The 57671-nt window shown below is 69.6% G+C and carries 42 protein-coding genes and 1 pseudogene (1 of these 43 cut by a window edge); 23 read left to right on the forward strand and 20 right to left on the reverse strand.

What is annotated here, in order from left to right; all coding sequences use genetic code 11:
* The first annotated feature begins 1652 nt into the window (after window positions 1-1652).
* Together I6A60_RS16745 and I6A60_RS43575 are read left to right on the forward strand one after the other, a co-directional pair.
* Entirely contained in the window at window positions 1653-3389 is a 1737-nt protein-coding gene (locus I6A60_RS16745) for a glycoside hydrolase family 3 protein (protein ID WP_203013945.1), read from the forward strand.
* Window positions 3390-3591: 202 nt separating this feature from the next.
* Window positions 3592-4290, forward strand: a complete 699-nt coding sequence (locus I6A60_RS43575) for a TetR/AcrR family transcriptional regulator C-terminal domain-containing protein (protein ID WP_203013948.1) — start codon at window positions 3592-3594, stop codon at window positions 4288-4290.
* A 58-nt stretch (window positions 4291-4348) separates the two neighbouring features.
* On the opposite strand, the gene I6A60_RS16755 is transcribed toward I6A60_RS43575, so the two are convergent.
* From I6A60_RS16755 to I6A60_RS16770, 4 genes are all read right to left on the reverse strand, one after another.
* Window positions 4349-5077: an ABC transporter ATP-binding protein gene (locus I6A60_RS16755; protein WP_307873722.1), complete on the reverse strand. Its 729-nt coding sequence runs from the start codon at window positions 5075-5077 to the stop codon at window positions 4349-4351.
* Window positions 5074-7791 (reverse strand): branched-chain amino acid ABC transporter permease/ATP-binding protein, encoded by a 2718-nt coding sequence (locus I6A60_RS16760; RefSeq protein ID WP_307873723.1) that lies wholly within the window; start codon window positions 7789-7791, stop codon window positions 5074-5076. The genes I6A60_RS16755 and I6A60_RS16760 overlap by 4 nt, the downstream gene beginning before the upstream one ends.
* 86 nt (window positions 7792-7877) lie before the next feature.
* Window positions 7878-9104, reverse strand: a complete 1227-nt coding sequence (locus tag I6A60_RS16765; RefSeq protein WP_203013954.1) for an ABC transporter substrate-binding protein — start codon at window positions 9102-9104, stop codon at window positions 7878-7880.
* A gap of 124 nt (window positions 9105-9228) precedes the next feature.
* On the reverse strand, window positions 9229-11718 hold the full coding sequence (locus I6A60_RS16770) for a glycoside hydrolase family 2 TIM barrel-domain containing protein (RefSeq protein WP_203013957.1): 2490 nt from the start codon (window positions 11716-11718) through the stop codon (window positions 9229-9231).
* A 738-nt stretch (window positions 11719-12456) separates the two neighbouring features.
* Between I6A60_RS16770 and galT the strand changes: the two genes are divergently transcribed.
* Both galT and galK read left to right on the forward strand, forming a co-directional pair.
* Window positions 12457-13431, forward strand: a complete 975-nt coding sequence (gene galT, locus I6A60_RS16775) for a galactose-1-phosphate uridylyltransferase (protein ID WP_203013960.1) — start codon at window positions 12457-12459, stop codon at window positions 13429-13431.
* Window positions 13428-14579 carry a galactokinase gene (gene galK, locus I6A60_RS16780; RefSeq protein ID WP_203013963.1) on the forward strand — a complete coding sequence of 384 codons (1152 nt, stop codon included), beginning with the start codon at window positions 13428-13430 and terminating at the stop codon, window positions 14577-14579. The genes galT and galK overlap by 4 nt, the downstream gene beginning before the upstream one ends.
* Before the next feature lie 15 nt (window positions 14580-14594).
* Here the strand turns inward: galK and I6A60_RS16785 are convergent, their stop codons facing one another.
* The 5 genes from I6A60_RS16785 to I6A60_RS16805 all read right to left on the reverse strand — a co-directional run bounded on the left by I6A60_RS16785 (window position 14595) and on the right by I6A60_RS16805 (window position 20334).
* Window positions 14595-15482: an alpha/beta hydrolase fold domain-containing protein gene (locus I6A60_RS16785; protein ID WP_203013967.1), complete on the reverse strand. Its 888-nt coding sequence runs from the start codon at window positions 15480-15482 to the stop codon at window positions 14595-14597.
* 90 nt (window positions 15483-15572) lie between these two features.
* On the reverse strand, window positions 15573-17987 hold the full coding sequence (locus tag I6A60_RS16790) for a glycoside hydrolase family 3 N-terminal domain-containing protein (protein WP_307873724.1): 2415 nt from the start codon (window positions 17985-17987) through the stop codon (window positions 15573-15575).
* A gap of 34 nt (window positions 17988-18021) precedes the next feature.
* Window positions 18022-18921 (reverse strand): SDR family NAD(P)-dependent oxidoreductase, encoded by a 900-nt coding sequence (locus I6A60_RS16795; protein WP_203013969.1) that lies wholly within the window; start codon window positions 18919-18921, stop codon window positions 18022-18024.
* A 118-nt stretch (window positions 18922-19039) separates the two neighbouring features.
* Entirely contained in the window at window positions 19040-19825 is a 786-nt protein-coding gene (locus I6A60_RS16800; protein ID WP_203013971.1) for an SDR family NAD(P)-dependent oxidoreductase, read from the reverse strand.
* Window positions 19822-20334 carry a nuclear transport factor 2 family protein gene (locus tag I6A60_RS16805; RefSeq protein ID WP_203013973.1) on the reverse strand — a complete coding sequence of 171 codons (513 nt, stop codon included), beginning with the start codon at window positions 20332-20334 and terminating at the stop codon, window positions 19822-19824. Before I6A60_RS16805 ends, I6A60_RS16800 begins: the two co-directional genes overlap by 4 nt.
* A 292-nt stretch (window positions 20335-20626) precedes the next feature.
* On the opposite strand from I6A60_RS16805, the gene I6A60_RS16810 reads away from it, so the two are divergent.
* Window positions 20627-21358 (forward strand): hypothetical protein, encoded by a 732-nt coding sequence (locus I6A60_RS16810; RefSeq protein WP_203013976.1) that lies wholly within the window; start codon window positions 20627-20629, stop codon window positions 21356-21358.
* Window positions 21359-21380: 22 nt separating this feature from the next.
* Here the strand turns inward: I6A60_RS16810 and I6A60_RS16815 are convergent, their stop codons facing one another.
* Window positions 21381-21980, reverse strand: a complete 600-nt coding sequence (locus tag I6A60_RS16815; protein WP_307873725.1) for a helix-turn-helix domain-containing protein — start codon at window positions 21978-21980, stop codon at window positions 21381-21383.
* Between the two features lie 240 nt (window positions 21981-22220).
* Between I6A60_RS16815 and I6A60_RS16820 the strand changes: the two genes are divergently transcribed.
* Window positions 22221-23195: an alpha/beta hydrolase fold domain-containing protein gene (locus I6A60_RS16820; RefSeq protein ID WP_203013982.1), complete on the forward strand. Its 975-nt coding sequence runs from the start codon at window positions 22221-22223 to the stop codon at window positions 23193-23195.
* A gap of 244 nt (window positions 23196-23439) precedes the next feature.
* Window positions 23440-23814 (forward strand): annotated as a pseudogene (locus I6A60_RS44045) (PAS domain-containing protein); the annotation flags it as partial.
* Window positions 23815-23987: 173 nt separating this feature from the next.
* Here I6A60_RS44045 and I6A60_RS41745 read toward each other — a convergent pair.
* Window positions 23988-24140, reverse strand: a complete 153-nt coding sequence (locus I6A60_RS41745) for a hypothetical protein (protein ID WP_238435590.1) — start codon at window positions 24138-24140, stop codon at window positions 23988-23990.
* A 566-nt stretch (window positions 24141-24706) separates the two neighbouring features.
* Here I6A60_RS41745 and I6A60_RS16830 point away from each other — a divergent pair.
* Window positions 24707-26125 carry a bifunctional diguanylate cyclase/phosphodiesterase gene (locus tag I6A60_RS16830; protein WP_255544995.1) on the forward strand — a complete coding sequence of 473 codons (1419 nt, stop codon included), beginning with the start codon at window positions 24707-24709 and terminating at the stop codon, window positions 26123-26125.
* 295 nt (window positions 26126-26420) lie between these two features.
* The gene (locus I6A60_RS16835) at window positions 26421-27647 is read left to right on the forward strand and encodes an ABC transporter substrate-binding protein (protein ID WP_203013990.1); all 1227 of its coding nucleotides are present in this window, start codon (window positions 26421-26423) and stop codon (window positions 27645-27647) included.
* 132 nt (window positions 27648-27779) lie between these two features.
* Here the strand turns inward: I6A60_RS16835 and I6A60_RS16840 are convergent, their stop codons facing one another.
* The 3 genes from I6A60_RS16840 to I6A60_RS16850 form a co-directional block, all read right to left on the reverse strand.
* The gene (locus tag I6A60_RS16840) at window positions 27780-29003 is read right to left on the reverse strand and encodes an ABC transporter substrate-binding protein (protein WP_307873726.1); all 1224 of its coding nucleotides are present in this window, start codon (window positions 29001-29003) and stop codon (window positions 27780-27782) included.
* Between the two features lie 441 nt (window positions 29004-29444).
* Window positions 29445-30086 (reverse strand): TetR/AcrR family transcriptional regulator, encoded by a 642-nt coding sequence (locus I6A60_RS16845; protein WP_307873727.1) that lies wholly within the window; start codon window positions 30084-30086, stop codon window positions 29445-29447.
* A gap of 68 nt (window positions 30087-30154) precedes the next feature.
* Window positions 30155-30985: a TIGR03619 family F420-dependent LLM class oxidoreductase gene (locus I6A60_RS16850; protein WP_203014159.1), complete on the reverse strand. Its 831-nt coding sequence runs from the start codon at window positions 30983-30985 to the stop codon at window positions 30155-30157.
* A gap of 347 nt (window positions 30986-31332) precedes the next feature.
* Between I6A60_RS16850 and I6A60_RS16855 the strand changes: the two genes are divergently transcribed.
* Window positions 31333-32838, forward strand: a complete 1506-nt coding sequence (locus I6A60_RS16855) for an AMP-binding protein (RefSeq protein WP_238435592.1) — start codon at window positions 31333-31335, stop codon at window positions 32836-32838.
* A 67-nt stretch (window positions 32839-32905) separates the two neighbouring features.
* On the opposite strand, the gene I6A60_RS16860 is transcribed toward I6A60_RS16855, so the two are convergent.
* Window positions 32906-33586, reverse strand: a complete 681-nt coding sequence (locus I6A60_RS16860; protein ID WP_203013996.1) for a TetR/AcrR family transcriptional regulator — start codon at window positions 33584-33586, stop codon at window positions 32906-32908.
* Window positions 33587-33880: 294 nt separating this feature from the next.
* Here I6A60_RS16860 and I6A60_RS43580 point away from each other — a divergent pair, with 294 nt between their 5' ends.
* From I6A60_RS43580 to I6A60_RS16910, 10 genes are all read left to right on the forward strand, one after another.
* Window positions 33881-35092 (forward strand): cytochrome P450, encoded by a 1212-nt coding sequence (locus I6A60_RS43580; RefSeq protein ID WP_203013998.1) that lies wholly within the window; start codon window positions 33881-33883, stop codon window positions 35090-35092.
* 43 nt (window positions 35093-35135) lie between these two features.
* A complete protein-coding gene (locus I6A60_RS16870; RefSeq protein WP_203014000.1) occupies window positions 35136-35933 on the forward strand; it encodes a crotonase/enoyl-CoA hydratase family protein in 798 nt (265 codons plus the stop codon).
* 22 nt (window positions 35934-35955) lie between these two features.
* Entirely contained in the window at window positions 35956-37515 is a 1560-nt protein-coding gene (locus tag I6A60_RS16875) for an AMP-binding protein (RefSeq protein WP_203014002.1), read from the forward strand.
* Window positions 37516-37563: 48 nt separating this feature from the next.
* Window positions 37564-39009: an aldehyde dehydrogenase gene (locus tag I6A60_RS16880; protein WP_203014004.1), complete on the forward strand. Its 1446-nt coding sequence runs from the start codon at window positions 37564-37566 to the stop codon at window positions 39007-39009.
* Between the two features lie 106 nt (window positions 39010-39115).
* Entirely contained in the window at window positions 39116-40228 is a 1113-nt protein-coding gene (locus I6A60_RS16885) for an NDMA-dependent alcohol dehydrogenase (protein ID WP_203014007.1), read from the forward strand.
* A gap of 57 nt (window positions 40229-40285) precedes the next feature.
* Complete coding sequence (locus I6A60_RS16890; protein ID WP_203014010.1) at window positions 40286-41275, forward strand: Zn-ribbon domain-containing OB-fold protein; 990 nt, start codon at window positions 40286-40288, stop codon at window positions 41273-41275.
* Window positions 41275-42318 (forward strand): lipid-transfer protein, encoded by a 1044-nt coding sequence (locus I6A60_RS16895; RefSeq protein WP_203014014.1) that lies wholly within the window; start codon window positions 41275-41277, stop codon window positions 42316-42318. The genes I6A60_RS16890 and I6A60_RS16895 overlap by 1 nt, the downstream gene beginning before the upstream one ends.
* Window positions 42315-43475, forward strand: coding sequence for a thiolase domain-containing protein (locus I6A60_RS16900; RefSeq protein WP_203014017.1), 1161 nt, complete (start codon window positions 42315-42317; stop codon window positions 43473-43475). The genes I6A60_RS16895 and I6A60_RS16900 overlap by 4 nt, the downstream gene beginning before the upstream one ends.
* 32 nt (window positions 43476-43507) lie before the next feature.
* Window positions 43508-44704 carry an SRPBCC family protein gene (locus I6A60_RS16905; RefSeq protein ID WP_203014020.1) on the forward strand — a complete coding sequence of 399 codons (1197 nt, stop codon included), beginning with the start codon at window positions 43508-43510 and terminating at the stop codon, window positions 44702-44704.
* A 59-nt stretch (window positions 44705-44763) separates the two neighbouring features.
* Window positions 44764-46407 carry an AMP-binding protein gene (locus I6A60_RS16910; RefSeq protein ID WP_203014023.1) on the forward strand — a complete coding sequence of 548 codons (1644 nt, stop codon included), beginning with the start codon at window positions 44764-44766 and terminating at the stop codon, window positions 46405-46407.
* Window positions 46408-46447: 40 nt separating this feature from the next.
* Here I6A60_RS16910 and I6A60_RS16915 read toward each other — a convergent pair whose 3' ends face one another.
* Window positions 46448-48073 carry an MOSC domain-containing protein gene (locus I6A60_RS16915; RefSeq protein ID WP_307873729.1) on the reverse strand — a complete coding sequence of 542 codons (1626 nt, stop codon included), beginning with the start codon at window positions 48071-48073 and terminating at the stop codon, window positions 46448-46450.
* A gap of 71 nt (window positions 48074-48144) precedes the next feature.
* The gene (locus I6A60_RS16920; RefSeq protein WP_307873730.1) at window positions 48145-48984 is read right to left on the reverse strand and encodes a TetR/AcrR family transcriptional regulator; all 840 of its coding nucleotides are present in this window, start codon (window positions 48982-48984) and stop codon (window positions 48145-48147) included.
* Between the two features lie 202 nt (window positions 48985-49186).
* Between I6A60_RS16920 and I6A60_RS16925 the strand changes: the two genes are divergently transcribed.
* Both I6A60_RS16925 and I6A60_RS16930 read left to right on the forward strand, forming a co-directional pair.
* Complete coding sequence (locus I6A60_RS16925; RefSeq protein ID WP_203020481.1) at window positions 49187-50377, forward strand: cytochrome P450; 1191 nt, start codon at window positions 49187-49189, stop codon at window positions 50375-50377.
* A 139-nt stretch (window positions 50378-50516) separates the two neighbouring features.
* A complete protein-coding gene (locus I6A60_RS16930; RefSeq protein ID WP_203020479.1) occupies window positions 50517-52484 on the forward strand; it encodes a potassium transporter Kup in 1968 nt (655 codons plus the stop codon).
* Between the two features lie 31 nt (window positions 52485-52515).
* Here the strand turns inward: I6A60_RS16930 and I6A60_RS16935 are convergent, their stop codons facing one another.
* Window positions 52516-54705, reverse strand: coding sequence for an MFS transporter (locus I6A60_RS16935; protein WP_203020477.1), 2190 nt, complete (start codon window positions 54703-54705; stop codon window positions 52516-52518).
* Between the two features lie 428 nt (window positions 54706-55133).
* On the opposite strand from I6A60_RS16935, the gene I6A60_RS16940 reads away from it, so the two are divergent.
* Window positions 55134-55727 (forward strand): hypothetical protein, encoded by a 594-nt coding sequence (locus I6A60_RS16940; protein ID WP_203020475.1) that lies wholly within the window; start codon window positions 55134-55136, stop codon window positions 55725-55727.
* A gap of 145 nt (window positions 55728-55872) precedes the next feature.
* On the opposite strand, the gene I6A60_RS16945 is transcribed toward I6A60_RS16940, so the two are convergent.
* Window positions 55873-56496 carry a TetR/AcrR family transcriptional regulator gene (locus tag I6A60_RS16945; protein ID WP_203020474.1) on the reverse strand — a complete coding sequence of 208 codons (624 nt, stop codon included), beginning with the start codon at window positions 56494-56496 and terminating at the stop codon, window positions 55873-55875.
* Window positions 56493-57671: the 3' portion of an alkane 1-monooxygenase gene (locus I6A60_RS16950; RefSeq protein WP_203020472.1), read on the reverse strand. 3 nt of this gene lie beyond the right edge of the window; only the last 1179 of its 1182 coding nucleotides appear in the window; its start codon lies beyond the right edge, outside the window — the gene reads right to left on this strand; the stop codon is at window positions 56493-56495. Before I6A60_RS16950 ends, I6A60_RS16945 begins: the two co-directional genes overlap by 4 nt.

Here is a 57671-nt window from a genome sequence, read left to right on the forward strand (position 1 = left end):
AGGTCCGACTCACCCCGAGGGCTCACCGCAGGTCCGACTCACCCCGAGGGCTCACCGCAGGTCCGACTCACCCCGAGGGCTCACCGCAGGTCCGACTCACCCCGAGCTTGCGCCTGCGGCGCAACGCTCGGGAACCTTCCCCTCTTACGGGCACGACATTCCCGGCCACTGCATCACACCCCGGCCTGTACCGCGGGCCATTCGCGGCGGGCGGTGACGATCGCGCTGGTTTCGCACGTGCCGGCGTGTCATCAGGCTGTCAGGTTGAAGGCATTCGCGAGCGTGATCAGGACGTCGATGTGACCGTCGGCCGAGCCGTTACCGCGGCCCACCGTTGCCACCGAGACCTGGGGCTTCCAGCGGCCTGCCAGGCATCGATCTCCACGGCGGCGCCTTCGACGCACGCTTCGAGTTCCGCAGCTTCTCTAGCCTGCTTGAAGCCCGCTGGCGGGAGCGTCCACCGGACCAGGTCCTGCCTGCCCGCACTTCAAGCAGCTCAATGGCACCCTCGCCGGATCCGCGCTCGACTCGACGCGTGCGACGCGCGCTGGCCGCGGTCGAGACCGCCTGGGGTCGCCACAACCGCCGCAGCGCTGACGGCGCGACCATCTCAACGGTTTACTCGTCCGCGTTCACAATCGGCCACTGAATGGGACCTGAGCAGTGATCGCGGCCCGCGTCCGCGCCTGCGTGGACGGTCCCCCGAGGCCGGCTCAATGGTCGCCACATCCGACCCGGCATCAGATGGTTCGCCCGCCCGGACAAGCCCGACACGCACGGTTCCTCGTCTCGACGAACCGTGCGGCACTCCTCGGCAGCGTGTAGCACCAGCAGCCTTTTTTGATCTTCGTGGGGTTCACGTGTGCGCGACGTGTGCGCGAGTGCTTCCGATGACGCCGCAGTCCTCCTCTTTCCGATCATCAACGGCGACCCTCTGGCGAGTCGGTGCCGTTGCAGGGCCAGGTCGCCGTCATGCAGGAGTTCACCACCGCGATCTGGCACCGTTGCATTGGCCAGGCGTGCCAGTAAGGACGTCCGGTCGGCCCGCCGGGCGCATCGGTCCGCAGCGCTGGCGCCGAGGCCGCTGTGAAATCAGGCCCTGGCCGGGACACGGTCGTCGCGTGATGGTGAGCCAGATGCCAACCGATCATGTCCGCGCCCGCATCCAGCCCGGCCTCGGCCAGCTCCTTACGTAACCGTAGGACTAGCTCGACTGTCGCTGGCGGAGTCGCGGTCGGCGACGAGTGCGGCTGCCGCGACCGCGGCTCGAACGCCGCCTCACCCTGGCAGCCGCTCTCACCTGCTGGGAGGCGACGCCCCATGTGAGACACGCTCTGAACGCCAAGCGCCGTCCCAGACGATCGCGCGCAGGTCCGCTGAGGAACTGCACCGCGTCCCGCGGAACAGCGCTGCCAAGGCGGTTGCGTGCGTATCATTGTTCCCTGGCGGGAAATATAAGCCGCAGCTCGGCCCCACCGCCCACGCCCAGGTCCCTCGGCCGGTGTGCCGCTGTCCCGCGAGCTACGTCGTTGATCGTCCTCGGGTGTGCTTCCCAGCCACGTCCGCGCCGGCGCACCGGACCGTGGTCAGCGCTCGCCGCGACCGTCGGCCCCAGCCGCGCGCCCGCCAGCAGCTTCTCGGAAGGACGGACGATGACCCACGTTGACGTGAGGTTCCCCTACCAGGACGCGACCCTGCCGGTCGACCAGCGCGTCGAGGATCTACTCGCGCGGATGGACGTCAAGGACAAGGCTGGGTTGCTGTTCCAGCCGATGGCGCAGATCGGCGATTTCGACGAGCCGGGCCTGTTCGGCAAACTTCCGCTGCGCAGCTTGCTCGAACGTCGCATCAACCACTTCAACATCCTGTTCGTACCGTCCGCCCGAGAAATCGCACAGTGGCACAACGCCGTGCAGGAACAGGCCCTTCAGTACCCCCTGGGCATCCCGGTCACCATCTCCAGCGATCCCCGACACTCCTTTACCAACAACCCGGCTATGGCTTTGCTGGCTGGGCCCTTCTCGCAGTGGCCCGAGCCGCTCGGCTTGGCGGCCGTCGGTTCGGAGGAGCTTGTCGAGCAGTTCGCCGACGTCACGCGCCGGGAGTATCTGGCGGTCGGCATCCGTACCGCGCTGCATCCCCAGCTCGATCTCGCCACTGAGCCGCGCTGGGCCCGCACCTTCGGCACCTTCGGGGCGGACGCCGGGCTGGTCACCCGGCTCGGTGTCGCCTACGTACGCGGTCTGCAGGGCGAGCAGGTCGGACCGCATTCGGTCTCGGCGATGGCCAAGCACTTCCCCGGCGGCGGCCCGCAGAAGGACGGCGAGGACCCGCACTTCCCCTACGGGCGGGAGCAGGTCTATCCCGGCGGCCACTTCGATCTGCATCTCGAGCCGTTCAAGGCGGCCATCGCCGCTGGGGTCTCGCAGATCATGCCGTACTACGGGTTTCCGGTCGGCACGGACTACGAGGAAGTCGGTTTCAGCTTCAACAAGGGGATCGTGACCGGCCTGCTGCGCGAGCAGCTCGGCTTTGACGGCATCGTCTGCACCGACTGGGGCATCCTCTCCCACACCTACTGGGGCGTGGAGCAGCTGAGCCACGAGGAACGCATGATCAAAGCCCTGAACGCGGGAATTGACCAGTTCGGCGGCGAGGACGACGCCTACACCCTCTTTACGCTGATCGCCGATGGAACGGTCAGCGAGAAGCGCATCGACACCTCGGTGCGACGCCTGCTGCGTGAGAAGTTCAGGCTCGGTCTCTTCGAGGAGCCGTTCGTGGACGCGGGCCAGGCCGACACGCTCGTGGGCGGCCCCGAGGCGCGGGCAGCGGGCCTGGCCGCGCAGGCGGCCGCGCACACGCTGCTCAGGAACGCCGAGGACGGGCCCGCCCGACTGCCCCTGCGCGGCTCGCCACGTCTTTACGTCGAGGGCCTCTCGACCGCGGCGATCGGCGACCGCGCCCAGGTCGTCGACACTCCCGACCAGGCCGATGTCGCCGTCCTGCGGCTCGTCGCCCCATGGGAACAGCGCGGCGAGCCCGGCACCTACGAGACGTTCTTCCACGCTGGTTCGCTGGCGTTCCCCGCCGCCGAGATGGCCCGGATCCGGGCCATCTGCCGGACGACGCCCACGGTGCTCGACGTCTACCTCGAACGACCCGCCATCCTTGCTGACGTCGCGGACGACGCCGCGTCCCTGATCGCCAACTTCGGCGCGTCGGAGGAGGCGTTCGTCCAGGTCCTGTTCGGGGAGGCCGAGCCCCAGGGCCAGCTGCCCTTCGACATCCCCTCCTCCATGGCCGCGGTCGAGGCCAGTCACTCCGACGCACCCTTCGACACCGCAGACCCGACGTTCCGCTTCGGGTTCGGCCTGCGGTACGCCTGACAGGCTGGCGGGGGATGCCTCACCGGCGCGTGACCGGCCCGCCGAGGTCCTGCCTGGGCTCATTGCCGGGTGCGCGTCCGCCCACAGCCGCGGGCCCCGGCGGGCCTGGCTGGCATTATCAGGTCTCAGGTAGCCGACCTCGGGGCACCTCGTCGGTCCTGTCACGCAGTGGTCCGGCCCTCTTCGCTAGGAGCGCAGGCACGTGACCACGTCATCGCCGGCCGCCGGCAGCGGCGCGAAGCCTGGTACCGCCGGCCGCCGCGGTCCGGGACGGCCGCCGCGGCTGAGCCGCGAGCTCATCCTCGAGGCCGCCGCCGAGATCGAACCGGAGGCCCTGACGCTGCAGGCCGTCGCCGACCGGCTCAACGCGGACCGCAAGGCCATCAGCTACTACGTCGCTGGACGGGACGAACTGCTCGCGCTGGTCGCCGAACGGGCTCTGGTCGCCGAGCTCGTCCGCCTCGTACTGCCGGTCGGCGACTGGCCCGAAGCGATCCGCGTGTTCGCCAGAAGCCTCCGCGAGGCGCTCATGCGGCGCAGCTCGCTGGCCCTCTACGTCACCCGGCTGCCCGGCGCCGGCGTCCTGGCCCCCGCGGACCAGCTGCTCCAGGCGTTCCTCAACGCGGGATTCGACGCCGACGCCGCCGGCCGCGGCCTTACCCTCATCTCCGCGGCCGTCTTCGAAGACGCACGGACCGCGCTCCTGGCCGACCGATTCGGCGAGCACCCCACCCAGGCCGACGTCAGACGCATTCTCGGCGAGCTACCCGACGAAGCGCTGCCCGCAATTCGTCGGGTGTACTCCGAGAGCCAGTCCAGCGGCCAGGACGGCCTCGACTTCTACCTCGAAACCATCATCGCCGGGCTCGGGCGGTGGCTCGAGCAGCAGCCTCGGGGCTGAGGAAATCAGCGAACCGGCGGCCTGTCGATCGGCAGATATCGCCAGCGAGTAGACAGTGTCAGGTCGGGCTGTGGTCGGCTGCCAGATCGTGGCTGAGGTAGTGGCGCATGACCTCTGTCTGGTCCAGGTCGGCCGCGCTGCCCTGGAAGGTGATGCGGCCGTGGCCGATCATGTACACCTTGTCCGCCACGGCGAGAGCCCGGTTCACGTATTGCTCGACGATCAGCAGCGCCGTACCGCGCGCGGCCAGGGTGCGCAGCGCCTCGAAGATCTCGTCGACCACGATCGGCGCCAGGCCCATGGAGACCTCGTCGAGCATCACGAGCGACGGCGACCCGAAGAAGGCACGGGAGAGTGCGACCATCTGCTGCTGGCCGCCCGAGAGCCGGCCCGCGGTGTCGCCGAGGCGGGTCCTGAGCGCCGGGAACATGTCCAGCGCGGGGTCAAGTGACCTGTCCTTCTCCCAGGGCGGGATCTGGAGGAGGAGGTTCTCGCGGACGGTCAGCGACCGGAAGATTCCGCGGCCTTCCGGAATCAGACACACGCCATGGCGACGCCGGGCGCTCGGCGCCTCGCGGGTGACGTCCCGGCCCGCGGCCAGAATGCGGCCGGCACTCGGGCGCATCAGGCCGGATGCGACGCGCAGGAGCGTCGTCTTCCCGGCACCGTTGGAACCCAGCAGGGCCACTACCGACGCAGCGGCGATCTCCAGGTCGACGTCTCGCAGGACCGTCGTTCGGCCGTACGCCGCGCTGACGCCCTCGAATCGCAACTGCGGAACGGTCACGACTGGATCTCTCTCACTGGTTGCGAAGCCGTTGCCTGCGTGATCTCGGCGTCCCCGCCCAGATATGCCGCGCGCACGGCGTCGGATGACAGCACCTCGGCGGTGGGGCCAGAAACGAGCAGCTTTCCAAAGTCGAGGACGTAGAGCTCGTCGCAGACTTCGCTGACGAGGGCCATGTCGTGTTCGACGAGCAGAATGCCCACGCGGCGTTCTCTCACCGCTTGGCGGAGGATCTCTCCGAACCGAGCCGTCTCCGCCCGATCGAGACCGGACGAGGGCTCGTCCAGCAGCAGAATCCGGAAGTCTCCGGCCAGGCATCGAGCGAGTTCGACGAGCCGGCGTTGTCCGGTGGAGAGGGTTCCCACCTGCCGGTCGGCCAGATCGACCAGATCGCACAGGTCCAGAGCGTGGGCGGCCGCCGCGCGCACCCGGCCGCCGTCAGAGCGCCGGGGCAGGATCTGCCGCAGTGGATTGCCGCCGGCCAGTCCGGCCTCGAGCCCGAGGGCGACATTTTGCCGCACGGTCATCGTGTCGAACAGCTCCATGACCTGGAACGTCCGTCCGAGGCCCCGACGCGCCCGGGCCGCCGGGCTCCGCCGTGTCACGTCCGCGAGATCGAGCTGGAGTGCGCCCCGCGTGGGGTGGACCAGTCCGGAGATGGCGTTGAAGGTCGAGGTCTTGCCCGCGCCGTTGGGACCGATAAGCCCGGTGATGGTCCCGGTGCGGGCCACGAGATCGACGTTGTCGACCGCGACCAGGCCGCCGAACTGGACCCGGAGCCCCTCGACAGCCAGCGACAGCGGCCGAACCTGCGCGGCGGCCGCGTCGCCTTGCGCGGGCACCACCGCGCCCCGCCCAGGACCGCTGGGTAGCCCGCGTCGGAACAAACGGTCAAGCGCATCGCGCAGCCAGGGCGGCGCGGTGCGCCTGGAGGCGGGCGTCAGCGCGTAGACGATCACGGTCACGCTCGTCAGGAGGGTGATGTACTCCCCGATGTTGCCCAGGGTGATGTAGGACGGGACCAGCGTCAGAGCCACCGCCGCCTGGAGGGCGTACCAGGGCTCGGAGCCGGTCGTGACGACGATCAGGGTCAGGTAGGTCAGGGACATCAGCGGCTGGTAGTTGTCGGCCGCCACCGTGATCTGGGCCATCCCGGCCAGGGCACCCGAGACGGCGGCGATGAAGGCCGACAGGCAGAAGACCAGCACCCGGGTCGTGTTCACCGAGACGCCGTGCGTGGCCAGCGCGACGGACGAGTCGGCCATCCCACGCAGCAGGCGGCCGAGCCGGCCGCGGTCCAGGGCGATGATCCCGACGGCGGTCAGCACGGTCAGGATGAGGCAGACGTAGTAGAAGCCCTTGTCGGAGTCGAGGCCCCACACGGCCGGGCGTGGCATCGACAGCCCCAGGTTGAGCTCACCGAACATGAAGCCCTTGGTGTAGAAGAGTTGCTGCACCGCGATACCGAAACCCAGGGTGGCGAGAGCCAGGTAGAGGCCGCCGTGGCGCGTCGCCGGGATCGCCAGCAGCGCACCGACGGGCACGGCCACCAGCCCGGTCACGGCGAGCGCCAGCAGCCACGGCCAATGGTGGTCGACGGCCAGATGAGAGAAGGCGGCGGCGCCGATCGCGGTGAACGCGACGTGGCACAGAGATACCTGTCCGGAGGTGCGCACCAGCAGCCCGAGCGACAGGAAGAGCATCACCGTGGTTAGGGTGACCGTCCAGTCGCCGAGGTGGAAACCCGCGAACGTCGGGGCCAGCGCGAGGACGGCGAGAAGGACGACGCCCATAGCCACCTGCAGCGCCGGCGGTGTCGCCCAGTCCGCCCGGCGGTCCGGCGCGCTCGGTATGCGGGACTGCAGCCACCGCTTCGGGAACAGCAGCAGGACTCCGAACAGGACGATGAACGGCAGGCTGGCCGGCACCTGGGCGAGGAAGCCGGTGGTGAGGTACTTCGTGCCCAGTGAACCGAGCAGCCCGATGGCCAGCCCGCCCAAGAAGGTGACCGGCAGGCTGGTGAACGATCCCATCGCCGCGGCGCCGAAGGCCTGGACGACCAGCAGGGTGAGCGTGGTCTGGTCCAGCGGCACCGACGACGCGAGCAGCAGGCCGGACGTCATCGCGAAGACGACGCCGATGGCCCACGCCCACTGGCGGGCCCGGTTGGGGTTGGTGCCGGCCAGGTCGAGCAGGTCCGCGTCGTCCACGACGGCGCGCATCGCGATGCCCAGGCGCGCGTAGCGGAAGAACACCGAAAGCGCGACGGTCGCCGCCACCGCGACGGCGAAGATGATGATTTTTTCGGTGGTGACTCGGGTGCCGAAGATCGTGACGACTTTCGTCGGGAGGAAGGGCGGAATCTTCCGCGACTGGGTGCCATAGAGAAGCTGGAATCCGGTCTGCACCACCAACAGGACGCTGACCGTCGCTGTGACCCGCAGCGCGAGGCTCGCTCCGGTGAGCGCCTTGGCGAAACGGGCGAACACGACGCCGCCGATGGGGCCGAGCACGACCAGGATCAGGGCGGCAGCGAGCGACCACGGCATTCCGTGCTGCACATGAAGAAAGTAGAAGGAGTACGCGGCGATTGTCGCAAGGGCGCCATGGGCGAAGTTGAAGACGCCCGAGGTTTTGTACGTCAGGACCAAGCCAGCGCCCGCGAGCCCGTAGACCGCGCCGGTTACCAGTCCGGCGATGATGAAGGGCAACACTTCACAGACCCTTTCGTGCTCACGAGAGCGGGTAGCCCGGGCGGGCGGCCGAGAGTGCACGGCCGTCCCGCCCGGTCCGGGCCCGGTCAGCTGGCGGGGAGCAGCTTCTCGAACGGAGCCAGCTTCTGCTGGTCGACGCAGGCGGGCTTGCCGCCATCTGTGGAGGCGAACTTGCCGTCCTTGATCGTCAAGGTGAAGTAGCAGCTCGACGAGGCCAGGTTCTGGTCCGCCCCCTGCGGGTAGCTGAGCGGCGGCAGCAGCCCGTCGGCGGTGTAGCCCTTGAGCCCGTGCAGCGCGGCGGTTACCTGGGCGGGCGTGGGGTTGTCACCGAGGTGAGCGGCCTGCGCCGCGCCCTTGAACACCTCCGCGATCGACCAGGCGGCGGAGGTGGCGGCACCGGTCGCGACACCAGGCGCGTACTTCGCCATGCCGTCCAGGTAGGTCTTGATGCCCGGGATCGAGGTGTCATACCACGGTGCGTAGCCACTCACCGCGATCATGCCTTCGGTGTTCTTGTCCTTGAGCCAGTCGGCCGGCTGGATCGCCTGGGCCGGGACGGCGACCCGGGCCTTCAGGCCCTGCGCGACGCAGGAGTCCAGCACCCGCAGAACGACGTCGGAGCCCGCGCCGATGAGCATCGACTGGACGCCGGCGTTCTTCATCTGAAGACACGGCGCGGTGTAGTCGGCGGCCGAGGAGGAGACCTTGACCGCTGTCGTGGTCTGACCGAAGCTGGCGGCCGCCGCCTGGATGATCGGCAACGACTGGGCGCAGCCCGCGGACTCCGCGCAGTAGGCGAAGCCAAAGCTCTTCGTGCCGACCCGGCTTGTCTCCTGGCTGACGGAGAAGACGCTGGCGAACGGGTTCAGACCGACGTTGAAGAATGACGGGTTGCGGTAGTCAGAGTTCCCGATGATACCGATCGCCGGAACGTTCTTGGCCTTCAGGTAGGCGCTGAACGTGTAGGACGGCGGAAGCCCGATCAGGGCGATGACGTGGTCCTGCTCGACCAGCTCACGCACGTTCCGCAGCCCGGTCGCCGGGTTTCCGGCATCATCCTTGACAATAAGGTCTATCTTGTGGCCGTCGATGCCGCCGCTCGCGTTGACAGACTTCGCCCACGCCTTTATCGCGTCACAGTAAGGCCCCGCCGACGAGGCGAGCGGACCGCTACAGGTCAGCTCAGAGCCCAGTTTCCAGGTCCCGCTCGCGCTGCTCGCGCCGCTGGAGCCGCCGGAACTCGACGAGCAACCAGTCGCCGCGGCGGCGATCGCCAGTGCGGCCACCCCGGCCGCTAATGTATGAAGGCGCATCTGATTTTTCCTCTCGATAAGCGATCCTCGGACGCCGGGCTGTTCGACGACGAAGGCAATGCGTTTTCTTTGTTTCCGGACGACCTCGCCCTCGCGACGAGACGGCCGGAGCGGGCCGCGGCGGTCACGGGCCCGCGGGATGCGTCCGCCCCGATACGGAAGGGGCCCTCACCGGGATGACGACGGACTTCGGCTCGCAGCCGTCAGTCGTCACGGTGACCGTGACCTCGCCGGTTTCATGGCCGGCCCGGACAACCGCGAGCGCCCGTCCCCAGTAGGTCGAATGCCGGCGATCCGAGAAACCCTCGTCCGTGACGGGTTGAGCGCTCCCGAATCCGAGGAGCTCGCCGGCGCCGGTCACGTCGACCGTGACGACCCGGTCGGCGAGGGGCCGCACCGTTCCCGCGGCGTCTGTGAGCGCGATGGGGATGTAGGCGAGGTCGGCCCCGTCGGCCTGGAGCTCGGCGCGTTCGGGCCGCACCTGCAGCCGGAGATCGGCACCGGCGCTGGTCAGGGTGTCGCGCCCGAGTTCCTTGCCGTCCGCGTCATAGGCGACGGCGGTGAGGTCTCCTGGCCGATAGGGCACGGAGAACGTGGTCAGATAACCCTTGTCCGGTCCCGCTGGGCCGGCCCCGATCTGGTTCCCGTTGAGCAGAAGCTCCACGCGGTGGGCGTCGGCGTACACCTCGACAACCGCGGTCCGACCCTCGCAGCCCTCCCAGCTCCAGCTGTGGATGGAGTTGGTGCTGCGCCAGGCGTTGGAGTACTGCTTCTCGCCGGAGTGGTTCACCGGCTGCACGGCGAGGTAGGGGTCGGTCCGCAGATGCCAGACGATCTCGTTGAGATACGACTGGGTCTGGCGGTGCCCCGTGATGTCGATCACCGGTTCGCCCGCCAGCAGGCTCGGCCAGGGGCCGAAGAGGGTCGGCCGCCGGCCATACGGGAGGACCGCGATCGCGGCCTCTCCGATGTAGTCCCAACCGGTCCAGGTGAAGTCGCCGATGACGTGCGGCCTGGACTCGATTTCTCGCCATACCGCGACCGTGTCCGTCGGCCCGGTCTCGCTGCCGACGATCACCCGCCCGGGGTGAATCTTCGCGTCCTTTCGGTAGCGGCCGATCATGTAGTTGTACCCGGCGACGTCGAGGGCGGCGTAGGCGTCACGGGTTCGCTTGTCGACCGCGGGCAGACGGACGATATGGCGAAGCGCCGGGTGAAGAACCCCCATGAGCAGGTTGAGAACGGCGATGAGGTTCTTGTTCGGAGTCGCGTCGTCCTTGCGCTCGACGGGCCTCTCGCCAGTGCCCTCCGCACGCTTCTTCCGGAAGATGAGATTGAGGAAGCCGTTGACGCAGTTGGTGACGAGGCGCGTGGGGTCCAGCTCGCGGGTACGCTCGGCCATCTCGCGGTTGCGCTGAATGCCCCGGGCCGTCGCGGTCTCGGGAATCTCGTTGCCAATGGAGTAGAGCACCACCGACGGGTGGTTGAAATCCTTCGCGACCAGCGATTCGAGGTCGCGCTCCCACCACTGCTCGAACTCCTCGGAGTAGTCGGCGCCGCTCTTCGGCTGCCACCACACGTCCGTGAGCTCGTCCATGACGAGGATGCCGTGCCGGTCACACGCGCGCAGGGTCGCCCGCGAGACCGGGTTGTGCGCGCTGCGGATCGCGTTGAAGCCGCTCTCCTTGAGGATGCGGACCCGGCGCTCTTCGGCCGCGTCCAGCGTGTGCGCACCGATGACCCCGCTGTCATGGTGGATGGCTGCCCCGCGCAGCTTTACGGGCTCGCCATTGATGCGCAGGCCCTGCCGGTCGTCCACGGTCAGGGTGCGGATCCCGAAGTCGACGGCGGCCTCGTCGACGACCCGGTCACCGTCAGCCAGGACGACGGTCGCGGTGTAGAGCCGCGGGCTCTCAGGGGACCAGAGCTCCGGGGCCAGGACCTCGACGCGCTGGCGTAATGTCTTCGTCTCGCCAGATGCGACCGACAGCCGTTGCTCGATCGGCCCAGTAATGGCGCTCGGGCCCTGCAGGGTGGTGCTGGCCGTCACGGTGCGGTCGTCGGCACCGTCGTTGAGAATTTCGACCACGACTTCGACAGTTGCTTCGGCGCTGCCTGTCGAACTCGTGGTGACCCGCAAGCCGTCAGGGGTCACCCGGAGGCGATCACCGACCAGAAGATGCACGGGCCGGTAGATGCCGCTGCCGGAGTACCAGCGGCTGTTCGGTTCACGATCGTTGTGTGCGACAACCTCGACGAGATTGTCCGCGCCGTACACGAGATGGTCGTCCAACGCCACTCGGAACACCGCATAGCCGGATGGACGGCCGCCGGCGAGGTGGCCGTTGACGAACACCTCTGAGCGCATGTATACGCCCTCGAACTCCAGGGTGGCACTGCGCCCCCGCCACTCCTCGGGCACTCGGAACGATTTTGAGTAGCGATAGACGCCACCCGGGAAGTATCCGGTGTTGTAGCCGTTGCGAGTCTCAGGGTTTCGCCGCTCAAACAACATGGCATCGTAGGGCAGCGTCACCGGTCCAACCGGTACGTCCGAACCGTCACCGCGCTCGCCGCTGACATACCACCCCTGGTTGAACGACTCGCGGATCATGAAACTCCCTACGCAAAGGGCCCGCGGGCATGGGGCGTACTGCGGACGGCCCAGAATGGGACAGTCGCCATGATCGGGAAATAGACAGATCACCCACGGTTTCGCCGCCGAGCCTGCGGCGAACCGATTCCTGCCGACCAACCAAGCGCCCGGCCGCTTGGCATGCCCTGGTGTGACGTCCCACATGACCCGTGGCGCGCCACCAGGGGCTAATATCTCCCTCGCGGGAGAAACTACTAGTGAGCGCCCGACCGGTCAAGTCGTGGTCGCGGCGACGCACAGGGCCCTCGGCGTCTCACCGTCCGCCGTCGATCAGGGCGAGATCACCACGGCAGGAGCGGTTCCGGTGGTTCAGCTGCACCCAGGAGCCCGAGCGCGGCCGTCGGCAGCGCGCGAGGTGCCATTCCCCGCGCTGGGGGCGGTGCCGGTCGCGCGAGCGCACGGTCCGGCGGCCCGGGCTGCTGGAATGGAGGACAGACGAGTGCAAAGACCCAAGGTCATCGAAGCGCCCGGCGGCTCGGTCGGCCCGAGCGACTCGAACCAGTCAGGCGAGCTGGGCCGATCCAGCGGGTCAGCCGACCTGACTGTCGGGCCGCCCGTGCGGGTTCCGGGTACCCGCACGGGCCTGATGAGAAGGGCCACCGCTCTGCCGGACGGCCGGCGTATCACGTACTACCAGCTCCCTGCTGTCGACCCGGACGGCTCGGATGAGGCTCCCCGTGGCGCGGACGGTGCGCGATGACCGAACGTCGGTACGACCCGACCGCCGACGAGTGGGTGACCTTCGCGACGCACCGCCAGGATCGGATGTACAAGCCGCCGGCCGACGGATGTCCGTTGTGCCCGACCCGCCCCGGCGGCCGGCTCACCGAGGTACCGCTTCCCGCCTACCAGGTGGTGACGTTCGACAACCGATTCCCTTCGCTGTCGCCCGAGCCTCCGGCACCCGATGTGGAGAGCACGGAGTTGTACCCGGTCGCGCCGGCGTTCGGTCGCTGCGAGGTGGTGGTCTACTCCGACGACCACGACACGACCTTCGCCGACCTGTCCCTCGAACGGGTCCGAATGCTCGTCGACGTCTGGGCCGACCGCGTCGCCATCCTCGGGGCGACGCCTGGCATCTCGTACGTGATGCCGTTCGAGAACAAGGGCGAGGTCATCGGGGTGACGCTCGCCCATCCGCATGGCCAGATCTACGCGTACCCCGAGGTGCCGTCGCGGCCCGCCCGTGAGCTGCGGGCCGCTGGCGCCTACCGGGACCGCACCGGCCGGTGCGTGGAATGCGACGTCGTCGCCGCGGAGGCGGCCGGCCCGCGGCGGGTCCTGGCCAACCAGGCCGCGATCGCCTTCGTCCCGTTCTGGGCCCGCTTCCCCTACGAGGTGCATGTGGTCCCGCGCGCCCACCGACCGGGCCTGGGCACGCTGGGCGAGAACGAGCGGGCCGACCTGGCCGATCTCCTGCACCGGTTGGCCCAGGGTTACGACCGTCTGTTCGGTTTCTCGCTGCCGTACGTGATGGCCGTGCACGGCCGGCCGACCAACGACGAGCGCGACTGGGACGCGGTCTCCCATCTGCACGTCGAGTTCGCGCCGCCGCACCGGTCCGCGACCAGGCTGAAGTACCTGGCCGGCTCCGAGCTGGGCGGCGGGGCGTTCCTGACCGACGTCGCACCCGAGCAGGCCGCCGCCTCGCTGCGAGCGGTGATGGGATGACCGATCGAACCGCCCTCGCGGCCCACCTCGCGGCAAGATTCCAGGACTTCGTGGGCCGGCCTGCGGCCGGCGTGTGGGCGGCACCGGGCCGGGTCAACCTCATGGGTGAGCACACCGACTACAACGATGGTCTGGTCCTCCCGTTCGCCATCGACTCCGCCGCGCTGGTCGCGGTGGCGCCGCGGGTCGATGATCGACTCACCTGCCGGTCACTGGATCGTCCGGACGTGGCCGCCATCCACGCGGGGGACCTGGCGCCCGGGTCCATCACCGGGTGGCCGGCCTACGTGCTGGGCGCCGTGTGGGCGCTGGGTTGGCCACAGGCCGGGCGGCCGGGTCTGGACATCGTCGTGACGTCAGACGTACCGGCCGGCGCCGGACTGTCCTCGTCGGCGGCGCTCACCTGCGCGGTCACTTTGGCCGCGGCGGAGATCGCCGGACTGGAACTGGACCGCACCGCGCTCGCGACCGCCGCGCGCCGGGCCGAGACGGACATGGTCGGCGCGCCGGTCGGGATCATGGACCAGATGGCGGCCATGTACGGCCAGGCCGGCCACGCGCTGCTGCTCGACTGCCGGTCGCTGGTAGTCGAGCCGGTGGTGTTGCCTGGCCAGGAGTCGGATGCGGCCGTTTTGGTCGTCGACACCCGGGTCAGCCACGCCAACTCCGAGGGCGGCTACGCCCGAAGGCGCGCCGTCTGCGAGCGCGCCGCCCGGAGGCTCGGCGTCCCCGCACTGCGGGACGCCACGCTCACCGCGGTCGAGACCGCGCTGGAGGGCGACGAGCTACGCGTCGCCCGGCATGTGGTCACGGAGATCGAGCGCGTCGGGACAGCGGTAGCCGCGCTCCGCCGGGCCGACCTGGCCAGTCTCGGTGAGATCTTCGCGGCGTCGCACGCGTCGATGCGCGACGACTTCCGGATCTCCTGTGCCGAGCTCGATCTGGCCGTCGATGCCCTGCTCGGCGCCGGAGCGGTCGCGGCGCGCATGACCGGCGGTGGCTTCGGCGGATGCGCGGTGGGCCTGCTTCCACCGGCGGCCGTTCCCGCCGCGACCGTCGCGACCACGGCTGCCTTCGAGGCGCGCGGGTTCACCTCGCCGCGAGTCTTCGAGACACGTCCGTCCGGCGGTGCGGCTCGCATCCGTTAGCTGTGTCTGCCGCGGTCAGACCCCGGCGTGGACGCTGAGCCAGGTGGTGAAGACAGACATCGTGTGCGCGAAGGGCACCGAGTCGGGATGGTTGAGGTGGCCATGGCGCACGCCCACCTCCATCTGGCAGTCGGCCTCGACACCTCGCGGACGCAGGTCGTCGGCGAAGGCCTCGCCCGACGCGCGTAGCGAGTCGTGCTCCCCGGTGACGATCAGCGTGGGCGGGAAGCCATCGAGGTCCTCCCGGGCCGGGAAGGCCCCGGCGACGCGGGAGGTGTTCGCCGCTCCCACGAAGTTGGCGGCCATCATCCGGACCGAGCGTTGCGCGACGCGGCCCAGGAACCGTGCGCGCAAGCCACGGGCACGCTCGGTCGGCCTGGCCGGCAGCACCGGATGCAGCAGCGGGTAGGCCAACAACAGGCCAGCTGGCACCGGGGCGCCCGCCGATGCGGCACGCAGCGTGCTCATGACGGCGAGGTTGGCACCGGCGCTTGCTCCGCCCGCGAAGATCTGGCCGGCCTTCAGGCCGAGGGGCTCCGCTTCCTCCACGAGCCGACGCCAGGCGGCAAGGCAGTCGAGCACGGGAACCGGGAAGCGCACTGCCGGTGCGCCCCGCCAACGCCGTACGCGGCTCAGTGGCGGAACGCGTCGGTAGTCGACACTGAGCACCGCTACTCCGGCGCGCGCGAATGCCCGCGACACCGCGTCGCCCTCCGGCATGTCGATGGACCCGCCGGAGAAACCGCCACCGTGCATCCACAGCAGCGCCGCGGTGCTCGGCGCTCCCGCAGGCGTGTACAGCCTCGTCCGGATCGAGGCATCACCGACGGATACGGCGACCTCGCGGATCGCCACCTCACGGCCGACCGCCGTGGTGCGATCATGAGCAAAGCTTTCGGTCATGCGCGGCTCCAGTCCCCGTGGATTGCGTTCCCGGCAGGCCGGTCCCGCAAGGCCTGCCGAGGAACCGACGTGATCGGGCTCGACCGACGACTACGGATTCCGGCTCGCGCCGACTGGCGCGACCTCCACGGTCGGCAGGAAGGTGCGCTTGTCGGGGCGAAGGACGCGCCGATCCCCGACGACCAGCAGCGAAGCTTCCAGCCGCCGGTCGTCCGAGGATGTGCCGACGAACAGGTCGACCTTGGCGGCCTCGACCGCGACCCGGTGGTCGAGGCCGCTGAACGCGAACTGGTCGGCCGAGACCTGGAAACTCACGCGGGCGGCCTCGCCCGGCTCCAGTTCGACGCGCGCGAATCCGGCGAGTTGCTGCGCGGGTCGGGTGACCACCGCCGCGTTGACCCGGGCGTAGAGCTGGACCACCTCGGCGCCAGACCGGTCGCCGACATTGGTCACGGTCAGCGCCGCCGTGAGGGCACCGTCGGTGCCGATCTCCGGAGCGACGTCGAGGTCGGACAGGGCGAACGTGGTGTAGCTACGGCCGAAGCCGAAGGGGTACTGCGGCGTGGCCGACAGGTCGCGGTAGTGCATGCCACGGATGACCGCCTCCCGGCGGTATCCGCTGTCCGCACGCTGGTAGTGGTAGATCGGGAACTGCCCACCGTGCCTTGGAATGGTGTACGGCAGCTTGCCGCCGGGATTCACCTCGCCGAAGAGCACCCGCGCCAGCGCGCGCGTTCCCGACTGGCCGGCGAAGGAGGCCACGACCAGGGCAGATGCTTCGAGCACGGACGGGGGCAGTGGATAGGGACGGCCCTGGATCAGGACGGCAACGCAGGGCGTGCCGGTCGCGGCCACGGCGTCGGCCAGCTCACGCTGCACGGCCGGCAGGGCGACGTCCGCGGTGTCGGTGCCCTCCCCCTCGGTGCCTCCGCCGATCGCGGCGCTGTGGCCGCCCAGCGCCAGGACGACGACATCGGCGTCCCGGGCCGCGGCAACCGCCGGCGCGATCGCCTCCCCGTCGAGGGGGCCAGTCAGCCCGCAGGCCGGTTCGACGGCGACCTCGGCCGCGCGGTCGGCGATCTCCTCGGCCAGCGAGCGCGTCCCGTAGCGGAAGCGCACGTAGCCCTCGGAGTCCAGGTCGCGGGTGTCCGCGCCCTCGGGGTCGGCGCGGAAGAAGTCCATGCCTTCCAGATTTCCCAGGCCGCCCGACTCCATGAACCGGTACATGTCCCGGCCGACCGGATAGGTGTAGGTCGCGAACTGCTGGCGGGCCTCGTGGCCGAGCGGTCCGACAACGGCGACCTTCAGTCCTGGCCGCAGCGGAAGGATGCCGTCGTTCTCCAGCAGCACCACGCTGCGCTCGGCCAGCGCTCCGGCCAGGTCCGCGCCCGCGGCCGTCGTCGGGGTGATATCCACGGGGCCGTCGGGCGCGTACGGCTGCTCGAAGAGGCCGAGCTCGAACTTGACCGTCAGCAGGCGCAGCACGGCGGTGTCCAGTTCCGCGACCGGGACGCGACCGGCCTCGACCTCGGCCGCGAGCGTCTCGCCATAGGCGAAGATGAACGGCGCCTCCAGGTCCAGGCCGGCGTGCAGCGCGTGACGCGCAACCTCGGCCTTGTTCGTCGCGACCAGCTGGCGGTCCAGCGCGTGCTGCATGGCCATGTAGTCGGCGATGACGAAGCCGTCGAAGCCCATCTCGTCGCGCAGCAGATCGTGCAGAAGCTCTCGGGAAACGCCGGCGGGAATGCCGTCCACGTCGCCGTAGGAGGTCATCACCGACCGCAGCCCGGCGGCGTTGATCGCGGCCTCGACCGGAAAGGCGACCACGTCACGCGTGAACCGGCTGCCCGCTTCGAAGGAGGAGGCGTTGAGGCCGCCCTGCCCCAGCCCGAAGCCGAGAAAGTGCTTGGCGGTGGCCACGACGCCGTTCGACAGGTCGTCGCCCTGGATTCCCCTGACGAACGCGACCCCGAACGTCGCGGCCAGCAGCGGGTCCTCGCCATAGGTCTCGTGCACTCTCCCCCACCGCGGGTCGAACGCGATATCGAGCACCGGTGACAGCGCGTGCCGCAGACCCAGCCTGATCATCTGCCGACGGATGATGCCGGTCATCTGGCGGACGAGCTCGGGACTCCACGTCGCGGCCAGCGCGATCGCCGTCGGGAACACCGGATGCCGCGGCGCCACAACACCGTTGAGCGCCTCCACCTGGAACAGCGCCGGAATGCCCAGCCGGGTGCGCTCGACCAGGAACCGCTGGACCTCGTTGACCCCCGTCACGACGCGCGAGGGATCCTCGGTCTGCGGGGACACGACGGCTCCGATGCCGGTGGTCAGCATCTTCGTCGCCGCGTCCTCGATCAGACGGCCCTCCCGCAGCAGCAGCATCGGCATCAGGCACGTCAACTGCCGGGACTTCTCCGCGACCGTCATCTGCGTCAGGAGCAAACGGGCCCGCTCCTGGGGAGTTCTGGTCGGATTCAGGTGGTCGGCGGCGCCGGTCACGGCGTCCTCCTGGGGATTATCGGCACCGTCGGGTTCAGCCGAGCAGCTGGGCGGGGACGAGCTGGTCGAGCTCGTCGAGGGACCACGGCGGCGACGTGCTCGGGTCGCCGCGGAAGATGGAGCGCACCTCCTCGTAGTCCGACCACACGCTCACCTTTCCGCCCCTCGCGTTGAACACGCGGCCAGTGACGTCCGAGGCGGCATCCGTGCACAGCCACGCAACGATCGGCGACACGTGCGTCAACGGGCCCGGGCCGGCCTTGGCCGCCTCGAACATCTCCTTGGTGATCTTGCCCTCCCGATACGCCTGTTCCATCTGCGGGATCACGACCTGGGACAGGCGCGTCGTCGCTCCGGGCGCGAGGCAGTTGGCGGTCACGCCCCTGCCCCGGTAGTCGTTGGAGATGCCCTTGATCAGGGAGACCACGCCCCCCATCGCCGCGGCGAAGATCGGGTTGCCGACGGTGCCCCGCGCACCCTCCGACGTGGCGGCGATGAAACGTCCCCACCCGCGCTCGGCCATACCCGGGACGGTCTCCCGGGCGAGCCAGAACTTCTGTGAGAGGTAAAGGTCGATGAACCGGTGGTAGCTCTCGTCCGACGCGTACAGGTCGCCCGGCAGGATCGCGCCGGCGCAGCCGACGACGATGTCGACCGGGCCGAACGCCTGCTCGGCGATGCTCACCGCATGGGCTACCCCGTCCGACGTCGCGACCGAGTCATAGCTCGCCTCCGCCTTGCCTCCAGCGGCCCGGATCTCCTCCGTCGTCGCGTCGGCGGCGGACGTGCTCTGCCCCTCGGCGAACTCGCTGGTCCCGAGGTCGTTGACGACCACCGAGGCACCCTGCGCCGCGAGGGCGAGAGCGCACGACTTCCCCACGCCGTTCCCGGCGCCGGTCACCAGTGCGACTTTGCCCTTCAGCCGTTCGCCCATCCAACTCACCTCAATCTCGGGCGGCTGCTCCGCTGCCCGCTTCGAATTCGCACTAGGAGAGTTCCGACTTCGCGCCGCCAGCGCCCGCTTCTCGGCGGCCAGCGCAGAGGCCTTTCACTCAGCCGAGCATGACGCCGCCGGCGTCGACGATGATCGACTGTCCGGTGATGGTGCGGCTTTCGTCGCTGACGAGAAACAGCGCGGCGTTGGCGACGTCGGTGGTCGAGGAGATATCGCGCAGCGCGGTTCCCGACAGGACGGTGGCTCGACGATCGTCGTAGTCGATGCCCTGTTCGGTGGCGGTGCGTCGCACCCAGTTCTGCCAGAGTTCGGTGTCGATGCTGCCGGGCACGAGGCAGTTGCAGCGGATCCCGTACTCGCCGACCTCGTTCGCGACGGTCTGGGTGAAGGCGCGTAGCGCTGTCTTCGCGGTGACGTAGTGGGTCTTGCGGGGCATCCCGCGGAAGCTCGCCGTCGAGGAGAAGTTGAGAATAACGCCGGTGCGGCGCTCCATCATCGACTGCTTGAGTACCTCACGGGTGCACAGCATCGCCGCCGTCACGTCGATGCCGATGGTGGCGTTCCAGTTCTCGAGGGTCTGCTCCCAGATCCAGGTGTCCTTGCCCGGAGCAGCCGCGTTGTTGCACATGATGTCGACCTGCCCGAACTCCGCCACCGCGCGGGCGACCATCGCGATCACGTCGCCCTCGTCGGTCACATCCGCGCGCATCGCGAGGGCGTCCGGCCCGCAGGCGGCCGCCGCCTCCCGCACGAGTTCCTCCCGGCGGGCGGTGAGCAGCACCTTCGCTCCCTGCTCGACGAAGAGCTTCGCCATCACGGGCCCGAGGCCGGTACTGGCACCGGTGATGATCGCGACCTTGCCGGCCAGGCGTCCGGCGGTCATCGGGCGATCGCCCCGAGCAGCTCCCGGACGGTGCCGGCGAGCAGGTCCCTACCGGCGCCGGTGTCATCGAGCAGCCGATTGGTCCGGCGTCGCACCGCCCAGCCGCCGTCTTCACGGGTCAGGTCCCAGCGTGCTGCGCTGACCCGCCACAGGTAGTACCGCCCGTCCGCACTGTCGCGGCGCATGATCAGCGAATAGGTGATCGCGGTCGCCGTGTCACCGTCGACGTCGACCAGCGGCGGCCCCGCCACGTGGGCGACTCCAGCCCGGACCAGACCCTGGTGCCCGTCCGTCCGCAACATCGCCGCCACGGCGGCCCGGCCCTCGTGGGGCGCGCCGTTCGCGTCCCAGTCGTAGACGCCGTCCTCCCGCCACACCGACGCGGCCACCTCGGCCAGCCCCGCGTCCGCCGCGGGACCGTACGAAAGGATCAACCGCCCGATCGCACGCTCATCCTCGACAGCACGTAACCGGGCCTCCAACGCGGCAAGATCTTCCGCGACACCCACGAGCACCTCCTCATCCCGCGGCGGCACCAACCGCCGCTCAGACCGACTCCTCCGTCCGGCGTGGGCCTCGAGACGAAGCCCGCGACGGGAGCGGTCCGTCATCGGCCGCAGGCAGGGTCGAACTTGCATATCGACGTCAACATTGATGTTGGGTCGCGATGTGGGCCTGTCCACGGCCCGCGAACGGAGCGTACCTGAGGATCGGACAGTCTTGCATGCGTGTCCGATCCTCGGACATGATGCGCTCGCGTGGCGGCCCGCGCCAGCGGCACGGAGAGCGGAGGTAGCCCGGGTGATCAGAGTGAAGGCGGCATTCTTCAGCGCGACGGGTCCAGCGCCGGAGGGGGACGACGGCAGCTATCTGCGCTGGCACCTGCTCGACCACATGCCCGAGCAGTACCAGCTACCCGGACTCGTGTACGCGACGCGGTGGACCACCGACAGCGCCTACCTGGGCGCACGCATCGCCGGCACCGGCCCGCTGGCGGACGTCGCCAACGTCGTGAACTACCTCGTCGGGGACCCCGTCCAGCAGACCCACGACGACTTCCTGGAACTCGGCGTACGCCTGGCCGAGGCCGGACGCTTCCCCATTCGCCGGCCATCGCTCCAGCTGCGACTGCTCGCGCTGCTGCGCTGGTACGCGGCGCCGCGCGCTCTGGTCGCCGCCGAGGTGGTGCCCTTCCGGCCACATCGCGGCATCGCCCTGATCATCGAGGAGCCGGCGTCCGACGACGTCTCAGACTGGCTGCGATGGCTGCACACGCAGCACTACCCGGAACTGCTCCAGGTGCCGGCCGTCGCCGGCGCCTGGCAGTACGGGTCGACCGACTTCTGGCGGCTCAACCCCGCTGCCGACGGCCCGCCGCAGTTCGTCACCGTCGTCTACCTCGACGACGATCCGCTGACGACCGTCAAGCTGCTCGCTCCGATCATCGAGCAGCGGTGGGCGTCAGGAGCCGTACGGCCACTCTTCGCGGGACCACTGAAATCCATGATCCAATGGGATGCGTGGACCAGCTGACCGTCCTACGTCCAGGCCCGGCCTACCGAGCGGCTCGCCAGGGTCGCTCGACCCCGGGAAGAAGTCCGGGCACCACGTAACGCTCAACGAACTCCCGCTTCGCCCCGTCCGAGCGCTGCGCCCACGGCGGGCCCAGCAGGAGCAGCGCCACGGTGTTCATCCACCGGCTCGTCTCCCGAAGATCCAGATCCGCCCGGAGCTGGCCCTCCGCCCGCCACTGGCGCAAGAGGGGACCCAAATGCTGGTGAAACGCATCGACGACAGCCTCGGAGCGCAGCTCCAGCGAGGTGACCATCCAGCGACTGTCCGTCGAGAACAGTGCCTCGTTGAGCGGATCACCCGCCACGAGGCCGACCGCATGCATGATCAGATCGACGACGGACCGGGCCGCGTCGTCCGGATGCTCCAACATCCCGAGCACCCGCCGCATCCCGGCGTCGATACGACTGAGAACCACACCGAGGACCAACTCGTCGCGGGACCTGAAATACCGATAAACCGTGGACCTCACGACCGCGGCCTCTTTCGCCACCTCGTCCACCGTCAGCCGCGTCGTTCCCCGCGCGACCAGAATCCGCGCCGCCGCCGCCACCAGGCGACGCCTCGCCTCATCGTCATCCACGAGCGCCGTCTCGCTACCCCACCGCACCCGACCTTCCGGACTCAGCCCGCTGGCAGTTCTGGTCTCGTCGGACGGCACAGCGTCCGACTCTACGGAACCCCACACGGGCAGTCGTGTGCTCACGACGCGACACGCATCGCCCGCAGCCACCCCCGGGCACTGCCCGCTGCGACTGGGGTCTTGACGATCAGGCCGCAAGATCATTAACCGAGCAATCGGCGTTCCAGACAGGAGAATTGGGTGACCCCGATCGAAGGCCTTCCGTCGCTACACCTCCCGGCGCGAGACATTCCCATTCCGTCGTCGGTCAGCGCCGAGGCACGAGCGATCCTTGCCGCGCCTCGGCAGGCAGCAGCCGCCTATCCGCCGCCTGACGATGTGCCCGCCTGGAAGGCGATGATCGCCGCCCAGGACGCGGCGGTGGCGGCGATGGTGGACAGCCGGCCGGTCGACGCCGCGGTGACCGTCGAAGACGCCGAGTTCGACGGCGTTCCGGTCTACGTGGTCACCCCGCCTGGCGCCACCGAGGGCCGGGTCTACCTGGAACTGCACGGCGGCGCGCTGATCCTCGGCGGTGGCCTGATCTGCCGGGGGATGGCTGCACGTACCGCGGCCCGGATCGGGGCTCAGGTCTGGTCGGTCGACTACCGGATGCCGCCCGACCATCCGTACCCGACGCCGCTGAAGGACTGCGTCGCCGTCTACCGAGCACTGCTCAAGGACCACCGGCCCGAGCAGATCGTCATCGGCGGCGGTTCCGCCGGCGGCAACCTTGCGGCGGCGCTGCTGCTACGGGCACGCGACGAGGGTTTGCCACTGCCGGCCGCCCTCGTGCTCAACACGCCGGAGGTCGACCTCACCGAGTCCGGCGATTCCTTTCAGACGAATCTTGGCCTTGACCCGGTGCTGCAGCGAAGCCTCATGCCGGTAAACCTGCTCTACGCCGCCGGTCACGACCTGACCGACCCCTACCTCTCCCCGCTGTTCGGCGACTTCACCAAGGGCTTCCCACCCACCATGCTCACGACCGGCACCCGGGACCTGTTCCTCTCGAACACGGTGCGGCTGCACCGCGCGCTGCGCGCCGCAGGCATCAGGGCCGACCTGCATGTCATGGAAGCGGCCGGCCACGGAGGCTTCCTCGGCATGGCCCCCGAGGACACCGAACTCGACCGCGAGATCCGCCGCTTCGTTGACGCCCACTGGGCAGACTGAAGCCTCGCCGCAAGACCCGTACCGAGATCCAGGAACTGGCGGAGTCCGACCTCGGCGGTGACGGGCAGCCGGTCGGTCCGGCCGTGGATGGACCGGTAGCGGGTTCCCGCCGTCCCGTGGCCGCGCCTGCTGGAGTGTCACCCCGATCGGCGCGGAGATGCTCCCTGATCAGGGTGACGAGTGCGCAGACGGGTAGAGCGAATTCTGCGCCCTCGCATGCCGAATGTGCGGGGATTGCCACCGAATGGGTGGTGATGACACGGTGAGATCGGAGAACGGGTTTCCGCCTGCCGATCTGTTCGATCAGATGCAGATCGGCCTGGCGATCATCGGCGACGACGGTCACCGTGTGATAAGGGTAAATCCGGCCATCTGCCGGGTCCTCGGCCGCAGCGAGGCGGAACTCGTCGGGGCAGTCTGGGACAGCTTGGTTCACCCGGACGATCGGGACCCGCAAGGGAAGGGTGGCGGGCTCCACGCGGCCTCGATACCGTCCGGCGGACAGAAAGTCGTCCGATTCGTACGACCAGACAAGTCTCTGGCGCAGGTTCTCGCGACATCGGCGCCTATATCCTGCGATCGCGGACGCAAACCCTGTCGTATCGTCCAGTTTCAGGACGTCACCCAGGAGATGGCCTCGTATCACCATCTCAAGCTGCTGCTCGACAACACCCGAGTCGTCCTAACCCTCATTGACCGCCATGGCCGCAGTGTTCTCAGCGAGGGAGCGCAGGCGAGAGGCGAATACGCGCACCGGCGATCGATCGCCCGGTGGACCTCCATCCTCGAGGCCTACGCCGAGTTTCCCGAGCCGATGGGGCTGGCCCGCGAGGCGTTGGCTGGCAGGCCAGCCTCGGGCGTGTACGAGGCGGCCGGGTTGTGGCTGGACAGCCACGCTGTGCCGATCTTCGGTGCGGACGACACCGTGGATTCGGTCGCGATCATCACCACCGACGTGACCGAGCGGGAACTCGCCCTCTCCCTGCTGCGTGCCCAGTCCGCCGGGCAGGCGATCGTCGCCGAGCTCGGCCGGTACGCGCTTGACGACCCCGAACCGGCCAGAGTGTGGCGTCGCGCCGCCCGAGCGATCCGGGAGCATCTCCAGGCCGATCGGGTGACACTCCAACAGACGCGGCCACGGGACGGCGGGAGGCCGCTCGTCGTGAGCGCCGACGCGGGCTCGGCGCGCTCACGCTGCCCGCCGACGCGCCCCGTCGTGGCTCGTGCGCCCGCTCTCGGCGGAGCGGCCGCGCCGGATCAACCTCGCTCCTCCTCGCCGTTGTCCCGACCGGTGGGACGGCCGGACGACCCCTGCGCCACACTCACCGTCCAGCGCGCCGCGCCCGACGCCTTCACCGCTCGCGAGGTGGAGTTCCTGGAGGCCGTCGCGACCGTGCTGGCGGCCGCCGACGCGCGGTTCCGCGCCGAGGGACAGGTACGCCATCAGGCCGTGCACGACGGGCTGACCGGCCTGCCGAACCGGACCGCCCTGCTCGACAAGCTCAACCGCGCTGGCCCGCGTTCGGCCGGGACGAAGCGTCGGACTGTTGTTCCTCGACCTCGACGGCTTCAAAATCATCAACGATTCGCTCGGCCACCAGGCCGGGGACCAGCTTCTCCGCGAGGTCGCCGACCGGCTGCGAGCGGCGGTGCGCCCCTCGGACACCGTCGCGCGCCTTTCCGGAGACGAGTTCGCCGTACTCTGCGGCAACGTCCGTACGCTGGCGGCGGTCCAGGGGGTCGCGGACCGGATCGTCGCCCGCCTCGCGGTCCCGGTGGTCCTCGCCGGCCGGCCGGCGACCGTCACCGCCAGCCTCGGGATCGCGCTGTCGGGCCTGGGACCGTCGGGCGACAGCGACCCGGCCGGCGGCCTTGACCCGGCTGGCAGCCTGGGCCCGACCGGAGCCGACGGTCTTCTCCGCGCCGCCGACCTCGCCATGTATGCGGCCAAGCGCCAGGGCCGCGGCCACATTGCGCGCTTCGACGAGAACATGCGGTCCGACGTACGAACCCGCCTGGGCATCGAAGGCGATCTTCGCGAGGCACTAGCCCGCGAGGAACTCCGGCTCTGCTACGAGCCGCTGACGACCACGACCGGCGACGTCGCCGGCGCCGAGGTACTGATCCGCTGGCACCACCCCGACCGCGGGCTCCTCACCCCTGAGGTGTTCCTCCCCGTCGCCGACGAGACGGGGCTGACTGCTCCGCTCGGCCGATGGGTCCTCGAGACAGCCTGCCGGGAGGCCAGCCGATGGCCCCCACGGCCGCCGGACGCACCCACACCCCGCCTCGCGATCGGCGTCTACGACCGCCAACTCCACGACGAACGCTTCGTCGCGGACGTCCGCGCGGTCCTCGACGCCACCAACACCGAACACCGGTACCAGCTATGCCTCGAGATCGCCGAGAGCGCGCTCCCCCGCGACGACACAGCCGGGGAGGCGACTCTGCGCACGCTGCACGAGCTCGGCATCACCGTCTACCTGGACGACTTCGGGTTCGGGCCCGTCTCGCTGAACCGCTTGTGCGAGCTGCCGATCGACGGCGTGAAGACCGACCGACGACTCGTCGCCGGCCTGACCAGCAACCCAGCCGATCACGCCCTCATCGTCGCCGTCATCCAGCTCGCGCATGCCCTCGACCTCACCGTCATCGCCGAAGGCGTCGACACCCCCGACCAGGCCTCCGAACTCGACCGCCTCCACTGCGACTTCGTCCAGGGCTCGTACCTCGCGCACCCAGCCAGCCATGACGCTCGGCCGCCGCATCAGCCGCGCCACGCAGTCACAGGTCAGCTGAGCGCGAGCGATCCGGAGTTAAAGGCCAGATCGCGTCAACACAGCAGGTGTCCCCGGCGCTGGGCCACGCCGCTCAGCCGGCCCGGGAAGGGCGCGTGTTCCGGCCGGGACTGCACGCCTTTCGCGACCTGAACTGGCCCATTGTCTCGGCGAGCGGGCACGCGATATGGTCCCCGAGATCGAGGTTGACGTCGACATTGACGATAGATGGTCGACGTCACCTGTCGGCAGCGACGGTGGGGCAGCGACGGCGCAGTGCGTCCGCGCACGCCTTCATGCCGCTGGGGGCGCTCCCGTGCGTTCGGCGCCGCCCCGCGTCGCTCAGGCCGTGACAACGCCATCCGAAATCGTTCACGGATGCGAGACGGCGACGACATCCCAGCCAGGACTGAGGAGAAACATGACCAGGGGTCGAGGTAAGTGTCAGGTGTCAGCGACGACCGCGGCGCTCGCATTGGCGGCCGTTGCGGCAGGATGTTCATCCTCGGCGGCCAACGGCGCCAACAGCTGCGTCTCGCCGGGCGTTACCGCAAAGCAGGTGAAGGTCGGCTTGCTCTACCCAGACACAGGCCTTGTGTCCAACGGTCTTTTATCCGTTCGCGCCGGGGTCACCGCCCGTATCGGCCTGGCAAACGCCTCCGGCGGGGTGCGCGGTCGTCAGATCATGCTGGTTCCTGAGGACGATCACTCCGATCCGGAAGCCAACCTGTCCGCCGCACGCCATCTGGTGGAAAAAGACGGTGTCTTCGGCATCGTCGAGGAAACGGCGGTGGCCTCCGGCTCGGCCTCATATCTTGACCAACAAGGCATTCCGGTGACCGGGCTGGCGGTCGAGCCCGTATGGGCCGAACGGCCGAACATGTTCACCGACGTGCTCCCCTTCAACGGCCCGGCCGTCACCACGTTCGGCCTGTTCGGCAAACAGCAGGGCGCCACACGCGCATTCGTCCTCCAGGACACGAGTCTGGCGACATCGCAACGGGTGACGTCCTCATTCGCCGCCAGCTTCGCGTCGCAGGGCATCGCCCTCGTCGGCAACGCCGACTACTCAACGAACACGTACAGCGCGGATACGATCGCCAAACAGATCATCGCCGCCAGGGCCGACGCGATCATCGGCGGAGTCTCCGCATCGAGTCTCGCCCAGATTCTGGTGGCGGCCCGGCAGAGGGGCGCGCAGATCAAACTGACTCTGGCGCTCAGTGGCTACGACCAGCGGCTTGTTCAGCAGTACGGCAGCCAGGTTGCCGGCATGTCCGTTCTGCTGACCTACGCACCGTTCGAGTCGAACTCACCGGCACTTGGCGCCTACAGAACAGCGATGGCCGCCTATGCCCCCGAGCTCGTTCAACCGGACGACACGGTCGCGCTTACGGGCTATGTGACCGCCGATCTGTTCCTGCGTGGACTTGAGGCCGCCGGGCCCTGCCCGACCAGGGCGGCGTTCATCCAGGCGCTCCGTGCCGTGACGGACTATCGCGGGACCGGGCTACTCCCAGGACCAGTGGACCTCCGGAAGGAGGCCGGTGGTTCCCAGACGTGCTACTACTTTGTCCAGGTCAACAGGTCGGGCACCGGCTTCGATGCCGTCCGGCAGAACGACGGTCCGGGCGACGGCCAGTGGTGCGGGAAGGAACTTCCCGCGACGGGGTAGGGCAGGCTGGAGGTGGCCGCGGCGCGGTTTCGTCAGTCGGGCGGCGGCGGGACCACCGACCAGAAGGCCGGGCGACGGGAACCGGCGGAGGCGGAGGCCCCTGGCCTCGCCCCGCCGGCTCCCGCCTTCCGATCAGTTCTCGATCGGCGTCGCGCCCACGAGCTTGTAGGTTCCCGGGTCCCCCTTGGCGTCGAGGACCGAGACGATGCCGCCGCGTACACAGGTTGACGGCGCACTGGGATCGGCCTTGCCGTTGCACCGGAAACCAAGCCCCAGCGAGCCGGGAATCTCGCGTTCCGGCATCTTCTTGAACGTGGCGATCACGGACTGCGCGGTGACGTCGCCGCCGATGCCCTGAAGCGCTGTCTGGAAAGCGGAGACCTCGGTGAAGGCGGTCATACCGATGGCCCGGCTCGTGTCGATTCCGTTGCCATAGGCCTTCGCCACGGCGTTGTAGAGCCGTGTCGAGGGATTGTCCTCTCCGATGGGCACGTTCGCGGAGATCGTGATTCCCTTGAGCTGGTCGCCGGGCACGGCCTTGCGGGTCGCGTCCGTGATACACGCCGAGATGGCGGAGATCGGGCCGGTGTACCCGACCGCGCGCAGCCCGTTCAGGGCGCTGATGCAGAACGAGTCGTTCCCCAGGATGTAGACGAGCCCAGGGTCGCCGTGGGTGAGGTTCTGCATCTGCGGTGTCATGTCCGCGGTCCCCGGCGGGACGGGGACGACATTGAGAGCGATGCCGGCCTTCTTGAACAGCGCGGGCGCGGTGTTCTTCAGTCCGTCCAGCGCGGCCGGAACATCGATCACGATGTAGCTGACCTTCTTGAGGCCGGCGGCCTTCGCCTGCTGCAGCGGAAGGTTGATCGCGCCGAAGTTTCCGTCCGAGATCGTGAAGGTCGACTCGGTGTCCCCCATCATCGCCTGGTTGACGCCGGCGTAGACGAGCGTGGGCACGTGGGCCGCGTGCAACGGCTCCCAGATGCTCGCGAGCACGGGAGACGCCCCGATGATGACGGCGACGACGTTGTCCTCCACTATCTGGTTCGCGCAGTCGGCAGCCCTGCTCGGGTCGGCCGCGGATTCGCAGGTCACCAGCTCGATGGGCCGCCCGCCGATCCCCGACCTGCGCTCGTTCAGGTACTTCACGGTCGCCTTGGCGACGTCGAACTCGATCGAGTTGTCGGCGATCTGGCTCTTGCCGTCCGAGACCAGCCCGACCCGCACCGGAGCGCCCGACGCACGCGCGATCGGGCCGAGCAGGTCGTTGGCACTCGCGGAGGCCTGCGGGCTCGCGGGCGTCTTGTCCCCGCCGCTGCCGCAGGCGGCGCCGAAGACGAGCAGCGCGGCCGCCACGCCGGCCGCGGCGCCTAACCGGCGGCCCGACGGGCGCCTACCTAATTGCCTTCGGAGTGGACGGTCTGGCGAGATCTCGTCTCTCACGGCACCTGCCTCGTTTCTGTGGTGGTCGTCTTCTGGCGTCGCCGAAACGGCTGTCGGCGGTAAAAGGAGGGGAGGAACGCCGGCGGCGCGGCATTTCCGGATGTCATCCGGCGGTCACGGGGCAGGTCAGTGCCGTCCGGCATCGCCCGACCGAGCCGAGGGCAGGTGGCACCGGCGTGGCTCAACCTGCCCTGGCCCACGTCGTCGCCGTGACCTCTCTGTGCGTCCGGCTGACGTGCTGGTGACGGTAGCCATCTTCGAGTATGACGTCAACATTGACTATTGACCCCCAGGGATCGCCGACGCCTGGGCCTCGATCCCGGGTGCGCCACCACTGATTGCTCTTGCTCTAGCTCATTCCCGGGCTGGGACGAGGGCACGGACCAGGTAGCGGTCGAGGAACTCGCGCTTCGCCTGCGACGACAGCTCGAGCCACGGCGGCGTCATGAGCGTGATGGAGACCAGGTTGATCCACCGTGTCGTCTCGCGGAGGTCGAGGTCTGCGTGCAACTGCCGATCGGCCTGCCACCGCTCGAGCAGCGGCGAGATCTGGCGGTGCATCGCGTCGACGATGGGTTCGGAGGCGTACTCCAACGCCGCGACCCATGATCGGCTGTCGGCGGAGAAGAGCGCCTCGTTGAGCTGGTCACCACCCACCAGCCCGATTGCCTTCAGGATGAGCTCGGGGATCGACTGGGCCGCGTCCCCGGGCGATCGCAGGGAACGCACCACGGCGCCGAGTCCGGAGTCGATCCGGCTCAGCAGCACGGCGAGGATGACCTCCTCGCGCGTGCCGAAGTACCGGTACAAGGTCATGCGTGAGACGCCGGCCTCGGCGGCGATGTCCTCGGTCCGGATCTTCGCCGTGCCACTGCGGGCGATGCATCGCGCGGCCGCCGCGATCAGGCGGCGGCGGGCCTCGTCGTCGTCGCCGAGCGCGCTGCCGGTCCCCCATCTCGTGCGCCGATTCGCTCCCGCGGGCGTTGCTCCGGTCACGGCAACGATGCTACGGACGGGGCCCAGGCGGCAGATCCTCCCGACCGGGTTGCCGGCTGCCGGCCCCATCACCGGTCCACCAGGTCGGCGTTCACCGCGGCGAGCGCCTCGATGAAGTCGAGGTATTCGCCGAGGGTGTCGCACGCGTGGGTCACCGCCACGACGGTCGCCCCGGCGGCCGCCGTGGCGGCGAGGATGTCCTGGGTCTGGCGGGGTTCCCTGACGGGGTCCAGCCCGCCGGCGGGCGGGAGCACCACGGTGAAGTCGGCCGGCAGCTCGACCTGGCGCAGCCACTGTTCGGCCTGTGCCGGCTTCACGGCGAAGGGGCACCAGCCGTCGCCGAGCGCGGCGGCTCGGCGCAGCGAGCGCAGGGTGCGGCCGCCGACCCAGATCGGGACGTGCGCCTGCACGGCACACGGATCGACGACCAGGTCACCGAAAGCGTAAAAGTCGCCCTGGTAGGACGGCTTGGATGCGGACAGCGCGGCGCGCAGGGCACGAAGCGCGTCGTCGCTGCGGGGCCCCCGGTCGTCGTAGGGCGCGCCGATCAGGTCGAACTCTTCCCGCAGCGTCCCGACGCCCACTCCGAGGATCACCCGGCCGTCGCTCACCACGTCCAGCGTCCCGTAGCGCTTGGCCAGCTCGAGCGGGTGGTGGTAGGGGAGAACCAGGACGTTGGTAGCGAACCGGATCCGACGGGTGCGGGCGGCGAGGTAGCCGAAGGTGGCGAGCGGGTCCCAGTAGCGGGCGCCGCGGCGGGCGAGCTCGGCGGCCGGCAGCGCGATGTGCTCGCTGCACGTCAGGTGGTGATAGCCGAGCCGGTCGGCCGTTTCGGCGACCCGGGCCACGTCCTCGACCGACGCCGACTCCTCCCAGGCCCCGTGCGCCCCGGGGGTCATCGTGACGACCGGTGTGCCAATTGCCAGCTGCACCTTCACGAGTCCTCAGCCTTCGCGTAGCTACTGCGTCCCGCAGGAGTAGACGGTCTGGTCACGGTCGCGTCCGTCGGCACGGGTCCGAGGGTCGTATCGCCCGCGTGATCCAGCGCCGACGCAGGTGGCTCCTGGCGGCACCTCCTAGGCATACTCGGCCCCGGCGTGACATGTGACGGTACGCTAATGCTGTAACATCTCGTCTGGCAAGAGCCAGCCAGCCGCCCTTCCATCGGGTGCCGCCAGGGCCGGCCCCCAGCGGCGGATCACGGCGTTCGAGCTGTTGACGAGTCTCTACGTTGACGTCAATCTCGATGTCAACCGAGCGTGAGATTCCCTGGAGCCCGATAGGAGACAGCCTCGTGGAGTCCGAGGTAAGCAACGCACGCCGCATCCGGCAGCTCGCCGAGGAGCACCCGGACGAGATCGCGCTGCGGCACATCGCGCTGGACGGCGGCGAGCCGGCGTTCACCTGGGAATGGCTGGACCGGCGGTCGAGTCAGCTCGCCGCCGCGCTTCTCGCGCGCGGACTCGACGTGGGCGACAACCTGGCCCTCGGACTGCGCAACACACCCCAGTTCGTGCTGGCCGCTCTGGCGGCCTGGAAGGTCGGCGCGGTCCCGATCCCGGTGCGCTGGGACGTTCCCGACTGGGAGCTGGCCCGCATCCGGGAAGTCATCGCGCCACGGATCTTCCTGGGCGCCGCCGACCTCTCATGGATCGACGCGACGGAGAACGACCCCGTTCCCGACCTGCCCGACCGGGTCTCGCCACAGGTGAACGGCATCTGCAGCAGCGGATCGACCGGTACACCGAAGGTGATCCTGACCAGCCGGCCGTCGGTCTACGACGCCAGGCTGGCGACACCCTTCGCCCAGTCGTGGGGACCGGTGCCCCTCCCCCAGACGATCCTCGTGCCCGCGCCCATGTACCACGCCAACGGCTTCACGACCCTGCACAACCTGCTCGGCGGCGACCGACTGGTCGTGATGGAGAAGTTCGACGCGGCCCGCGTCGTCGACGTCATCGAACGGCACCGGATCAGCACCTTCACCGCCACCCCGACGATGCTGCAGCGGATCGCCGACCTGCCCGGCATCGAGAGCCGCGACCTGTCCAGCCTCGACTGGTTCATGCAGGGCGCGGCGCCCATGCCGGCCTCCCTGGTGCACCGGTGGGCGGGCCTGATCGGCGCCGAGAAGATCGTCATGGCCTACGGCATGACCGAGGGACTCGGACTCACCGCGCTACGCGGCGACGAATGGATGACCCACCAGGGCAGCGTCGGCCGCGGCTACGCCGGCACCGAGGTACGCATCCTCGACCCCGAGGGCACCAGGCTGCCCGCCGGCGAGATCGGGGAGATCTACCTGCGCTCGACCTCGTCCCGCGGCTACCAGTACCTCGGCAACGTCGCCCGCATGAAGGCCACCCCCGACGGTTTCCAGACCGCCGGTGACATGGGCTACCTCGACGCCGACGGCTACCTGCACCTCATCGACCGGCGCGTCGACCTCATCATCACCGGCGGCGCCAACGTCTACCCCGCCGAGGTCGAAGCCGCCCTCATCGACCACCCCGCCATCGCCGACATCGTCGTGGTCGGGCTGCGCGACCCCGAATGGGGCCGCCGCGTCCACGCCATCATCGAACCCGCCCACTCCAGCGACCCCCCAGCCGCGGCCGACGTCATCGGGTACGCCAAAAGCCGCCTCGCGCCCTACAAGGTTCCGAAGACCATCGAGATCGTCGACGCGATCCCCCGCAGCGAAGCCACCAAAGTCAACCGCGGCGCCCTCGTCGCGGCCCGTGGCGGCTGAACACCGCAGCCGCACTCCCCCACATCAGCCAGGAGCCCGAGCTGAGGCACCTGCCATCCAAGGATGCTCAGGGCAGGACAGGCCGCGGGCCGCCCTGCCTTGCCTCGTCAGCTCGACTCGGATCGAGGTGAGCGGTTGCCGGGACCGTCGGACCGGCAGACAGCGCCGGCCCGATCCACCGCCGAAGGAACCTGCGAAGATCGTCGCCGGAGCGCGGCTGCTCCAGTGGCGCGATGACCATCGACTGGATGATCCGTAGCAGGAACTCTACGAGTTCGTCGAGCGCTCGGTCGTCGTAGCCGAGGGCGGCCCAGTCGATGCGGGTGTCCACGAGGATCATCCGGCATCGGGCGATGGCGGTCGACGTCAACATCTGGCGACTGAAGAGCTCCGCCCGTCCGCTGGTGAGCAGCAGCGTCAGGAACAACTCGTTCGGCAGCTGCTCGATGACGTAGGCAACCGCCTCGACAACCATGTCGATCGGGCTGTACGCCCTTGCGACGACCGCCCGCGTACGCGCGACCCAGTCGTCGAGTGCCAGCTCGGCGACGCCGCCGAACAGGTCCTCGGTGCTCATGAAGTAGCGGTAGATGGTCCGCCGGGTGATGCCGAGCTCAAGCGCGACGCCGGACAGGGTGGTCCGCGCTGGTCCTTCCCGCTCGATGCACTGCACGGCCGCGTCAAGGATGCGCCCGCGCGCCTCGCCGTCGTCTCTGGGCGGGGAGCCGCCCCAACCCCTACGCCCCAACGTCGGTTGACTTCCCCAGCCGCATGGGCTAACTCTATCTCAAGTTACAAACTTCCGATCATGTGCAATCAGGAACGGTCGCGCGTCCTGGCTCCGCGTGACCAGGTCGCCCGTCACGACGCACCCGTTCGAGTCGTGGCGAGCCGCCGGGTCGTCGCTTGGCCAGCGCCGAACCGCTGCCAGGCACGGAGCGGTGACGGCAGCCGACGTCTCGACCGGCGCTCGGGCGCAGGCGCCGCAGGCGCGGAGCCGCGGCTGCACGGTCCAGGGCACGGACACCGGCATGGAGGGTGAGTGGACAGCATCGAGGACCGCATCGATCTCGTGGACGGCGCGTTCTGGGGACGCAACCCGCACGACGAGCTGGCCTGGCTTCGGGCTAACGCGCCCGTCTGGCGGGACCCGCGGACCGGCGTCTGGGGGGTCGCGACCTACGACCTCGTCAAGTACGTCTCCACCCGTCCGGAGCTGTTCAGTAACGCGGGCGGGATCCGACCGGACCAGGATGCCGTGCCGATGATGATCGACATGGACGACCCGGCGCACTGGAAGCACCGGAAGCTGGTGAACAAGGGGTTCACCCCCAAGCGGGTCGGACAGAAGGAGGCGTCGATCCGCCAGATCGTCGACGTGATCCTCGACGGCGTGTGCGAGCGCGGCACCTGCGACCTCGTCCAGGACATCGCGGCCTGGCTCCCGCTGATCGTCATCGCCGACGAGCTGGGAGTCGACCCCGCCGACCGCGCGCAGCTGCTCCAGTGGAGCGAAGACATGATGGGGGCTCTCGGGCAGCGCGACGAGGAGGCGATGCAGCGCGCCGCGCGGGCCGGGATGGGTTACTACGCCTACGCCCAACGCGTCATCGACTCGCGGCGTGAACGCCCGACCGAGGACCTGATGAGCATCCTGGTGCATGCCGAGGTCGACGGCGACCGCCTCGAGGACAGCGAGATCATCAGCGAGTCGCTGCTGGTCCTCAACGGCGGTGACGAGACGACGCGCCATGTCATCTCCGGCGGGGTCTACGAGCTGCTCCGCGCGCCCGCCAACTGGGAGGCGCTCCGCCGCGATCGAGCCCTGATCCCCGCGGCCGTCGAGGAGATGCTGCGCTGGGTCAGCCCGATCAAGAACATGGCCCGCACCGCGACCACCGACCTCGACCTCGCCGGCCAGCGGATCGCCGCCGGCGACACCCTGCTCCTGCTCTACCCCTCGGCCAATCGCGACGAGGCGGTCTTCAAGGAGCCGTTCAGGTTCGACATCCGCCGCAGCCCGAACGAACACGTGGCCTTCGGCTTCGGCGCGCACTACTGCCTCGGAACGAACCTCGCCCGCCTCGAACTACGCGTCGTACTCGACCGACTCCTCGACCGGATGCCCGACCTCGCCCTGGTCAACGCCGACGAGCCGAAACACCGGGCGGCGAACTTCGTGAGCGGCTACGAGAGTGTGCCCGTCCGTTTCACTCCTACCCGGCCGCTCGGTGTCCAGGCGGTCCATCAGTGACGGCGCCGTTATCCGTCTTCGAGGACGCGGAAGGGGAATTGCCATGTCGCAGTTGCTAGTCGAGCGTGACGGCGCGGTCCTGCAGCTCACGTTGAACCGTCCCAAGCGACTGAACGCGATCACGAGCACGATGCTCGCCCGCATCGTCGACGCCTGCGCCGAGGCCAGTGCTGACGACGACATTCGCTGCATCGTGATCACGGGAGCCGAGGGGAACTTCTCGGCGGGCGCCGATCTGCGGGCGATGGCAGGTGACCCGGATGACGAGGGTGCCGCCGACCTCGCCCAGCGGCGGATCGTCGACCCGAGGTACGTCGAGCGGGGCTTCCTGAAGATCGGCCGACCCCCGAAGCCGATCATCTCGGCCGTCGAGGGGGTCTGTATCGCTGGTGGAACCGAGATCCTCCTCGGGACCGACATTCGCGTCGCCGGTCGTGGTGCCCGCTTCGGCTTGTCCGAGGCGCGCTGGTCGCTGTACCCGAACATGGGCTCGCCGGTGCGCCTTCCCCGGCAGATCTCCTACACCAAGGCGGCCGAGATCCTGCTGACCGGTCGGCACATCTCGGCCGACGAAGCCGAGCGCATCGGCCTGATCGGCCGCGTCGTCGACGACGGCGAGGCGCTCAGCGCGGCGCGCGAGATCGCCGATCAGATCTGCGCGAACGGCCCGCTCGCCGTGGAGGCGATCCTGGCCACGATCCGGGAGTCCTCGGGCCTGACGGAGGACGAGGGATTCGCGCGGGAGCTGGAGCGAAGCCGCGCGGTGTTCGCGTCCGAGGACGCCAAGGAGGGTCCGAATGCGTTCACCGAGAAGCGAACTCCGAATTTCCGGCGTCGATGACCGGCGTGGAGAGGATGTCGAGATGAAGGACTTATACCGGCCGATGTTTCTGCCTGATCTCCTGATCAGGGCGCTGGAGAGGAACGGTGACCGACCCGCGGTCAACATCGGCGACGAGACGCTCTCCTCCCAGCAGACGCGCGACGCGATCAGCCGCTATGTGCAGGCTTTCCGTGCCCGAGGCCTGGAACAGGGAACCGGTGTGGCGACGCTGTCGAAGAACCGCGTCGAGGTGCTGTTCTCCATGGGCGCGGTCATGGTGTCCGGGTGCCGGAACACCGCGCTGCATCCGCTCGGCTCGCTGGAGGACCATGCCTACGTTCTCGAGGATGCCGGTATCGGGGCACTGCTGTTCGACCCGGCTTTCTCCGATCACGTGCGAGAGCTAGGCGAACGCCTTCCCGGTCTTTTGCTGCTCTCCTACGGCGAGGCACCTGTCGGCGAGGACCTGATCAGCCTCGCGGCGACGTTCGCGCCAGCGCGGCTCGTGGCTCCTGCGGTGGATTCCGAGGACATCTCGGCCCTCGCCTACACCGGTGGCACGACCGGCAGACCCAAGGGCGTGATGGCCACCTACCGCAGCAGCGCCGCGATGGCGCAGATCATGATGTCGGAGTGGCAGTGGCCCGCCGAGGTCCGCCACCTCGTGTGCACCCCGCTCAGTCACGCCGGTTCGTCGATTTTCGTGCCGTTGCAGCTGCAGGGCGCGGTGATGTTCGTGTTGCCGACGTTCGAGGCAGGCGCGGTGCTCGAGGCGATCGAGCGCCACCGCATCACGACCGTCATGCTCGTCCCTTCCATGATCTACGCGCTTCTCGATCACCCGAGGTTCGCGGAGACCGACCTGTCCAGTCTGCAGTCGGTGTATTACGGCGGGTCGGCGATCTCGCCCACTCGCCTGCGGGAAGCGGTCGAGAAGATGGGACCGGTCTTCGTCCAGTTCTTCGGGCAGACGGAATGCCCGATGACGGTCACTGTGCTGCGCAAGGAGGAGCACCTCACCGACGATCTGGCGCGGCTGGCGTCCTGCGGCCGGCCCGTTCCCTGGGCCCATGTCGCGCTGCTCGACGACGACGGCAAGGAAGTAGCCAAGGGCGAGCCCGGCGAGTTGTGCGTCCGCGGCCCGCTGGTGATGCGAGGCTACTGGAACAAGCCCGAGGAGACGGCCCAGGCGTTAGAGGGTGACTGGCTGCACACCGGCGACGTGTGCCGCGAGGACGAACAGGGCTTCCTCACGATCGTCGACCGCAAGAAAAACATGATTGTTTCGGGCGGGTTCAACCTGTTCCCACGCGAAATCGAGGACGTGATCTCCAGGCATCCTTCGGTCGCCGCTGTCGCTGTCGTCGGTGTCCCGGACGAGAAATGGGGCGAGGCGGTGAAGGCGGTCGTGGTCGCCCGGCAGGGGAAGGCCGTCGACACCGCGGAAATTATCGCCCTGGTGAAACGGCACAAGGGTTCGCACCACGCGCCGAAATCGATCGACATCGTCGATGCGATCCCGGTCAGCCCGTTGGGAAAACCAGACAAGAAGGCTTTGCGCGCCCGTTACTGGGCCGGTGCCGAACGGCTTGTCCACTGAGCACGACCGTGACCCGCCGACGTTGGCCCGCCGGGTGAAAGAGGAAGCATGAGCGTCACGAAGGACACCCTGTACATCGGCGGCGAGTGGGTGCGATCCCACGGTTCCGCAACGATCGAGGTCATCTCCCCGCACACCGAGGAGCTGGTGGCGACGGTGCCGGGGGCCGATGCGGGCGACGTCGATCGCGCCGTCACCGCTGCCCGGCGGGCCTTCGACGAGGGCCCATGGCCCCACACCTCGCCGAAGGACCGCGCCGAGGTGATCCGCGCCATCAGCGCGGCCATCAAGGCCCGGGCGCAGGAGTTCGCCGACACCGCGACCCGGGAGATGGGGTCACCCAACGGGTTCGCCCTCATGGGCAACGTCTATGCGTCCACGCTCGTACTGGACGGGTTCGCTGGCCTGCTCGACACGTTCGCGTTCGAGGAACAGCGGCCGGGCCTGCTGGGGATGTCCCGGGTCGTGAAGCATCCGGTCGGGGTGAGCGCCGGTATCGCGCCGTGGAACGTACCGCTGTTCATCATCGCGATGAAGCTCGGTGCCTGTCTGGCCGCCGGTTCGACCATGATCGTGAAGTCGGCGCCCGAGTCGCCGCTCACCGGCTACCTGCTGGCGGAGGTGCTCGACACGGCCGGGCTGCCGCCTGGTGTCGTGAGTGTGATCGCGGCCGGCGCTGAGGCGAGCGAGGCACTGGTCCGTCATCCCGGGGTCGACAAGGTGTCGTTCACCGGCAGCACCGCCGTCGGCCGCCGGATTGGCGCCATCTGCGGCGAGCACCTCAAACGCTGCACGCTGGAGCTCGGCGGAAAGTCGGCCTCGATCATGCTTGAGGACGCCGACCTGTCCAAGGCCATTCCGGAGCTGCTCCCGGCGGCGTTCATGAACAGCGGGCAGGCGTGCGTCGCGCAGACCCGGGTACTCGTGCCCCGCAGCCGCCACGACGAGGTCGTCCAGGCACTCGCCGACGCGATAGGCGCCATCAAGGTCGGCGACCCCGCGGACCCGGAGACGTTCGTGGGCCCGCTCGTGGCCCAGCGCCAGCGCGCCCGGGTGGAAGGCCTCATCCAGGCCGGGGTGGACGAGGGCGCCCGGCTGATCTGTGGGGGTGGCCGGCCCGCGCACCTCGCCCGCGGCTGGTACGTCGAGCCGACCCTCTTCGCCGACGTCGACAGTCGCATGCGCATCGCGCAGGAGGAGGTCTTCGGCCCGGTGCTGTCGGTGCTGCCCTACGACAGTGAGGACGAGGCCGTGCGCATCGCCAACGACTCGCCTTATGGGCTCTCGGGCTCGGTCTGGACCAGCGACGTCGAGCGCGGGACCGCGCTGGGCAGGCGGGTGCGCACCGGCACGTTCGCGGTCAACTCCGGCGCGGTGATCGACCTGCTGAATCCTTTCGGCGGTTTCAAGCAGTCAGGGCTCGGCCGTGAGCTCGGCCGCGAGGGCCTCGAAGCCTATCTCGAAACCCAGACCATCATTCCGCCCGCAGGCTGAGCGGACAACCTCGGCTAAGGGCGCGCCCCTGCCGCGGAAACACCTCGAACAGCTGGATCGAAACACAGTTCCGGCTTCGATTTCGCATTGGAGTAACCAAGCTTCCATGAAGACGCGCGCCGCCGTGATGTGGGAAACAGGCCAGGACTGGACGATTGAAGAGGTCGACATCGACACCCCCGGGCCGGGTGAGGTAGTCGTCGATATGAAGGCCTGTGGCATGTGTCATTCCGACGAGCACGTGCGCACCGGTGACATGCCGGTGCCGCACTTTCCCTTCATCGGCGGCCACGAGGGCGCCGGCGAGGTCATCGAGGTAGGTGCCGGGGTGACCGCCGTCGCGGTGGGTGACCATGTGGCGCTCTCCTTCATGCCCGCGTGCGGCCGTTGCGCGTGGTGCGCGCAGGGAATGTCCTACCTCTGCGACGAGGGCGCGAAGCTGTTCAACGTCGGGATGATGGCCGACAACCGGATCGCTCACCGCATCGGTGACAGGCCACTCGCACGGTTCAGCCAGCTCGGTGCGTTCAGCGAGAAGCAGCTGCTCTCCGAGCAGTCGGTCGTCAGGGTCGACCCCGACGTCCCGTGGCACGCGGTCGCGCTCGTGTCGTGTGGCGTGGCGACCGGCTACGGCTCCGCCGTCGACCGGGCGGGAACACAGCCAGGCGACGTCGTGGTGATTGTCGGCGTCGGCGGTGTCGGCATCTCCGCCGTGCAGGGCGCGAGTCTCGCCGGCGCCTCGCGCATCATCGCCGTCGACCCGTTGGCGAGCCGCCGCGAGGCGTCGAAGACCTTCGGTGCGACGGACACCTTCGCGTCGATGGAACAGGCGCTGCCCGCCGTCGCCGAGATCACCCGAGGCGCCATGGCGAACCGCGTGATCCTGACCCCGTCGACCCTGCACGGCTGGATGATCGAGCCAGGGCTCCAGCTGACCCGCAAGGGCGGTGTGTGCTGCCTGACCGGGGTCGCGCCGATGGCCGAGAACGACGCCAAACTCAATGCGTTCACGTTCGCCATGATGAACAAGACGCTCGTCGGCTCGATCTACGGCAGCAGCAGCCCGCGTGAGCGCATCCCTTTCCTGCTCGACCTTTACAGGCAGGGCCGGCTGAAGCTGGACGAGATGGTCAGCAGGACCTACACGCTCGACCAGGTCAACGAGGGATACGCCGACCAGGCCGCCGGCACCATCATTCGGGGCGTCATCACCTTTTAGAACTGGACGCCGGGGCGTGAGCACGTCGCCGGCCTCGCTCGATTGTCGAGGAGTTCTATGACCAGGTTCGTCGAAAGCACCATCACATTCCCGTACAAGCGGTCGCTGGGACCTGTGACGGGTGCGTTCATGACCGCGCTCGCGGAGAAACGCATTCTGGGCGTGCGCAGCGGCGCGGCCGTGCTGGTTCCGCCGATGGAATGGGATCCCGCCACCGGCGCCGAGCTGACCGCCGATCTGGTGGAGGTCGGCCCGGCGGGCACCGTCGAATCGTGGACCTGGGTACCGGCGCCCACCGAGCAGCATCCGCTCGACCGGCCCTTCGCATTCGCCTTCATCCGCCTGGACGGCGCGTCCGTCCCGCTGCTGCACGCGGTGGACGCCGGGTCGGCCGCGGCGGTGTCCGAGGGCATGCGGGTGGCGCCTCGCTGGCGGGGACAGCGGATCGGCCACATCACCGACATCCAGTGCTTCGTACTGGGCGAGAACGCGGAGGTCGACGGACCCGACGCCGGTTCGCCGGCGCAGCCGGTCGAGCTGATGGACTACACGGCCGCGGTCACTTACAGCACGCCGGTTCCGGTGATGGCCGACCGCGCCGTGGCCGCGACCCGGGAGCAACGGCTGATCGGCCTGCGCTGTCCGGCCTGCGCCCGGGTGTACGTGGGAGGCGACCGGCCCTACTGCCCCGTCGACGCCCTGGAGCTCGGCCCGGACTCGGAGGTTGACCTCCCGAGCACGGGGACCATCACGAACTTCATCGTGGTCGAGCCGGTGCGCTATCCGGGGCAGACGGAGACCGAGCCGTTCGCGCGGGTGTTCGTCCTACTCGACGACACCGAGGTGGTTCTCACCTACCAGCCCGTGATCGACCTCCCGGTCGGCGACATCCACGTGGGCGTCCGGGTGGCCGCCGTGTGGGCGCCGAAGGCTGCCCCAGTCGACACCTTCAGTGGCATCGGTCGCCCGATGGGCAGCCTGCTCGGCTGGACCCCGAGCGGAGAGCCGGACGTCAACGACCCCGATCTCGTGAATCGGATCTACTGATGACCTCCAAGACGAGCTCGAAGACGAGCACGGACATCGCTGTCATCGGCTGGGCGCAGGCCGCGATCTCGCGCCGGACCGACCAGAACGAAACCCAGATGCTGATGGCCTCCATCACCGACGCGCTGACCCCGTTGGGGCTCACTCGGGACGATGTCGACTTCACCTGCCTGGGGTCATGTGACTACATCACCGGGCAGGCGTTCTCGTTCGTCGCCAACCTCGACGCGATCGGCGCCTGGCCCCCGAAACGCGACTCCCACGTGGAGATGGACGGCGCCTGGGCGCTCTACGAGGCGTGGCTGCGGCTGCACGAGGGCGACATCGACATCGCGGTCGTGACTGGATCGGGTCGCTCGTCCACCGGCGACCCGTCGCTGATCTACCCGATGGAGATGGACCCCTACGTGCTCGCCCCGCTGGGCGCCGACCTAGTCACGTTCGCCGCGCTGCAGGCCAGGGCAATGATCGCCGCCGGCCTCGCCGACGAGCGAGCCATGGCCGAGGTCGCGATCCGCAGCCGCGGCAAGGGCACCGTCGAACAGCTGCTGGCCGGCGAGTACGTCCGCGAGCCGTTGCGGCGCCATGACCTGCCGCCCATCACCGACGGCGCCGTCGCCATGGTCCTGGCGACCGGCGAGCGGGCCCGCCAGCTGGTCGAGCGCCCCGCCTACATCACCGGGTTCGACCACCGGACCGAATGCCACAACCCGGCCTTCCGCCGCCTGGACGACTCGCCGTCCACCCGGATAGCGGCCCGGGAGGCCGGACTGGACGACCGCCCCGTCGAGGTCGCCGAGCTGCAGGCCTCGTTCACCCATGAAGAGCTGCTGTTGCGCCACGTGCTGGGACTGGGTGAGGACGTGGCCGTCAACCCGTCGGGGGGCGCCCTGCGCGCCAACCCGATCATGGCTACCGGTCTGGCCCGGATCGGCTATGCGGCCGACCACATCTTCGCTGGCGGCAGCCGGGCGCTGGGCCACGCGACGAGCGGGCCGTGCCTGCAGCAAAACCTCATCTGCGTGCTGGAGGGCCGGTCGTGATTCCCTGCGCGGTGGTCGGCGTCGGCCAGACCCACCACAAGTCGCGACGGCGTGACGTGTCGTTCGGCGGCCTCGTGCGTGAGGCGGTCTTCCGGGCCCTCGACGACGCTCGGATGACGATGGCCGACATCGACGCCGTCGTCCTCGGCAAGGCGCCGGACCTGTTCGAAGGCGTGATGAAGCCGGAGCTGTACCTCTCGGACGCGCTCGGCGCGGTGGGCAAGCCCATGTTCCGGGTCCACACCGCCGGCTCCGTCGGGGGGACGACCGGCCTGGTCGCGGCCTCGCACGTGCGGGCCGGCAAGCACCGCACCGTGCTCGCGGTCGCGTTCGAGAAGCAGTCCGAGGGCAACGCCCAGTTCGCCCTCGGTGCCGGGCGAGGCGCCTCACTCGGCGCCGGCGGCTCCTTCGCCCCCTTCGTCCGCGCCTACATCCACCGCAGCGGGGCGCCGGAACACATCGGGTGGACGGTGGCGGTCAAGGACCGCCGCAACGCGCTGAAGAATCCCTACGCCCACCTGAAGATCGCCGACATCTCGATCGAGAAGGTCCGGAACTCCCCCATGATGTGGGACCCGATCCGCTACCTGGAATCCTGCCCGTCCTCCGACGGCGCCTGCGCGGTCGTCATCACCGACGAGGACGGCGCCAACGCCGCGGCAGCCGACAACCGGCAACCGGCGTGGATCCTCGGCATGTCCTCGCGCAGCGAAGCCGGCGGCTTCCCCGGCCGCGACCCCGTCCGGCCACAGGCCTGCCTGCAATGCGCCGACGACGTCTACCAGGAAGCCGGCATCACCAGCCCCCGCGAGCAGATCGACACGGCCGAGCTCTACGTGCCGTTCTCCTGGCACGAACCACTGTGGCTGGAAGCCCACCACCTCGCCGATGAGGGCGAGGGCTGGAAGATGACCGACAAGGGCCTGACGGAGATCGGCGGGGCATTCCCGGTCAACCCCTCGGGCGGCGTCCTGTCTACCAACCCGATCGGCGCCTCAGGTCTGCTGCGTTTCGCCGAGGCGGCCAACCAGGTGCGTGGCGCCGCCGGCGAGCACCAGGTCGACGGCGCCAATGTTGCCCTCGGCATGGCCTACGGCGCGCAGAGCCAGTACTTCTCCATGTGGATCGTCGCCAACAGCCTCCAACCCTTCAGCTAGAGCACACCGTCAGCGAGCTGAAAGGCCCCACCATGGACCAAACGATTCCGGCTCCGATCCGCGAGCTCACGCCGAGGGTCCATGCCGCGGCGCTCGCCGGCGTAGGCGATCTCGCGCCTTCGACGATGCGTATCGCCAACGCGCGCTACACCGATCCCGCCATCGCCCTCGCCGAGCGACGGACGACGTTCAGTGAACCGCTCCTGCTGACGCCGAGCTCCGCCGTCGCCGAACCGGGCAGCTTCCTGACCCTCGACCTGCTGGGCACCTCGGTCATTGTCGTCCGCGGCGGCGACGGACGGATCCGGGCGCTGCTGAACGCCTGCAGGCACCGGGGCGCGACGCTCACCGAGGGCTCCGGCTGCGTGCGCCGGTTCACCTGCTCGTACCACAACTGGATCTACGACACCGACGGCTCTCTCACGGGCATACCCGACCGACGCAGGGGCTTCAGCGACGTGGACCCCGCGACGCACGGACTCGTCGAGTTCCCGAGCGAGGAACGCCACGGCTTCGTCTGGGCCACTCTCAACCCCGGCGGCGCGCTCGACCTCGGGAGCCACCTCGGCCCGCTCGACGCCGAGCTGGCGGCCTGGGGCCTGGACTACGAGGTCGCGGCGACGATAACCCTCCAGATCGAGGCGAACTGGAAATGCGCGCTGGAAGCCTTTCAGGAGACGTACCACTTCCCGTACGTCCACAGCGAATCGCTCGTCGGCCGGGGGACGATCTCCAACATCGTGACCTTCGACCAGCTCGGCCGCCACCATCGGCTCGGCGTGCCACACCGCACGATCGGCACCGATCCGCAGCCCGCTCCCGGCGAGAACATCTCCATCATCTACTACATCTATCCGTTCTCGGTGATCGCCACCTCACCGCTCGGCGGCGAGCTTCTCCAGTTCTATCCCGGACCGAACCCGGCGACATCCACGGTTCGGCACACCGTTCTCTCCCGTTTTCCGGTGGCCGACGAAGGCGTCGCCGCGTTCTTCGAGGACTACACCCCGCAGATTCAGGGGGTCGTCCGCGACGAGGACGCCATCGTGCTGGCGCGCTCGGGCCGGGGACTGGCCGCCGGCCGGACGGACGTCGTGCTGGGGCGCAACGAGATCGGATGCCAGGCCGCGCACCGCCAGCTCCTCGCCGACCTTGCCAGCCTTGATGACACATCTGCACTGGGAGGCCTGGCGGAGCAGCGAACGCTCACCACGACGGCGAACACCTGAGCGACCCGGCTGGCGCCGACGCGTGTGCTCGAAGCATCGTTCGACGAAAAGGGGAGTTCATGACAGTCGACGGCGATCTCGTGGCCAATTTCGCGGGCATCTTCGAGCTCATCGCCGACGCAGTACCGGACCGGCTCTTCCTCGTGGCGGGAGAAGTCCGCCTGACCTACGCGGAAATGGACGGGCGCGCCGATCGGGCCGCCCGACTCCTGCGCGAAGCCGGCGTCGGGCCGGGCGATCACGTGGGCATCTACGCGATGAACCGGGCCGAATGGGTGGAGGTGATGATCGCCTGTCTCAAGCTGAGAGCCGTGCCGATCAACATCAACTATCGGTACGTGGCCGCGGAGCTCAGCTATCTCCTCGACAACGCCGATCTGGTCAGCATCGTCGTCGACGAGCGGTATCTTGCGACGCTGGAGGCGGCCCTTCCGGGCATCGCCACCGTGCGCTCCGTGATCGTCCTGCCGGATGGTGCGTCGCCCAGCACCGCACCGGCCCGGGGTCGCGCGCTCGGCGGCTGCGCGGTGATGGACTATGAGAGCGAGCCGGTCGACGGCGCGGCGGTACGCGTCCCGCGCTCAGGCAACGATCCCTTCGTCACGTACACCGGCGGCACCACCGGAATGCCCAAGGGCGTGATCTGGCGAAGCGAGGACCTCTTCTTCGCGTCCACCCGCCGACCGCTACCCGATGGGTCTATCCCGCGGCGGGTCGAGGACCTGCTGGCCCACACCTCGTCGCCGCCGGTGGTCACGCTGACCCTCGCCCCGCTGATGCACGGCACGGCCCAGCAGGGGATTCTCACCGCCTTCGCGGCGGCCGGCACAGCCGTGCTGTGGACCGGCCGCGAGTTCGACGCGTCCCAGGTGCTGCGTCTCGCGGCGACCGAAAGGGCCGTTTCCTTCGCCGTGGTCGGCGACTCGATGGCGGCACCGATCCTCGACGCGCTCGGCGCCGACCCGGATCGTTACGACCTGTCCGCGCTAGCCACGCTGATCAGCGCCGGCGCCCCTCTGTCGGAAGGGGTTCGCGAGCGAGTCCGAACCCAGCTGCCGCACGTGGTGATCCGCAACGTCTACGGCGGTACGGAGGTGGGCCATACCGGCACCGAGGTCAGCAGCGCAGGGCGGCCCCGGCGATTCCGGCTGTCCGCGGACGCCTGCGTGCTCGACGACATGCTGCGTCCGATCCAGCCCGGCTCACCTGCGGTCGGCCGCATCGCCCGCAGCGGCCGGATCCCGGTCGGCTATTACAAGGACCCGGCGAAGACCGCGGCGACCTTCCCGACGGATCCTGACGGAACACGCTGGGCGATACCCGGCGACCTCGCGAGAGTCGAGGAGGACGGAACGGTGCTCCTGCTCGGCCGGGAGAACACCGTGGTGAACACCGGTGGCGAGAAGGTCTTCCCCGACGAGGTCGAGGAGGCGCTCAAGGGCCACGACGGGGTAGCCGACGCAGTGGTCATCGGTGCACCCGACGCGCGCTTCGGCGAGCGCGTCGTCGCCCTCGTCGTCGCACGGGGTGGGCGTGCGTTGGACGTCTCGGCGGTGAAGGCCCACTGTCGGAGCCTCATCGCCGGCTACAAGGTGCCCAAGGAGATCCTCGTCGTTGACGCCCTCATCCGCAGCCCCAGCGGAAAGATCGACATCAGGTGGGCGCGGCGCACCGCAGCGCAGTTATCTGCCGCAGGCTCCTGACGGCCCAGGACTCCACGTGCGGGCGCGAACCTCGCCTAGGTCAGGGCATCGACGCGGCCGAGAAAATCCTCGCCGGAGTCTGACACCGACAGACCGGTCCGGGGGCCCCCCCCCCCCCCCCCCCGGGGGGGGGGGGGGCGCCCGCGGGGGGGGGGGGGGGGCGGACCGGGGTGGCCGCGATGCCGGGGGTCTGGGCGGGCGACGCGCCGAAGATCTCGGTGTGGATGCGTCCGGCGTCGATCCCGAGCGCGACGAGCGCGGCGGAGATGTCAGCCATGAAGCGGTCGGGCCCACAGATGTAGGCCTCCGCGTGGCGGGGCAGGTCCAGGGCGGACAGGACGGGGCCGGCGAGCCGCCCGCCGCTGTACTGGTCATCCACGTTGTCGCCCGGGGCGGGCTGGCTGAGGCAGACCAGCCGCCGGGCGCCCGGGAGGCCGGCCACGAGCGCCCGCGACTCGGCGGCGAAGGCCTCGTCGGCCGGAGTGCGGGCGCCGTGCAGCCACCAGATGGTCCTGCTGGATCCCTCGGCCGCCAGCGCGTGGAGCATGGCGAGGACCGGAGTCGCCCCGACGCCCGCGCTGATCAGCAGTACCGGTGCCGGTCCCGGCCGCAGCGTGAAGGTGCCCCGGGGCGCACCGACCTCCAACTCGTCGCCCACCCGGACCCGGGCGTGCAGGAAGCCGCTGCCGGCGCCATGAGGTTCCCGCTTGACGCTGATGCGGTACTGACCGGTGCCAGGGGCGCCGGACAGCGAGTAGTTACGCAGTACCGGCTGGCCGGTGGCGTCGGGGCGCAGCCGCAAGGTCAGGAACTGCCCGGGAAGCGCGGCCGGCAGCGCGGCGCCACCGGGATCGGCCAGGTAGATCGAGGAGATCGTCGGGGTCTCCGGCTCGATCCGGGCCACGGCGAGCGGGCGGAAGCCGGGCCAGGCCGGCGGGGGCGCGGCGGCGACGAGCCCCGCGTTGCCGCCGCCGCTCTTCTGCTCCAGGATCTGCTGGAACGACGACCGCCAGCCGGGGCTGAGCGCCGGAATCCGCAGCGCCCGGGCCACCTGGTGGCGGGACCGGCCCGGCAGGTAAAGCAGGGCGTCGATCTCCGCGATGGTCATTCCTTCCGGCCCGGACCCGACCTTCACGATGTCGTCGCCGGCCTGGACGGCCCCCTCGGCCAGAACCCGGAAGTAGAACCCGGGCCGATGCTCGGCGACCAGTCGGGCCGGCATCTGGGGGTCGTCGAGCCGGATGCCGACCCGGTAGCAGGTGACCCGCGGCTGCGTCACCTCGAACACGGCGTCGCCGATCTGGTATCGGTCGCCGATGCACACCTCGTCGTCGGCGAGGCCCTCGACGGTGAAGTTCTCCCCGAAGATCCCGGGCTCCAGGTCGTCACGGCCCAGCGCCGCCCGCCAGTACCGGTAGGACCCGAGCTGGTAGACGAAGACCGCCCGCTGCTCACCGCCGTGCCCGGCCAGGTCGCCCTGGCCATCACCGTCGATGTTGAGGCGCCGGACCGGCCTCGGCCCGTCGACCGGCCGCTTCCACACCGCGGTGTGGACGGTCCGGCCGTGCCAGGCGACGTCGCGCGGCAGGCCCACGTTGAGTGACCGCAGGACTCCTGCCGTCGTGACGGCACCAGCGGTACCAAGGGTCGCCGCGGGACTGGACACAGACACATGGTCTACCCGAGCAGGACGCGGTCCCGCATCCCGAGGACCGACGCGCCCGCCGTGACAGCCGTTCAGCGCTGACTCGGCCCTGGGAGCTGGCTGGCGACGCCGTCGAGGAAGATCGCCAGGCTGTGGTCGAAGATCTCGCCGGCCGGCGCGGAGACGTAGATGTCGCCGGCGGCCCGCAGGGCGGCGAACTGGCCGGCCGGCAGCGCGTCGAGAAGCTGGTCGAACCCGTCGGATCCCGCCGCGCCGGTCGGGGACTGTCCGCGGTGGGCCCGGCGGATCGCCGAGCTCGCGAGGAACTCGAGCATCGTGATCGTGGCGTAGCCCGCCTGCTCCTCGGTGAGGCCGGCCTCGAGAAACAGGCCAAGCGCCGCGTCGACGACGCGCAGCATGTTCGGTCCGTAGCCCGCCCGGCTGCGCGTCGACGGCGGCAGCGGCTGGTCCACGCTGATGCGGTGCATCCGTCGCATCAGCACCTCGATGTCGGCCCGCCAGCCGCGTCCGGTGCGGTCGAACCGGATATCGCCCATGACGTGGTCGCCGATCAGCGCGATGAGCTCGTCCCGGCTGGCGATGTGCCGGTAGAGCGAGGCGATGGTGGTGTCGAGCCGCACGGCGACCGAGCGCAGAGTCAACGCGTCGAGCCCGTCGTCCCGGAGCAGCGCCAACGCCGCCTCGATGATGCGCTCGCAGGACAGTCCGCCTGGCCGGGGTCGCCGCCGGCTCTCGGCCGCCGCGCGCTGAGCCCACCAGCGGGCCGACCCCGCCTCGGGCGGCGAGGTCGCGCCGCCGGGGCCGGCCGGTCCACCCGCCCCGGGACCGGGGCCCCGCTCGTGCGCCGTGTCCGAGCCGTCGAGGACGCCAAGCCGGGCATCGTCGCCTTCCGCCAGTGATCGCCCCTGCACCCTCCCATTCAAGCACCATCTTGACAGTGCGCGATCGACGATCGCATACTTCGGCCACTCGGAAGGCGATCGGCGATCGCATGCGGGGCCGTAGTGGGAAGTCCTGGCCGCGCGGCGGCGTACGCCGACCACGTGACCGAGCCCCGGACGTGTTCGAGACGTCTGCGCTGTGGCGTGAACCGGCAAGCGAGAGAAGGCCAGAATGACCGCGGACCTGTACTGGGATCCCTACGACAAGGCGATCGACGTGGACCCGCACCCGCTCTGGCGGCGGATGCGCGACGAGCAGCCCGTCTACCGCAACGAGAAGTTCGACTTCTACGCGCTGTCACGGTTCGAGGACGTGGACGCGGCCCACCTGGACCCGGCCACCTACAGCTCGCGCTACGGCACGGTCCTGGAGATCATGACCCCGGAGCCCTGGGACACCGGGCAGATGATCTTCATGGATCCGCCGGTCCACACGACGCTGCGGGTGCTGGTCTCCCGGGCGTTCACCCCGCGCCGGGTCGGTGGGCTGGAAGGTGCCATCCGCGAGACCTGCGCCGAGCTGCTCGACCCCCAGATCGGCGGCGGTGGGTTCGACTACGTCCAGGACTTCGCCGCCCAGCTGCCTTCCATGGTCATTTCCCGGCTGATCGGGGTCGACCCGGCGGACCGGGAGGACGTTCGGCGCATGATCGACGGAACCTTCCATCACGACGAGACCGCTGGCATGGCCAACGAGATCGCCATCGCCGCGGCCACGAAGCTGCACCTGTACTTCGCCGAGCAGATCGAGGCCCGCCGCGCCGTCCCCCGCGACGACCTGATGACCGCCCTCGTCCAGGCCGAGGTCCGCGTCGCCGACGGCGGCACCCGGCGGCTGTCCACCCGGGAGGCCACCGACTTCACCACCCTGCTGACTGCGGCCGGCACCGAGACCGTCGCCCGCCTGCTGGGCTGGGCGTGCGACGTGCTCGCGGCCCACCCCGACCAGCGGGCCGCGCTGGCCGCCGACCCGTCGTTGCTGGCGGGCGCCGTCGAGGAGACCCTGCGCTACGAGGCGCCGTCCCCGGTGCAGGGCCGGGTCACCACCCGCGACGTCGAGCTGCACGGCACCACGATCCCGGCCAAGTCCAAGATCCTGCTGCTGACCGGCTCCGCCGGCCGCGACGACCGCGCCTACACGGATCCCGATGTCTACGACGTCCGCCGTCGGTTCGACCGGCATGTCTCCCTCGGCCACGGCATCCACTTCTGCCTGGGCGCCGGGCTTGCCCGGCTGGAGAGCCGGATCGCGATCGAGGAGACGCTCAAGCGGTTCCCGACCTGGGAGATCGACCACGAGCACGCCGTCCGCCTGCACACCAGCACGGTCCGCGGCTACGAGAAGCTGCCCATCGCGGTCTGACCCCGGAGGCCTCGGCGTGCGGCCACCCGATCCCGCTGGGAGTATGCGCATGGGCGCTTTGCGTGCTGATAGAAAGCCGGCGGCCTGCTCATCCCCGCGACGATCGTGACCGTGCGCCGAGGTCTAGCGAAGGACTGCCGTGACCGATCGGGAGCAGCTGACGGCGCCGGAACCCGGGTCGGCGGGGCCCTCGGGGACCCATGGTCCGGGGACGTCTGACACCGTGCGGCTCGCGGTCGTGGTCGGCGCGCTCGGCGTGGTCTTCGGGGACATCGGGACGAGCCCGATCTACACGCTCCAGACCGTCTTCAACCCGCGCGACCCGCATCCCGTCCCCGTCAGCCAGGGCAACGTGTTCGGTGTCGTGTCGCTGGTCTTCTGGTCGGTGATGGTCATCGTCACGGTCACGTACGTGCTGCTGGCGATGCGCGCCGACAACGACGGCGAGGGCGGCATCATGGCCCTGATCACCCTGCTGCGCCGGATGGGGAAGGGGCGGGGCGGTCGGACCGCCGGAATCCTGGCCGGGCTGGGCATCTTCGGGGCCGCGCTGTTCTTTGGTGACAGTATGATCACCCCCGCGATCTCGGTGCTGTCCGCCGTCGAGGGCATCAAGATCGTCGAACCCTCGTTCGAGGAGCTGGTCGTCCCGATCACCGCGGTGATCATCATCTTGCTCTTCCTCGTGCAGCGGTTCGGCACCGCCACGGTCGGCCGGATGTTCGGGCCGGTGATGATCCTCTGGTTCGTCACCATCGGCGCGCTGGGAATCACCGGTATCGCCGGTCACCCGGCCATCCTCAAGGCGCTGTCGCCGACCTACGCGGTCGGTTTCCTCGCCCACCATTTCGGCACCGCGTTCTTCGCCCTCGCGGCGGTCGTTCTCGCCGTCACCGGCGCCGAGGCGCTGTACGCCGACATGGGTCACTTCGGCCGGCCGGCGATCAGCCGGGCCTGGCTGCTGCTGGTCTTTCCCGCCTGCGTGCTGAGCTATCTCGGCCAGGGCGCGCTGATCCTCGACAACACGGACAACCTCAGCGGGCCGTTCTTTCTCCTCGCCCCCGGCTGGGCCCGGCTGCCACTGGTCATGCTGGCCACCGCGGCGACCGTGATCGCCTCCCAGGCGGTCATCACGGGGGCGTACTCGGTCGCCTCCCAGGCCGCCGAGCTCGGCTACCTGCCCAGGCTGCGGATCATCCACACCTCGGAGTCGACCTTCGGGCAGATCTACGTTCCCTGGATCAACTGGGTGCTGATGGTCTCGGTGCTCACCCTGGTCTTCGCGTTCCGCAGCTCCACGGCCCTCGCCTTCGCGTTCGGGATGGCGGTCACCGGCACGATCACCATCACCACCCTGATGTTCTTCTACGTCGCCCGCTGGAAATGGCGGCTACCGCGCTGGCTGCTCGGACTGGGCGCCAGCCTGCTGCTGCTCGTGGACCTGCTGTTCGTCGCGGCCAACCTGACCAAGCTCGTCCACGGCGCGTGGCTGCCGCTGCTCATCGCTCTGACGGCGTTCACCGTCATGACGACCTGGCAGCGCGGCCGCCAGATCGTCACCGCGCAACGGCAACGCCACGAGGGATCGCTGCGCGAGTTCGTCGACCAGCTGCGCACCGGCGCCCTGCCGACGACGCGGGTGCCGGGGAGCGCGGTCTTCCTCAACCGGGGCAAGCAGACCGCGCCGCTCGCGCTGCGCGCCAACGTCGAGCACAACCACGTGCGGCACGACCTCGTCGTGATCCTGTCCATCGAGACCCTGCCGGTGCCGCGCGTACCGGCGAGCAGGCGGACGGCCGTGGACGACCTCGGCTACACGGACGACGGCATCACCCACGTCACCGCCTGGTTCGGCTACCTGGAGACGCCCGACATCTTCGGCGTCCTGCGGGACCTCGACCCGGCGGTCACCGAGGGGCAGCTGGACCTGGCCCAGGCGTCCTTCTTCCTGTCCAAGATCCAGCTGACCAGTGGCGAGGCGCCGACCATGGCCCGCTGGCGCAAGCGGCTGTTCATCGCCACGTCCCACCTCACCGCCGACGCCGCCCAGCACTTCGGCCTCCCGCGCGAGCGCACCGTGATCATGGGCTCGCACATCGAGGTCTAGGCAGGGCCAGCCGGACACCCGGCCGCGACGATCACGGTTCGACGGACGCCTCCGCGGCGGCGGGGGTGGTGAGCCGGGCCAGCTCGGCGTCGACCATCGCCTGGTGTTCGGCGTCCCGGCGCCGCGCGGTGCTCGGGCGCCACGGCCCGGCCATCAGGAAGATGAGCGGGATGAAGACGATCTCGCCGCCGACGGCGATCCAGAAGTAGGTCTGCCACTGGCCGGGGGAGTCCGCCGCGGCCTTCTGGACCTTCGCGCCGTGCTTGTCCAGGTACATCAGCACCGCCTGGACCTTCGGGTTCTGCAGCGGGGTGCCGTACTTGTCGAGGTAGTCAAGGTCCGCGCCGGGTACGGCGGCGAGCGCGGTGAGCTGGTCGGCGGCCTTCTGGACCGCGTCGCCGTTCGAGTCCATGAAGAGCAGGTCAGGCAGCGGCACGGCGCGCAGGGCGGTGAGCCTGGCCTGGGCGTCGTCGGGGGAGATGTTGAGCTTGGCGGCGATCTCGCCGTCGGCCTTGGCCGTCGCGGCCGCGTCGCCCGGGTTCGTCAGGACCGTCGCGATCGTCTGGTCGTCGATCGCCTGCGCCGTGGCGAGCTCCTGCGTGTAGCGGCCGCTGAGGTCGATCACCCGGGCGACGTCGGCGACCGGCTTGCCGGAGATCTCGCTGAGTGCCGCGGCCTGCGTCGCGGTGTTCGCGGGGTCCTTCGTCAGCGCGGCCTGGGTGGCCGGGGTCAGCTTCGCCGCCGTCGCGAGCTGCGTCTGGTACTTCGCGGCGAGGCTCTGGACCTTGTCGACGATGGCCGGGTCGGCCGCGACGGCCTTGACGATCGCGTTCTGCACCGGATTGAGCGTCGGGTCCTGCCCGCTCGCCGCGGCCTGCACGGTCGGGCCGTCCTGGACCAGCGGCGTGACGGTCGTGACGATGTACGGCAGCAGGAACGTCGAGACGGTGACCACGGCCCGGATCGTCAGCCCCCACAGCGCCAGCCCGGTGGCGCTGAGCGCGGGATTGCGCCGCTCGACGGTCTCGGTGAAGCTCGCCATCCAGGGCGCGAACGCGAGGCCGAGCGAGATCGCGAGCGGCACGAGGATCGCGACGAACGTGTAGTAGCTCGTGTCCGCGTGACCGGTCCGGTCGATCAGCACCAGCGTGCAGGCAACCGCGCCGACCGCGCCGACGACCATGAACGGCTTTCGGACCCGCAGCCGGTCGGACACCCAGCCGATCAGGATCAGCGCCGCGGCCTCGCAGCCCCACATCCAGTTGCCCAGGGCGTTGGCCTGCGAGGTGCTGAACCCGAACAGCGTCTGGAAGAAGATCGGGAAGAAGCCGACGGCGACGAAGTAGATGAACAGGAACAGGCTGATCGCCAGGGCCGAGCCGACGATGTCCAGGTGCAGCATCTGCCGCCACGGCCGGCGCAGCGCCGCTTCGATGTCGGCGGCGTCGAGGCCCTTGGCTCGTGCCTCGACGAGGGCGCGGTCCCGTTCGCTGACCATGATCTGGTCCCGCAGCCGCGGCGAGAGCTCGCGCAGGAAGAACAGGGCGATGAGGAACACGCCGATCCCGGCGAAACCGGCGATCACGTACTGGTCCCGCCAGTCGGTGAGGTGATCGGCCGTGTTGCTGACGACGGCGCTGACGATCAGGCTGCCGGCGACGGGGCCGATCGTCCAGAAGCCCATCGCCGACGCCCGGCCGAGCTGCGGGCTGAAGTCACGGATCAGGGCGGGCGTCGCGACGAGCACTGTTCCCTCGATCGCGCCGAGCAGCGAGTAGAGAATCCCGACGCTCCAGCCCGAGTCGACGTTCGGAAAGCCGAACAGGCAGATGAGCGCGCAGAGCAGCACGCCGACCGTGACGACGTTCGCGCGGCCGTAGCGGTCGCAGACCCCGCCGGCGAGCGAGGCCAGGGCGCTGGCGAGCGCGGACACCACGTTGATGTTGACGAAGAACAGGAACGAGATGCCGGTACTGGTCAGCACCTGCTCGCTGACTCCGCTGATCAGGTAGTACTGGTAGTAGAACAAGATCGTCGTGAGGACCACGATCGCCAGCGCGGCCAGCCGAGGCCCGAACGCGGGGTAGTGCGCGAGTTCTCGGCGCCACAGCCGGCTGACCCCGAGTCCTGCCTCGCCCCCGGTCCCAGCGCCGGGCTCAGCGCCGGTCCCGCCAGGCGGGAGATCGGGCGGAGAGGTGCTGGCGGCGGCGGTTGCGCTCATGGCGGGTCCTGTCGCAGGTGGGGCGTCAGATGCGGCGATCGACGCCGTGTGCGCAGGTTAGGGCTAAATAACATCTGTTTTCAAGCAATTCGCCCCGATCCGGACATCATCTGGTGCTCCGCCTGGCGAGCACTCGGCCTGGCCGGGCGCCCCGCCGGCCCCGGGTCCCCTTGATTGCCGTTTCGGCCCTGCGGTGGTCGCTACCGGGCCTGTTTCGTAGCCACCGGAAGGGCGCAAACAGCGATCAAGGTGCCGGATCGACCGGCGCCGAGCTGGCGAAGGTGCCGGACCGGCGATCGTCATGGCGGATCCTGACCTTCACCGCCTTGGCCGTGGCGAGAGTGCTGTTCGTTTCAGGCCGCGAGGGCCCCCTCGTGCCACGGAAAACTCGGGTGCGGTCGGCGTTCGGACCACTTACCGTCGGCTTCATGGACGTGCGTTTCACGAGAACCGGGTCCCGCCAGTACGGAGTCGCCGTTTCCCTCGACGGCGCGTGGGGTCCGACGCGGACGGCCCCGGGATTCGACGCGTACCTTCCCCACGACCTCGTACATTTCATGGTCGAGGCGGAGTTGGGACTGGGCCTGGGCGTCTTCGGCCGGCAGGCCGCCGGAGGGGGTCAGTTTCCCCTGGCGAATCCGGCGGTCGCGCGTCGGCAGTCCAAACGACAGGAGCGCCTGAAAGCGCACGGCCACCAGGACATGGCCCGCTCCGAGGCGCTTACCGGGGTCTGCACAGTGCTGTGGAAGCTGCGCCACGGGCTGATCCAGGAACGTCCTGACTGGCTGCGTGGACGAACTCCCACCGGGTCCGCGCTTCCCGTGGACGGGGCCGACGGCGAGCACATCGAACGGGTCCTCGCCCGCCTGGACGAAGCCGCCGAGACGTGGCAACGCCTGGGCGTCGGCGAGTCGATGGTGCTGCCCTGGCCACACCGGCCGGCGAAGCTGACTGGCCCGGCAACCACCGTGCGGACCCGAAACCGCGGCTCGACGCGGCGACCCCGTGACCGTTCCCGGTGAACGCGCCTCGATGCCGCGCCGCTCGCTCCAGATGAGGTCCGGTCATACTTTCTGGTCGTCAGACGACGCCTGAGAACGACCTAAGGTAGGTCCCGAACGAGCCGACTAATCAAGGCCACCCGCCCTGACCATGGCGGACGTGGCGCTAGCGATGGCCGGTGCCCGTGGCGGCCAGCACGAATGGGCCGAGGATGCGGGCGACGGCCTGCCCGGTCAGCTCGGGTGCCCCGCTCGGCAACGTCAGGTAGCTCATCGCCAGCCGGACGACGCACTCGGCGACGAGACGCCCGTCCGCCGGGTCGCCGTCGGGCCAGGTCCGCTGGAAACAGGTCTCCAGCCGGCGGCGGGCCGCGTCCAGCAGCGGGGGGCCGTGCTGGGCGAGCAGGCCGGCCAGCTCGCCATCCTGCGCCATCATCGCCTTGACCAGTGTGTCGTCGGCCGCCGCGCGCAGGAAGACCTCGAAGGCCGCGGCGACGGCCGCCTGGGCGTCGTCCGCGTGACCGGCGACGGCGTCGTCGACGGCTTCGAGGAACCCGGCCGTCTCCCGCAGCAACAGTGCCCGTACCAGCGCGTCCCGGGAGCCGTAGTGCTGGTAGAGCGTCTGGCGGCTGACGCCGGCCCGGCTCGCGACGTCGGCCATCCGGGCCCTGGCCGCGCCCTGCTCGCGGACCACCTCGGCGGCGGCGTCGAGCAGGGCCGCGCGCAGCCGGTCGCGGGTGACGCTGGCGAACCGCGTCGTCGGCTGCCCGTCGGGGCCGGATGCCGTCATGCGGAGGCCGCGTGTTCGCCGCCGTAGCGGGCGAGCAGCTCGGCGCGGCGATGGGGGGCGAGGTTCGCCAGGGCGACATCGCCGCCGTAGTGCGCGACCACCCGGTGGTCCATCACGCGGCGCCACAGCGGTGGCACCAGCGCCAGCAGGATCATGGTCGCGTAGCCGGACGGCAGCTGCGGTGAGTCGGCGAAGGACCGCAGCGCCTGGTAGCGCCGCGTCGGGTTCGCATGGTGGTCGCTGTGCCGCTGCAACTGGTAGAGCGCGAGGTTGGAGATCACGGCGTCGCTGTTCCAGCTGTGCCGCGGATCGACCTTCTCGTAGCGTCCGGCGGCGGTCGGCTGGCGGGCCAGGCCGTAGTGCTCGAGATAGTTGACGACCTCGAGGAACGACAAGCCGATGACCGCCTGCGCCGCGAGGAACACCAGTGCCCACGGGCCGAACGCCACCGCGAGTGCCGCGAACAGCGCGACCGTCAACGCCCAGGAGTGCAGCACCTCGTTGCGGACCGACCAGACTCGGTGACCGCGCAGCCGCAGCCGGCGTGTCTCCAGCCGCCAGGCCGAGCGCGCGGATCCCGCGACAGTGCGCGGCCAGAACCGCCAGAAGCTCTCACCCAGCCGCGAGCTGGCCGGATCCTCCGGTGTGGCGACCCGGACGTGGTGGCCGCGGTTGTGCTCGACGTAGAAGTGGCCGTAGGCGGTCGGCGCCAGCATGATCTTCGACAGCCAGCGTTCCAGCCGCTCCCGCTTGTGCCCCAGCTCGTGCGCGGCGTTGATCCCGACGCCGGTGACCGCGCCGGCTGACAGGACCAGCCCGACCCGGCCGAGCACTCCGAGCCCGCCGGCCGTCCAGGCCTGACAGCCGAGCACCAGGCCGACCCCGGTCAGCGGAAGGTAGAGAAAGGCCGCCCACCGGTAGTAACGGTCCGCCTGAAGACGGTCGGCGACCTGCTCGGGCGGATTGCGCGGGTCATGCGGGGTGGTGGCGTCCAGCAGCGGGACCTGCACGAAGACGAAGAACGGCGTGAGCCACCACCAGAGACCGCTGCCTGTCTGGTGCCACAGCCCGTAGGCGACGACCACGAGCACGGGCGGGATCAGCCCGGCGAGCCACAGGTACCGGCGGCTGTCCCACCAGACGACGCCTTCGGGTGCGGTCAGGACGGATGACGC

This window comes from Frankia sp. AgB1.9 (assembly GCF_016786355.1).
Taxonomy (GTDB): Bacteria; Actinomycetota; Actinomycetes; order Frankiales; family Frankiaceae; genus Pseudofrankia.

Excerpts from the sequence above, each read along its gene's own strand:
- I6A60_RS16765 (WP_203013954.1), bottom strand. The coding sequence starts at position 9,104 with ATGCGCCTTCATACATTAGCGGCCGGGGTGGCCGCACTGGCGATCGCC.
- I6A60_RS16910 (WP_203014023.1), top strand. The coding sequence starts at position 44,764 with ATGACAGTCGACGGCGATCTCGTGGCCAATTTCGCGGGCATCTTCGAG.
- I6A60_RS16935 (WP_203020477.1), bottom strand. The coding sequence starts at position 54,705 with ATGAGCGCAACCGCCGCCGCCAGCACCTCTCCGCCCGATCTCCCGCCT.
- I6A60_RS16770 (WP_203013957.1), bottom strand. The coding sequence starts at position 11,718 with ATGATCCGCGAGTCGTTCAACCAGGGGTGGTATGTCAGCGGCGAGCGC.
- I6A60_RS16875 (WP_203014002.1), top strand. The coding sequence starts at position 35,956 with ATGAAGGACTTATACCGGCCGATGTTTCTGCCTGATCTCCTGATCAGG.
- I6A60_RS16885 (WP_203014007.1), top strand. The coding sequence starts at position 39,116 with ATGAAGACGCGCGCCGCCGTGATGTGGGAAACAGGCCAGGACTGGACG.
- I6A60_RS16785 (WP_203013967.1), bottom strand. The coding sequence starts at position 15,482 with ATGACCGAAAGCTTTGCTCATGATCGCACCACGGCGGTCGGCCGTGAG.
- galK (WP_203013963.1), top strand. The coding sequence starts at position 13,428 with ATGACCGATCGAACCGCCCTCGCGGCCCACCTCGCGGCAAGATTCCAG.
- I6A60_RS16895 (WP_203014014.1), top strand. The coding sequence starts at position 41,275 with ATGACCTCCAAGACGAGCTCGAAGACGAGCACGGACATCGCTGTCATC.
- I6A60_RS16905 (WP_203014020.1), top strand. The coding sequence starts at position 43,508 with ATGGACCAAACGATTCCGGCTCCGATCCGCGAGCTCACGCCGAGGGTC.
- I6A60_RS16890 (WP_203014010.1), top strand. The coding sequence starts at position 40,286 with ATGACCAGGTTCGTCGAAAGCACCATCACATTCCCGTACAAGCGGTCG.
- I6A60_RS16850 (WP_203014159.1), bottom strand. The coding sequence starts at position 30,985 with ATGACCCCCGGGGCGCACGGGGCCTGGGAGGAGTCGGCGTCGGTCGAG.
- I6A60_RS16945 (WP_203020474.1), bottom strand. The coding sequence starts at position 56,496 with ATGACGGCATCCGGCCCCGACGGGCAGCCGACGACGCGGTTCGCCAGC.
- I6A60_RS16745 (WP_203013945.1), top strand. The coding sequence starts at position 1,653 with ATGACCCACGTTGACGTGAGGTTCCCCTACCAGGACGCGACCCTGCCG.
- I6A60_RS16870 (WP_203014000.1), top strand. The coding sequence starts at position 35,136 with ATGTCGCAGTTGCTAGTCGAGCGTGACGGCGCGGTCCTGCAGCTCACG.
- I6A60_RS16855 (WP_238435592.1), top strand. The coding sequence starts at position 31,333 with ATGTCAACCGAGCGTGAGATTCCCTGGAGCCCGATAGGAGACAGCCTC.
- I6A60_RS16795 (WP_203013969.1), bottom strand. The coding sequence starts at position 18,921 with ATGGGCGAACGGCTGAAGGGCAAAGTCGCACTGGTGACCGGCGCCGGG.
- I6A60_RS16880 (WP_203014004.1), top strand. The coding sequence starts at position 37,564 with ATGAGCGTCACGAAGGACACCCTGTACATCGGCGGCGAGTGGGTGCGA.
- I6A60_RS16800 (WP_203013971.1), bottom strand. The coding sequence starts at position 19,825 with ATGACCGCCGGACGCCTGGCCGGCAAGGTCGCGATCATCACCGGTGCC.
- galT (WP_203013960.1), top strand. The coding sequence starts at position 12,457 with ATGACCGAACGTCGGTACGACCCGACCGCCGACGAGTGGGTGACCTTC.
- I6A60_RS16925 (WP_203020481.1), top strand. The coding sequence starts at position 49,187 with ATGACCGCGGACCTGTACTGGGATCCCTACGACAAGGCGATCGACGTG.
- I6A60_RS16940 (WP_203020475.1), top strand. The coding sequence starts at position 55,134 with ATGGACGTGCGTTTCACGAGAACCGGGTCCCGCCAGTACGGAGTCGCC.
- I6A60_RS41745 (WP_238435590.1), bottom strand. The coding sequence starts at position 24,140 with ATGATCGCGACCGAATCCACGGTGTCGTCCGCACCGAAGATCGGCACA.